Origin of the sequence: Paenibacillus sp. MABNR03, from assembly GCF_050455445.1 — a bacterium.
In the GTDB taxonomy this organism is placed as follows: Bacteria; Bacillota; Bacilli; order Paenibacillales; family Paenibacillaceae; genus Paenibacillus; species Paenibacillus xylanilyticus.
The window spans coordinates 1,211,101-1,268,771 of record NZ_JBCIYR010000002.1; the positions used below are offsets into that span (position 1 = coordinate 1,211,101).

Consider the following 57,671-nt stretch of genomic DNA (forward strand, 5'->3'; position numbering starts at 1 on the left):
AACATGCAAAAGGAACTTGAAGATCAAGGCGTGATCTTCATGGATACCGATACGGCTCTTAGAGAGCACCCGGAAATCCTGCGTGAATATTTCGCTACAGTTATTCCACCAGCGGATAACAAATTTGCTGCACTGAACAGTGCTGTGTGGTCCGGAGGAAGCTTCATCTACGTGCCTAAGGGTGTTAAATGTGAAGTGCCTCTGCAAGCATATTTCCGGATTAACTCCGAAAATATGGGACAATTCGAGCGTACACTTATCATTGCAGACGAAGACAGCTTCGTTCACTATGTTGAAGGTTGTACAGCTCCAATCTACAGTACGAACTCACTGCACAGTGCGGTAGTTGAGATCATCTGTAAGAAAAATGCCCGTGTTCGTTACACAACGATTCAAAACTGGGCACCAAACATCTACAACCTCGTAACCAAACGTGCAGTTGCTGAAGAAAATGCAACGATGGAATGGGTCGATGGTAACATCGGTTCCAAACTGACGATGAAATATCCGGCAGTTGTACTGAAAGGCCGTGGAGCAAAAGGTTCCGTACTTTCCATCGCTGTAGCTGGTAAAAATCAGCATCAGGATGCAGGTGCGAAAATGATTCACTTGGCTCCAGATACAACTTCAACCATTGTATCCAAGTCCATCAGTAAACATGGTGGTAAAGTAACCTACCGTGGTCTGGCTTCCTTTGGACGTCAAGCGGAAGGTGCCAAGTCCAATATCAAATGTGATACACTCATTCTGGATAATGAGTCCACATCCGATACGATTCCTTATAATGAAATCATGAACGATAACATTATGCTGGAGCATGAAGCAACGGTATCCAAAGTGTCCGAGGATCAACTCTTTTATCTGATGAGCCGTGGTCTGACCGAAGCTGAAGCAACACAAATGATCATCATGGGCTTCATTGAACCATTCACCAAGGAATTGCCAATGGAATATGCGGTAGAAATGAACAGATTGATCAAGTTCGAAATGGAAGGCAGTATTGGTTAGTAGCTGCATGAAAAGGATCAGGGGTTTTGTCCCTGATCCTTTTTTATTTGAATCTGATCTACCTTAAAATGGATTACAGGTGCGTTTTTTAGTATAAAATAGGTTCAACAGCACAAGCGATTTCATAGATTGCTGCATCTATTGATAGAAAAGGATGGTGAATCTATGAGCTTCAATCCTTTTGCAGGATATCGTATCACAAGTTCGTTTGGCTATCGCATCCATCCGATCCATGGTGGACAGACATTTCATCGGGGGATTGACCTCGTAACAGAGCCTTGGAATGGCCCTGTGTATGCATTCATGGAAGGGACGGTACAATTTGCTGCTGAAGGAGCAACGGGCTCTGGATTCGGCGGTTATGGGCTTACGGTAGCTATACAGGACCATCGTGGGTATCTCCATTGTTATAGCCATCTTTCACGGATTGCGGTAAGCGAGGGACAACGGGTCAAACGAGGTCAGCTTCTGGGTAATCAAGGCAGTACTGGTCATAGCACAGGCCCACATGTCCATTATGAGATTCGTAAAGCGAGTACGCCTTCTTATGGGTACACGGCCAGTGTGGATGGAGTGGTTGAGCCGGAAGCCTATTTACAATCGGAATTCGGCTCTATATCTGAAGAGCAGGAGGCCCCGCCGATGACAAGTGAGGAGAAGAAAGCTTTTGAAGCGATGGAAAAGGCACTGCAAGCCCAAGCGTCCTGGATCGCGCAGCAGAAACAACTTTCCAATATGCCTTGTCCGCCTTGGGCAGTTGAAGCGTATAACTACTATCGTTCTTTTATAATGACGGATACAGGCAGTTACGACTTTTGGCGGTTGCTGGTTATTATGTATCGCAAGGAGAAAGGAATCAAAGTCCCGTCTGATTCGGAAAAGTAAAGCATGAATCTGAGCGATCCATGAGAAATCATCGCGCGCTAGAAGCAGGCTGAAGACCATTTAATGAATATTGCCATTTCGCCCGGTTCGTACCTCCTGCAAGATCATATGTTAGGGTATACCTTATGAAGAGGAGGCAATCACATGAGCGAAGTTGGATATGGCTGTGGTGGCAACGTAGGCGGCGTAGGCGGCGTAGGTGGATACAACATGTTTACAAGCACTGGTGCGATCTTGGTGCTGTTCATTCTGTTGGTTATCATCACGAAAGCGTTCTGCGTTTAATCCGGGCAGCAAGCCTGAATGAGCAAAAAGGGAAGCCGAGTCCGGCTTCCCTTTTTTTTCGTCTAGCAGTCATAAGTTCGTATGAAGTGCTCATAATTATATTTCTGGTTTAGATGCTGCTTTCAGAAAAAAAGTAGTTATTGAACATAAATTTCAACGATGGCGATATCTCTTTCTTTTGCTAAATCGATAAAGGCTGAAGATGTCTGAACGAGTGGGCGGAAATAGTCTGCAGGGTTATTCATGACGATAATGCCGGTTTCCCCTGATGTGAGCAGCACCCTTTTGCCTATAAAATTGGGCAGCATATGTTTGATGAGTTCCTGCGTAGCTTCCGCATTGAGTTGACCGAAGCTAAGGCTGTACAACTCGCATAGGACGGAGATTAGCTCCTGCTTGGTCTGATATACCCGATTGGTCGTCATGGCGCTGTAAACGTCAGCTACGGCCGTAATACGGGCATAAGGATGGATATCGTTCCCTTTCAGTCCGTGGGGATAGCCACTGCCGTCTTCCCGCTCATGATGCTGAAGGGCCACCGTTGCAAGAATTTCATCCTGGGTAGACTGTTTGACAATTTCGTATCCGTATAACGTATGTTTCTTCATTTCTTCGAATTCTTCCGGCGTTAATTTCCCCGGTTTATGTAGCATTTCAGGAGCAATCTTGGACTTGCCGATATCATGCAAATAACCCGCTTTGGCCACTGTCAGACATTCATCGGGGTTGTAGCCCATCCAGCCAGCGATATAAAACGCAAGCATCCCCACTTGCAATGAATGGTTATAGGTATAATCATTGTCACCGTCTAGCATCAGCAGGAGGGAAACGACATCTTTTTGCTTCTCCAATTGTGTGGTTAGGTTAATCAAAATCTCATCGACCTGAGCTTCGTCAATAAACCCTTTCTCTATGGCTTGCTGAAACAGGGATTCGGTACCTTTGATCGTATCGTCAAACAGGGTAGCTAACAGACGGGTTTGATCGGAAGGTAAGGTTTGCGTATCAGAGTGTAGGTCGGATGTTGTATGTTCTACATCTGCGTAATCGATTCCATGTTGCAGCAATTTGGTAATATCGTCTTCGCTGAGTAAGGAACCTTTCATCAGCATGTGGAGACCTGAACTGTTGTATACATCGTTTTTTAACAGATCCCCAGGTTTAAGATCAGTAACATGCACTCTCACGTATAAACCACCTTTTCCTCGACTTATATCGACACATAGGATTATAATAACAAGAAAAAAATGGGTTGACAACGACTTATTTACTAATTTAATTAGCCTTGCAAGAGGTGGAATGACTAATTATTAATTTTCCATGGGGTTCCAGGGTCCCAGTTGATGTCCCTTCCACTCGGAACCATCTTCCCATATTTCCTTTTTCCAGATCGGGACGGTTTGTTTCAGTCTCTCTATGGCGTAGCGGCTGGCATCATAACAATCGCTGCGATGAGGCGAAGAAACGGCGATAACGACACTGATCTCTGCCACGTCAACCTGACCAATCCGGTGACTGATTGCACATCTTACCCCTGGCCAGCGCTCGGAGATTTCACTTCCGATGGCAGCCATTTGAGAAAGAGCCATAGGTACGTAGGCCTCATATTCCAGATGGACCGTTCGCTGCTCACCGGTCATTTCACGAGTTGTTCCCACAAAAGTCAGGGCTGCTCCGTGGTTCGCCGTGATGACCAGAGCAGTTGTAGCTTCCACCGAAAGGGGGGACTTGGTGATCATATACAAACCGTCCTGGGTACGATGCTCGGAGGGCGAAGACCTATGCTCGGTATCTGAGTCTCCGGTGCCATCTCCTCCTGAAACTGGAGGAATTAATGCCAGTTCATCCCCGGTCTCAATGATTGTATCGGCAGGAGCGTACTGCTGGTTAACTGCCAGAAAGGAAGTTCGAATTTGTGAAGCGGCTTCCGGATAGGCAAGGGCAAGGCTTTCTTTCAGATGAGCTGCTGACAGGGTGCTCTCCGAGTATTCGTATTCAAGCAGGGAAGTGCCCAGACGTTCAGCAATACCTGCAAATAGTTGAATGGTTAGTTTCATACGTATGGTTCACCTCTTTTTGATCTCTAAACCCTTTCAATATATCATAACGACGCGGAAAATGTTATGCTTATCTATTAGAGGAAAGTGCGTTAAGCAAGGAAAGAGAGGAGGCGGTGTGATGAGCACCAAGGAAACACAAACCTTAACCATTCTGCATACGAATGACATCCATAGTCATTTTGGTTCCATGAGCTCTATCGCCGCCATGGTTGCACAGGAGAGAGAACAGCACGACAACCTTCTGGTTCTGGATATCGGGGATCATATGGACCGCATGGCCGTTGAAACGGAAGGAACATTGGGTGCAGCCAACGTCGATGTAATCAATCTGACGGGGTATGATGCCATAACGATAGGCAATAACGAGGGGTTGACATTTACACCGGAGCAGCTGGAACAGTCATATTCAGGACTTTTGTGTCCTGTGGTGTGCGGGAATGTTGTGGAAGAAGTCAGCGGCCTTCCTCCAGTATGGATGAAGCCTTCTCTTATTGTGGATAAAGGTCCATTTCGGATAGGTCTGCTCGGGGCGACCGCACCTTTTACGGCTTTTTATGACTTGCTGGGATGGAAGCTGCTGGATCCCGTGGAGACGCTGCGCAGGCAAGTCGAAGCATTACGGCCTGAAGTGGATGTCGTGATTATTCTCTCTCATCTGGGCCTTTCAACCGATCGGAAATTGGCCGAGCAAATTGAGGGCATAGACGTTATTCTTGGCGGACACACACACCATGTGCTCGAAGAACCTCTGGTCATTGGAGATGCGGTGCTCGGAGCCGCAGGGAAGTTCGGTCAGTGGCTTGGAAAAGTCGTACTGGAACGGGAAAGTGGGGCGAATCAGATTGCACTGGTCAGCAGCGGCTGTATTCCCTTGAAGAATCAGATGCTGGATGAGGATGTTGCACTCGCAATCGCCGCACATCGTGCTGAGGCAGAACGTACTCTTGGCCAGACAGCTGTAATAATTGACAGAAATCTTCCGATAAAATATGAGAAGGAATCACCATTTGCATCGCTGCTCGCTCAGGCTGTGAGACATTTTACGGGAGCGCAGTTGTCTCTCGTTAATGCCGGTCAGCTCCTGGGTGAACTTCCGCAAGGGGACATCAGCAAGGGAATGCTGCATTCCCTATGTCCTTCTCCGATCAATGCCTGTACAATAAAGCTGAAAGGCAGTGAGATTCGTGAGGCACTAGAGCAGTCCTTGCTGCCAGAATATACGGAAAAACCAATTATTGGGTTTGGATTTCGCGGAAAAATTCTCGGTACGCTTTGCATGGATGGTATGGAAGTAGAGTTTGATCCACAAGGACCTCCATATAAAAAAATTCGTGCAATATACACCGAGGGCAAGCCAATGGGGGATGAACAGGAATATGTGGTCGGGACTCTGGACATGTTTACGTTCAACGTGGGATATCCTTCGTTAGCTCAGGGAACCGAAATAGCATATCGGCTTCCTGAATTCATAAGGGACTTGCTTGAGATCGAGTTAAAAAGACCAGGGGCGCTGGATGACAGCCTGCGGTCCCACTGGCACGAAAGAATATAACGAGTACTTGCCTTCTGCTGAAGCGGCGGCTAGTGGAAATGACATCTACGGAGCGGGAGAGGATAGGCTGTGCGTTTGGTACATATAAACCTATTGCAGCCTGGCATGAAGCTGGGGAAACGGATTTATAGTGAAGAGGGTTTGGTTCTGCTCAGTGAAGAAGTGGAACTGACCGATCGGTTGATAGGACGTCTGAAGGATTTGGGCGTAGGTTACGTTTATATTAAGGAAGCAGCAACGGAGGATATTATTGTTCCCGATATGCTTCAGGAGGAGACCAGACGCAGGGCATTGGTAGAAATTAAGCAGCAGTTTCAGAGCATGTCGGGGTTGAAAACCAAAAGTCGGATTCCTCACTTTGGCAAAACGTTAAGTGGTCTGATGAATACCATTCTGGAGGACATTGGCGGCCAAAAGGAAGCCATGATTATGCTGATGGATATGAACTCCAGTGATTTTGACCTGTACAACCACTCGTTGAATGTATGCGTGTATACACTGGTTCTGGGCGTAGCCTCCGGTTACTCCAGGCAGCAGCTGATGGAGATTGGACTTGGGGCCTTGCTGCATGATATTGGAAAGACACAGATCGCTCCAGATATTTTGCACAAGCCTAACAAGTTAAGTGATGAGGAATTTAAAATCATACAGCAGCATACTACATATGGACATCGTATTTTAAAAGATGAACCCGGTATACCGCTACTCGCTGCACATTGTGCCCTGCAGCACCATGAACGAATTGACGGAAGCGGCTATCCGTTTGGCCTAAAAGGCCCCGAAATTCATGAGTACGCCAAGTGGATTGCTCTTGCCGATTCGTATGACGCGATGACAAGCAATCGGGTATACCGTCAGGCCCTGCTGCCTCATCAGGCGGTTGAAGTCTTATATACAGGATCTGGCTTGCTCTACGAACAGCGTATGCTGGAGAAATTCCGTGACTGTCTGGCCATTTATCCCATAGGCATTTCCGTGACACTGAGTACGGGGGAGGTAGGGGTTGTTGCATCCATTGACTCACGCATTCCACAGCGGCCACGGATCCGCGTCTTAAAGGATGCAGATAGACAGACGCTAAAGGCACCATACGAGATTGATCTGTCCACAGCGTTATCGGTTATGATCACAGGTGTTGAAGGGGATGAAGGGGTGCCTCCGGTACCAGCCTGTGATGAATTTTCCTGATGGCTGTGGAGTTCAGCCAGCAGCGGCTGCGCTCATAGCAATATCCGGGCCGGGCTGGCCTTGGAGTTGTATGGGCGTTTTTGTCATGTAATGGACAGAGCGCTTCATGCCGATTCGTTCAAAATTGTGCTATGATAAAAGATAACTCCAAAAAGATATTGGCGGAGTATGATGTAAATTAAACTTTTTAGGTTAATAAAAGGAATAAGGTGAAGAACAATGACCATGCTAAACTCAGGATCGGTAGAACCGATGCCTTTATCGCCGACTAATGATCCCTGGGATCCGATCGGCTCTTTGCGTACATATGGACGCCATGTGCTGACCAGTGTAGAAATGACCGTGACTCATCTGTGCAATATGCGCTGTGAGCACTGTGCGGTAGGGGATATGCTCACCATGCGTGAAGCTCCCGCGTTACCGTTGCCTTTGATGCTGAAACGACTGGACGAAGTGGAGCATCTGCAGACCATCAGTCTGACGGGTGGTGAGCCAAGTTTCAGTCAAAAGACAGTTGATGAAATGATCATTCCGCTGCTGAAATATGCCAAGGAACGCGGAATAAAATCACAGATCAATTCCAATCTGACGCTGGATCTCGCTCGTTACGAGAAGCTGCTGCCTTATCTTGATGTGATGCATATTTCATTCAACTATTTAAATGCCGATGATTTCCATCAAGTCGGATTTGCTAACAGCGGCAGACCCGTCAAGCGTGAAGTGGCGGTAAAAATGTATGAGAAAATGATAGAAAATTCCCGCAAACTCAGTGAAGCAGGCATGTTCATCTCTGCCGAGTCCATGATTAATTTTCGTACTCACGATAAATTGGAGGGCATCCATCAACTGATTCGTGAGATGGGTTGTGTACGTCATGAAGTGCACCCGATGTATAATTCGAATTTTGCTTCCACGCTGCCTGTTCTGTCTCTGGACCATATGCGTGCAGCCATTCATCGTTTGTTGGATGTGCGTGACAAGGAGATGTGGATGTTGTTCGGTACACTTCCGTTCTTTGCATGCAGTGCAGCTGATGAGGATCGGGAATTGATTAACCGTCTGTACCGTGAGCCTAACGTAACAGTGCGGAATGATCCGGACGGTCGGAACCGCGTTAACGTTAACATGTTTACGGGCAACGTGTATGTTACGGATTTTGCTGACATCCCTGCTTTTGGCAACATACGTGATCGCAGACTGGATGAAGTATTTCATGAATGGTCAGCGGAGCACCCGCTGAATCAGACAGTAAATTGTCACTGTGATGCTGCCTCCTGCTGTGGACCCAACCTGCTGGTGGCTGACATGTATTATAAAGGCGTTGACTTCAAATCGAGGAAAGCCATCACACGCTGATATTCCAGGTATATTCCTGAAATAGATAGAAAAGGGGAGTGTCGACTTGGATATTCATACCGAATTTCATTTCGGGCAGTTACTGTTCAATCTGGTCTGTGTATTTCTGCTCGTATTTTTGAATGGCGTGTTCGTCGCAGCGGAATTTTCCCTGGTTAAGGTCAGACAGACCCGTTTGACTCAGTTACAGAGTGAGGGAAATCGGCTGGCAGGTTATGCGCTAAAAGTGAATGGTAAACTGGATGCATATTTGTCGGCAACCCAGTTCGGCATCACCCTAACATCACTGGGGCTCGGCTGGCTCGGCGAACCGGCGATCTCCGAATTGTTGGTTGAACCGCTGATGTTCAAACTGGGTGTAGCAGATACGGGATTGATCTCTACAGTGTCCGTCATCATCGGTTTCTGTATTATTACGTTTCTGCATATTGTGCTCGGAGAACTTGCACCGAAGTCGCTTGCGATTCAGAAAACAGATGGAGTTGCGCTGCTATTATCAGCACCATTGCTGCTGTTCTACAAAATCTTCTTTCCGTTCATCTGGGTTCTCAATGCATCGGCAAACGCGTTGCTGCGACTGGCAGGGATCGAGCCTGCCAGTGAAGGCGAGGCCCATTCTGAAGATGAACTTCGCATTTTGATGAAACAGAGTGCGAAGAGCGGTGTCATTGATAAGGATGAAATCAAATTGATGGATAACATCTTTGATTTTTCGGATATGCTTGCTCGGGAGATCATGCTTCCGCGTACGGATATGGATTGTCTGTATACCCAGTTGTCTTTGGAAGAAAACCTGAAAATTATTAATGCAACGAAGCATTCCCGTTATCCTGTCGCGGTTGAGGATAAAGACGAAATTATCGGATTTATCCATATTACGGACCTGCTCTTGGCGGCACCGGAGCAGCAGCAGAACCTGGCCTCACTCGTTCGACCCATTTTGAATGTCCCTGAGTCCATGGAAATTAGTCATGTGCTGCGCCTCATGCAGAAAAAGCACTCCCAGATGACGCTTGTTGTTGACGAATATGGCGGTACAGCCGGCTTGTTGACAGCAGAAGAGATTTTGGAGGAGATTGTAGGCGATCTATATGATGAGTTCGAGGATGAGCGTCCCCATATGGAACGCAGCGGTGATTCCTTCTCCATTGATGGACGATCCCTGATTGAGGAGGTCCATGAGTGGACAGGGGCAATTATTGATGACGAAGAAGTGGATACCATTGGCGGCTGGTTGTTCAAAGAGCTTGAAGGCAGTCCAGCCAAAGGTAAAACACGGGAGCAAAACGGTTATATTTTTGAAGTGGAGGAATCCACCCGTTTGCGGATCACCAGAGTCAAGGTATACAAGCGCCCTGTATCTGAAGAAGAGGTTGTGGCATTGGAAGAGGGGCAGGACAAGTCTAAATCGGACAATTCGTTGTAAAACGGATTAGCATATTGTAATAAATGTGACCTTTGGAACATTCCTTTTGGGGAGTGTTTCAGGGGTTTTTTTTTGTGAAAAAGAAGGTTTGAGAAATTCTAAGGTCTGTTTCAGTTAAATTGGGTTTAACTTAAGGAGCGATGACATATGGATAGAGAGACGGGAACAGCAAGAGCTTGGTTGTTGATTGACGAATAACCAAATTTTCAGTGAAGGGAGGAGTTTAGTAGTGGTAGATCCACAGATTCGTGCATACGCCCCGTTTGTGGGGCCATTTGATCCGTGTAAGCCCATTAAAATCAAGACATACCTTGTTCCTCCGCAGCTATTTATCCCTTTTCAGCCGATGGGCTGGCCTCAGTACAGTCCGGCAGAAGCACTGAGACTGGGAACGTTGTGGCCTGCATTATACAGCCCTTATACATCCAAAAAAACAAAGGGGAGGGAGGTAGGGACAGATGGAACCTGAAGAAGCGAAAGCCTGTGACGCCAGATACTATGAGTTGCTGGAGGAACTGCAAGCCTTGGATTTTGTACTGGTGGAGCTGAATCTGTATCTGGATACCCACCCGGGAGACTATCAGAGTATCGAGCAGTATAACAAATTTGCCCAGGAACGTATGAGGGTAGCTCAGGAGTTTCAGCAGCTGTATGGTCCGCTCATGAACTTTGGTCATGCATTTTCCAAATATCCATGGCAGTGGTCTGAGGCGCCTTGGCCCTGGCAGGTGTAGTGGCCGCCGAGTTGATATTGAAAAGTATACAGCATCCGGGTTTCCAGGAATCATGGGCAGGGATACCCGGGAAGTGAAAGAAAAAACGCAATCTGAAATCGGATCATACTCAGATCAAAATGGTTTAAGGGGGAAGAGTCCAACATGTGGGTATACGAGAAAAAACTGCAATATCCTGTTCGAGTAAGTAAATGTGATCCTCATATGGCCAAATTGCTGATGGAACAGTACGGTGGAGCAGATGGGGAACTCGCTGCAGCACTAAGATATCTGAACCAGCGCTATACGATTCCGGACAAAATTATCGGTCTCCTAAATGACATCGGCACGGAGGAATTTGCACATCTTGAAATGATCGCAACAATGATCTACAAGCTTACAAAAGATGCTACAGTAGAGCAGCTGGAGAAGGCAGGCCTGGATGCTCACTATGTGAATCATGACAAGGCCCTCTTTTATAATAATGCCGCAGGCGTACCGTTCACCGCGACCTATATTCAAGCCAAGGGAGATCCGATTGCGGATCTGTATGAAGACATAGCTGCGGAAGAGAAGGCCAGGGCTACATATCAATGGTTGATTGACTTGACCGATGACGTGGATCTGCAGGACAGCCTGAAGTTCCTGCGGGAACGGGAGATCGTGCATTCGCTGCGTTTCCGCGAGGCAGTCGAAATCCTGAAGGATGATCGGGAAACGAAGAAGATTTTTTGAGGCAAACGCTCATAAATAAATATAAAAAAAGAAGGATGCCCCTTTTGAAGTGAAAAAGGACATCCTTCTTTTGTTTGAGTGAAGCTTAATATTCGACGACCATGGCAACATTTTGCCACCCGGCTCCGACGGTCCAGAACAGGACTTTATCCCCGCGCTGAATCTGACCTGAGGTTATCGCTCGATGCAGGGCAATAAAGGGACTGCTGGTTGAAGTATAGCCGAATTCGTCTCCGATATAGACGGCAACATCCTCGGTAATGCCAATATTCTCAGACACAGCACGGATATTACCGATGGACAGCTGGGAGAAGCAGGCTGCTTTGATTTCATGTGCACCGATTTCGTTACGGCTCAGCAGTGTGCGAATGGACTCGGATGCTGCATCAACACAGATGGAATCATCAAATGGTGTGAATTTGACATGGAGGGCTTCTGGGTCTACACCGGTTCTGCCCAATTTCGCCAGACCTTCAGCCGGAAAGAGTGAATTGTTGTATACACACGTATCTGTCTGATAAATTGAGTCGATGAATCCAACCGCGTGTTCGTCCCGTTCCACAATGACAGCCGCCGCTGCATCGCCGAAGTTGGCATAATAGACAGGATCGTCCGGACTGGCATGTGGGGCCACGTAATCCGAGCCAATAATTAGAGCGCGCCGAATTCTGGGGTTACCCAGCATCTGACGACTAACCTGCTCAAAGGCTGCAGTCATACCCGCACAGTTAGCATTGCTGTCAATACAGATCGTATGGGAAGCTCCGTTAATCAAGCGATGAGTCATTAAAGAATTCGTAGGGAAAATGTACTCCGGCGTTTGACTTGCGTAAGCAATCAGATCGATATCCCCACCGGTAAGCCCGGTCTTTTCCAGTAGGTTACTGGCTGCCTCAAAGGCCATGCTTAATGAGTTTTCATCTTCGTTGTCAATTTTGTAACGTTTATCACGTCCAAGTGCCTTTAACAGCCCCCGAATATCGATCCCCCTCGCATCAAAATGTTCAATGTAAAAATCATTGCCCACCTGGTGTTTCGGGTGATAAATATCGATATCCACAATACGAATTCCGGCCATCTTCATTCTCCTCTTGAGCGGATGGGTGAATCCACAACTTGTCCGCCTGATTTATTAGGTGGTAACGGTAGATATAATTTCGAGGTTATCCAGACCGACAGCACGTCCAAGTCTGGACAACTGCATTTTTAAAATGGCATTGTTTTCGAGGGTTAGTACAACTTTTTTGAAGCCATCTTTTTTAAATAGCGCCAGGCAGCCCTCAAGCAGAGGTACAATTTCCGGAGCAGTGACATTCAACTTTTTGCAGTCAATACGCAGGTCATATTCTGTGGTATTAATGGGAGCAATCGTATCCTGATAAGCCGAGATGGAACGCAATCCGTCTTCTTGTGAAAAAGAGCCCTCCAGTTCAATGTTAAGCACCTTGTTTGGAACATCAGTCTTGAGTATAAAACTTCCCATGATTGTTCTCTCTCCTTTAAGTGAGTTAAGGCTATCCTGCTACCAGGACACAGCCATCATCGCCATTGTTAAAGGCTTCTGAGATGTGAGCTGAGTTGGAGGATAATTCACCCATATTATAAAGGCGAGGATGTAAGAAGATCAATAAAAAAAGTCGAATCGTGTATAAATATGTAGAATAGTGAATTACTGGATTTCATCCAGTGTCGCGAGCAGTACATTAAAAGCACTAATAATACGCGGAGCCCCCACACAGGGTGCCAGATGCAGCAGGATCCCCTTGAGTTGATCGATGGTTACACCGACACGCAGTGCCATCACGTAATGCACTCCTAATTGCTCGAATTGTCCCTGCGTAATCAGTGAGGAAATCACAGCAACTTCTTTCCATTGATCCGAAATGGTATTGCGCTGAAAGATATCTCCGTAAGCCGTTCCCATTATGAACTCAGCCAATTCAGGAAATTGTTCCTTAATGGGTGCCAAGGCTGTAGCCCCGTACTTTCCTGAAAGATTTGCGAAACGCTCCATCCCCTGAGCAACTTGTTCACTCATTTGTATTCCCCCTAGTTCAAATTCACAGTACGGTGGGCCGTAGGCGGAATCTCGTCACGGTCCGTCATGAGTTCAATCACTGTAACCTGCTTCAATTCCTGAGCTGTTTTCAGGGCAGTGTTAAACTCAGCATGTGTTTCTGCCCGAAACGCGAGAGCACCGAGGGATTCGGCAAACTTCGCCGCATCCATGGGCACTTCGAACAAGGTGCCATCGATTCGGCCCGTTGTTTTCTGCATTCCTTTGAGAGCCATATCCAGCTGTTTATTATTCACTACGATGAAGATGACCGGCAGATTGTGGCATACAGCAGTATTAATTTCGGCTCCAAGCATCATGAAGCATCCGTCGCCTGTTATACAAACGATAGTTTCGTCCGGTGCAGCTGCCTTGGCTCCGATTGCCATGCCGATGGCATTACCCATGCAGGCGAAGTAGGCATCAAACACAAAGCTGCCTGGTTTCTTCACTTTATATCGCTGAACAGCATGGAAGCCGTGACTCCCATCATCAACAAACAGGGTGTGATCATATGGCAGCATGTCGCTCAGCTTATCCAACACAGATGCAAGGGAGAGGCTCGGCAGATCGGGCAGAGCAACACTGTAATCAACTGCTGACATTTCCCTTTCGGGGACTGCTTGTTCGGTCAGACTGCCAAGCAGAAACTGCATATTGTCTTTTAAATCGCCCGTAATATGTAAGGTTTGGGAGTTGAGGATTTTACCGACAAAGGCAGGATTGGCATCGAACTGAATGAGATGTACGGGATGATTCTCCGGTTTGAGATTACAAATCGTCATGTCACTCAGACGTGAACCGAGCACGATATAGAGGTCACTTCGATTGAGCAATTCATCTGCGTGGGGGAACCCTCCAACACCACAGGGCCCGTGATATAGCGGATGATCCCAGGCGATGGCACCTTTCCCTCCAGGAGTGGTGATAACAGGAATATGAAATTGTTCTGAAAATTGCCGCAGCTCATCATGAGCCTTCGCTCGATTGACACCTTTACCTGCGATAATTAATGGATGACTGGACTTTTGAAGCAGTGGGAGGATACGATTCAGATTGGACACGCTAATCAGAGGCTCGGGTTCAGGTATAATAACTCGGCACTCAGCGAGCCTTTCGGTCTGAACATCAAAGGGAAGACAGAGATGAACCGGGCCTTTGTTCGGACCAAGTGCAATGGAAAGGGCATGATTGAGCAGTGTGCCAAAGTGATCCCCACGCTCAACCAGTTTGCTAAATAATGTAGCCGGTCTGAACATCTCTGCGAGATCTGCCAGGTAGGAAGAGGAGTCCTGGCACTGGGGAATGCCCAGCTCCTGAATGGATTGATGTCCGGTAATAAACAAAACGGGAAGGTTGTTCGCTTTGGCATGGGCCGCAGCGGTTAAGAGGTTGGTTCCACCAGGGCCCGAAGTGGCAAATGCAACACCAAGTTTCCCTGTTTGAAGAGCATAGCCTGCAGCTGCAAATCCCGAACTGGATTCATGGCGGCCGGGAATAAATTCGAGGCCATGATCCACCATTTTCAGGACAGCAGGGCAAATGGACTTTCCGATAATACCAAAGACGTGAGTAACACCAAGCTTGTGCAGAGTTTCTGCCAAATAGTCCGCAACGGTTCTCATGCGGGACACCTCGCTTCATAAAATAGGTTTTAAGACCCATAGGGCATAATCCGATTTTTTCGAATGCAAGTGATTGTCTAAGGTTGTAAAAGGAAATAAATCCTTGTTAATAGGAAGGTTATCTTTTTTTGCGGTTTTTTGTCAACTCATTTTTATGAGTAAAAATACCTGATTCTTAGGTTGGTAACGCTTAAGTGCTTGTGACATATAAGAAATAAAATTAGTTATATATTCCCGTAACCAATGACTTGAGTAAATTTAATAACATTTTATGTGAATTGGTGACTGGAAACGTAGACTTATCTGTTAATGAAACATGGAGTAACCGATAAGGTTTCGGTTTGCATGTTAATGCAAAAGACTGGTAATTTTAACTTTCTGTTATAATGGGGTTTGGATTGGAGTGAGAAATAATGACCAAGTTGAAGATGGCAGTTATAGGGTTAGGAAAAATGGGTTTACATATGATTCAACAAGCTAAGCAAGCAGAATTGGACGGAAGTATTGAGCTTATAGCTGTATGTGAGGCGAACGAGGAAACACTGAAGGCATTTGCCGAAGCTCGTCCGGAAACGAGCATGTATAGCGATTATAAGCAGTTACTGGACGAACACAAAGTGGATCTGTTGTACATTGCCGTTCCGCCCAAATATCATTATCCTGTCGTCATGGAAGCCTTAAAACGGAAAATCCATGTGTTTTGTGAGAAGCCGCTGGCGAACAGTACAGAAGAAGCCCATGAGATGCTGGAGGCAGCGAAGCAGGCAGGTGTAGTTCATGCCATTCATTTCTCCATGCCTCATGAACCTTCCGTGTTGAAACTGCAAGAATTGGTGGGGCAGGAACGTATAGGTTCGATTCGCAAAATAGAGCTGATTTTGCAATTTCCCCAGTGGCCAAGGGCATGGCAGCAGAATTCATGGATTTCAAGCCGGGAACAGGGGGGCTTTATCCTTGAAGTGGGCATCCACTGGATTCACATGATCCAGCACGTGTTTGGTCCAATCACGGAGGTAAGCAGCCGGGTCCAGTATCCCGACGATGCGGAAGAATGTGAGCATGAGGTGCAGGCTGCCATGAAGCTGGAAGACGGAACCCGAATTCAGCTGAACGGGATATCGCATTTTGCAGGTGAGGAACGGGTATCCATGGTGGTTTACGGAACCAAAGGAACCATAGCCCTGGAGAATTGGGAAGAACTGATGATGGGGCCAGTTGGGCAGCCGCTTGTACCAGTAGAAGTGGATGAATCCATGGGGGAACTTCCTGTCCTCAAACATGTAATCGCTCGTATTCAGGATAAGCCGGCCAAAATATATGATTTTAACGATGGATATCGTGCACAATTGGTGCTTGAGGCTCTTCGTAATCCGCAGCCAACCGGAATGACGATGAAATTGTGAACTTGGCTCCTACATACAACAGAAAAAGAAGCAGTTACCTTAGGGGTAGCTGCTTCTCTTTGTTTTCAGGACTTGAGATGCTTACCTTAAGCCAGCTTAAATCGTTTCACCAATTCGTCCAGTGCATCCGACATTTGATTTAACTGTTTGGAAGTGTCACTCATTTCTTGCAGGGAGGCAAGCTGTTCTTCTGTCATGGCGGATACTTCCTCGGTGGCCGATGCGGTATCTTCTACAACGATGGATACTTCGTTAATCGAATTCATGACAGCCTCACTACCTGAAGTGAGCTCTTCAACCACGGCAGATACATCCATCATTTGACTGCTAAGGTCATGAATATGCTGCGTGATATTCGCAAAGGCATGACCGGCATCCTCAATGGTCCGCAATCCCTCGTTAACATGCGCCGTACTTTCATCCACAACATCAACCGTGCTATGTACACCTGCCACCACGGTTTCCAGAATGCTCGTAATTTCTTTGGCTGATGTGGCGCTCTGGTCGGCAAGGTTACGAATCTCGGCAGCGACAACTGCGAAACCGCGTCCATTTTCCCCAGCGCGTGCAGCCTCAATTCCTGCATTAAGTGCAAGCAGATTGGTTTGTCTCGCGATCCCTGACATGGCATCTGCAATGTTGATGACCTGATCGGACATTTTGGAAATGTCATTAATGGCTTCCTGCACAGACAGGAAGGATTGCTCGATAACTCCCATTTTGCCAACCGCATTGTCAATTCGCTGTTGTCCATCAAGTGCAATGGATTCGGTGCGTACCGCCCGTTCAGCCACATCTGCTGCGGATGCAGCCACCCGGCTAAGCCCAGTCTGGGATTGTTCCATGGCAGCCACCATCGTCTGGGTCAGTGCTACCTGATCATCTGCCCCTTCGGCTACACGCTCCATCGCTGCGGCTACTTCTTTTCCGGCCAGGTGATTGTCTGCCACGCCTTTATCCATCCGGTCCGATGCTGTACTGAGAACTGTAGCATTACGTTGGATATCCAACATCATCTGTTGCAAACCCAATAACATCGTATTCGCAGCTTCGGCGAGTTCTCTCGTTTCGTCCTTCATAGGAGTGGCAATACGCAGGGTCAGATCTCCATTGGATGAACCGATATCATTCAGCGCATGGGTAACTGTACGAATGTTTTTCACAATGGCACGGGACAAAATTAGTGCAGCAAAGACTGAAATCAGGGCGACAAGGATGAGAGCACCATATAATTCCCAGTTCAAAATCATGTTTTTCTGTTTTAATGCTTCTGTACGTGTATCCGTTAAAGCCAGTTCGTTATTTCGAAAAGTGGCGAGAGAACTACGGATCTCGTCCATGTCTCTTTTGCCTGGATCCGTTGCAAAAAACTGCCGGATTGCATCGAGATCATTAGCCTGACGCAGAGCCACAACGGGCTCTCCAGCAACTTGAATCCAATGTTCCATGGAGTTCTGTATATCTTGCAGTAGTGTCAATTGCGCTGGATTATTGGTAATTAGACCTGCTAACTGGTCATTGAGCTTTACAAGCTGCTCTTTCCCATTCGTATAAGGCTTAAGATAACTTTCCTGTCCTGTGATAACGTATCCTCGTTGCCCCGTCTCCATATCCACCATGTTTTTTTCCAATTCATACGTCAGGGCGTGCACTTTCATGTCGTGATCCACCAGATAGTCGAGCTCCTGCTGAAGCTGACCAATACTATTCTGAATCAACAGGATGCTTCCTGCCAGTACGGCCAGTACGAACAAATAGCCCAGTCCGATTTTATAAAAAATTTTGAATGTTCTCCGTTTCTTCATGATTCCTTTTCCTCTCTTTAGGGTATATGTATTTGTCGAAAAAACTAGAAAAATGATAATTACAGGACTTAGGGATTATGAGTCTTAAGAACTATTTTTCAGTATTATACTTTAAGAAAGCATCTTTGTACATAGATTGTTTAACTTTTGTATAATCTCCGTATTGTGTTGTGCGACATTATCATTCAAACCTTTTACAGTGTTTGGTTTACACTGCCGAACGTTTTTGTTTATCATGGGAAGAGAATGATGCCGATTACATATTTCAATCCGAAAGGAACGAACCTTGGAAATGAGTAAAGAGACTGTATTGAAGAAACCGGAAGCGATGATTTTTGATATGGATGGAACGTTGTTTCAGACTGAGACCTTGCTGCTGCCGGCTTATCAAAAGCTGTTTGATACACTTCGTGCTGAAGGACACTTTGAAGGGGAGACACCTCCAGAGGAACGGATGCTGGGAAGTCTGGGCATGCTGCTAGAAGATATATGGAAAGTGGTCATGCCGGAAGCCTCTGAAGCGGCACATCGTCGTGCGGATGAATTGCTGCTTCAATTGGAGATCGAGGGACTCGATCAAGGGAGCTCACAGCTGTATCCGCATGTAAAAGAGACGCTGGAAGCATTGAAGGAGCAAGGTGTGAGGTTATTTGTAGCCAGTAACGGGCTGGAGGACTATGTCAAAGGGGTGGCGTTTGCCCATGAGATTATGCCTCTATTCGAAGGGGTATACAGTGCGGGACAATACAAGACACCTTCCAAGGTCAACCTGGTGCAGCTATTGCTCGAAAAACATCGGATTCAGGATGCCTGGATGGTTGGGGACCGTTCGTCCGATGTGGAAGCCGGAAAAATGAACGGTCAGACCGTTATTGGCTGTGCATATGCCGGCTTTGGTCGGGATGAAGAACTCGCCGGATCCGACGTATTAATCTCTGACTTTACGGAACTTACTCGGCTCTATCGGGAAGCAGAATAGTTCATTGCCAGATGGATTGCTCTGAATCGCGAGTGAAAACGGAAAAGCCTTCATCTCCAGTGTCTGTCATGGGCCTGGAGATGAAGGCTTTTTATTTAGAATGAATATTCATTTGAGGCTTCAACAGAAGGCCCATGTTTTAAGTGGATCAGCTACTTTAATCTTGATTTTCGTGACCTTCGGGTTGCGGTTGATTTACCTCTTATAGGTTTAGGTTTGATAATTTTCTCTTTAATCGGAGTCCTTACGGTACGGTTGCGATACACCCATAGCGCATATTCCAACGGCTGAGTGATCGCTTTGTAATAAATATCCCGTTCGCCAATCCGTGCAAATACTTCACGTGCAGGTTTGGGATTCACTTCAAGCAGGAAGATGCGGCCATCCTTGTCGATCGCCAAATCCAGAGCAAGCTCACACAGATCGCCGTACGTATCTTCCAGAAATGAGGCCACCGAAATGCCGAATTTCTCTGCGGTAGCATTAATTTCTGTTCTCAGCTCTTCATCAGGAATCCATTGTTTCATCAGACGGTGCATGGCAACGGCCTGACCGCCGCCATGCAGATTCGAAGTCACACTTTTCTCTGCTCCCATACGTCCAGCACAACCGGTAAGCTCCCATTCTCCCTCGCCATTCTTCTGGACGAGCATGCGGTAATCATGTACACGCCCATTCGGAAGCTGGAGCTGGATGCCTTCCTGAACCAGGTATTTATCCTTCATGTTCCAATGCTGGAGCAGGGAACCAAGTCGTGATAAATGCACTTTGCGCGGAGTAATGATACGCCGTTTTTGGTCACGTCCCTGAACCAGGACCATGTTGGCTTCGCCACTGATTCGTTCGATCCGCAAGATACCACGTCCGCCTGTTCCGTTTATGGGCTTCAGATAGATCAACGAGGAGGCTTTAAGCATTCGATTGACATCAGACATGTCATGAAACAGAACGGTCTCTGGCAGATGTTCGTGAAAAGCGGATTGGGCTGAAAGGGTCTGATGTATGGTCCATTTATTGCGAAGCGGCCTGTTTAGGAAGAGCAGGTGACCATATTTTTCACGAAAGGCGAGCAGCTGCTGAAATCTGCGGTTTCGCTGTATGCGGCAGCGGTCAAAGATCAGATCCGGAAAGGAACGCCATTCCCTGGACCATCCCTTTTCCGAATGGAAGACCATGGCCTCGATCTGTTTGCCTCCGGGATGTACATCCGCAGGTGTGAACACATAGATGTCGAGTCCCCGCTTGCGTCCCTCGAGGATCATTCTGCGGTAGATGTTCCGTTCTTCCAAGGCGCGATGTTCGTTTAAGTACAACGTCATAATGCCTAGAACAGGTGAGGACACAAACAATCACCTTCTTTAGCTGTTATTCCTTTCCATTATCGTTTGGACTGGCGGGCAAGATAGGCACTGTATTGAAAAATGCGTTCCAATGATCTTTTCCGTATCTGGGGTTCATCGAATTTCATTGGTTTGGCATTGGCTTCGAAGAACCAGATCTCTCCCAGATCATCGATGCCCAGATCCATAGACATCTCGCCAAGCGTATGTCCGGAACCACGTTCAACTTGTCTTGCGATCATTAATGAAGTGGACTTGACTCTTTTCATGAGTGCTGCTGTTGTTTCTTCTCCGAACAGTTCTGTAAGAAGCTGCTCCGGATCCTCTACACTGCCCCCGCGTGGAACGTGGGTCGTAATGCTTCGCGAGCCAGCCAGTCTGGCACCGATACCTGTTACGCTCCACTGCCCTTTACCGTTCTTCTGCACAAGAACACGCAGATCGAAGGGACGTTTGCGGGAGGAAGCGAGTTCTATTCCTTGCTGCATGATATAAGGGGTATGACCCGTTTCTCTGCGAATTCGAGTCCACAACTTGGCAAGTGTAGCTGCCTTGTACGTGGTGCTCTTTCGGGAACTTTGTATCTTGAGCCGAAATGGAAGACGTTCCTTTTCCTGAAACTTCAACATCATGATGCCCTTGCCCGCCTTGCCGCTTTCCGGTTTCAGATACAAATAGGGAAATGTCCGCAGCACCATACCGAGAGTAGAGGCACTGCGCATCCGGCGTGTATGAGGGATCAGGCGCTGGGTGGATTTGGACTTTTTAAGCCATTCGAACAGGTCCCATTTATTGAAGAAAAAAGGGTTATACAGTTCGATCCCCGCTTGCTTGCATTCCTCGATTTTGCGCTGAACGGAAGGTTTTCGCTCATCCTCCCGGTAAGGGATGCGATTATACAGTACATGAGGGAGAGGGAAGGACTGCGAAGTCCATTTTCCACTCCCTTTGTTATACGTGTAGCCCATAACGGTTGGACCAGTCACATCCAAATCTCTTACAGTTACAATATACACCTGGTAACCCATGCTTTCGCCTGTCTGTATAATGTCCAGAAAATTTTGATGGTTTCCCCTGAATCCCCGCTGGTTATCGTGCATGGTCAACACGGCAATGACAGGTTTGAAATCATCATGAAGGCTCATCAAATGCCGTCCCTCTTCCGGAATTTGCTCAAATACAGGCAGTGTTCCAAAATGTGCTCCACTGACGATTTTCCCTCCACCCGGAGTGAAGGATGGCGGAAAATGGAGCGTCCGGGTTTGGCGTTCGCTTCGAACATCCATACATGTTCCTCCTGATCAATGCCCAGATCAAAGCCAATCTCACCAATCAGATGCTGGTGCTGGGTTTCAATCGCCTGGGCCAGTGTAATAGCGACGGTTTTGGCCTGCTGAAGCACTTCTCCCGCGCGGTCCCCAAAGTTGCGGCTGAGCGCCTGTTCGGGGGTCATCAGGGAGCCGCCGTTTTTAATGTGCGTTGTCACGCTGCCCCGACCAGCCTTTTTGGCGCCGATGCCGACGACGACCCATTGATTGTTACCATTTTTGTGCATGTGAAAACGAAAATCAATTGGACATTCGTCAATCTCAATCAGGCGGATTCCCTGCTGAACGACATATCCACGGAGCTGTTTGCCGTGTCTTCCCTGAAGCATGCGCATCAGGCTGTTGAATGAGCCGAAGCGCAGGAGGGCATTGCCGCCTTTTTTGCGGTAACGTGCGAAATATCCGCGTTTGGGCGAATAGGTCAAACGATAAATGCCGTTGCCGAGACTTCCAGCAGTAGGCTTATAGTATACAAACTGGTGTCGTTCCAGCATTTCTCTCATTTGATCCACGTTCGGATTGGTGATGGATTCGGGAATATACCGACCAGCATCAGGATCATTCTCGAGGAGGTGGTAGATATCCGACTTATTGAAAAAGCTCCAGTTGAAGAAGGGTATTTTGCGCCGGACAAACCGCTCCCGCAGTTGATTGATGGCAGGCGAGAAATCGGAACGGCGGCTGGGTAACCGATTGTAGACAACGTCCGGCAAGGGAACCGTTTTGCGAACAAAACTTCCGTTTTCGTTCAGAAAAAAACCGGATACTGTTTCATTCTGCCAGTTGATATCTCTCGGTGTGAACGCATATATATATGATTTGCGGCTTCCTTCGCGGAGCAATTGCTTGATAAACCCGGTACGAGAGCCAAACGGATTGGAGCTCGTCGCAGGTCCATCGGACAATACCCCGATCAGCGGTCCGAGCTGGACTTCATCATTTTGCAGATTGCGCAGATAGATGCTGCCCCGCTTGGGAACGTTCATCAGATTGCGTATGCCCGTGGCGAGATAGAGATGTTTCCCTGCCTTTTTGATCGGTTTGATGGTAGCAGGCACCCGGTCTCGCCCAAACCGCAGATGTATCGTTTTTTTGCCGGATAGATTCAGACTTTTCATTAATGCGTTGGATATATAAACCACTTTATCCGGTTGCTGCGTAAAATGCAGATTGCAAAAGGTCAAACTCATGATTTATCCTCCTATCCTGAAAAAATCCTTCGGCTCCATGGCAAGCGGGCGCTGCGGGCCTAGCCGCCGTGAATCGGGATGGGTTTCAGGCCAGCTGTGCTGGATGTATTCGGCATTTTCATTGGACGAACGACGTCCGAGAGAACATGTTGTTGCAGCAAATAACGTGCATAGGCAAGCGGCTGGGTGTAGGTCAGTGCCTGCATCTGTCGGTCACCTGCCTCTGCGAATGAAGAACGGCCCGGCTTCGAATTAACCTCCAGCAGCCAGAGGCGACCTTTTGAATCCACTCCGAAATCCAGTCCGAGTTCAGCAAGTCTGCCGAAATGACTCTCCAGTAATGGGGGAATCAGAGCAGCAGCCCGGCTGATCGATTCAAGAAGGGTGTCGGTACGAATGTCCCCGTATCGATCCAGCAGATAAGGGCGGGCAGGATGCGCTTTTCCCCCGCCGTGCAGATTGGAAGTGAGGGAACCTTCTGCGCCCTCACGCACCATACAGCCGGTCAAGGTCCATTGCCCATGTCCGTTTTTTTGAACCAGGGCCCGGATGTCAAATGGATGACGATCATGACTCAAATCCAGATATGGCTGCATGATCCATTGGCGATCGGCGATCTGGGATTCAAGCCAGGCCGAGAGCATATAACGAGTGTAAAATGTACGGTAAAAACGTTCGTTGTTCTTATCTCGGCCTTCCATAGTCCATGAGGACTTATCGTTTCCATGGGTGAGACGAAACGTTTCCTTGCCATGGGTCCCTGATACAGGCTTGAAGAAAAGCCCCTTAGGCCATCGTTGCAGCCATTGCTCCCATGCAGCATCAGGCTGAAGGAGAACGGTCGGGATGAGAAGTTTGCGCAACTGTGTTTCGCGAGACAATACCCGATGGACTTTCCATTTACCGGGCAAGGAGGCAGACCAATAAGGTCTTACGTGTGCACTACCGGATATAGTAAGCTCCCGAAGCTTCTGTCTCCATTTTCTTGGAAGTGGCAGCAGACACCGATCCATCAGCATTTGGACTCCGCGAATAGGTGAAGTTTCCCATAGCCCGTCACGGTAAATGTATCCTTTTTGAGGCAGAGGATCATCTCGGTCACTGGATATGGGCAGTACGATAATATCCAGGTCAAAATGATGGCTCTCCAAACTCAGGCGTCGGCAAAAGAGTTCATCCGAGAAGGGTGGTGCCCCTTCTGCTCCACGGACTAGTACCGCTAAGGTTTTTGATTGTGGCGATGATCGCATTGGAATGCACCTCCTGTATTGGACAACTCTTCAGAACCCCGCCAGAAAGGTGGAGTATTCCAGCATGGCTTTGACTGAGGGTCTAATTTTGCTCTCGCTCAGTGGCGTATTGTCATTCTTGGATGGTTTTGAATTAACCTCCAGCAGCCAGACACGTCCAGTGGTGTCCATTGCGAGATCGATACCAAGTTCACCGAAATGGGCGGGTATGGCACTTTCAATCCCTTTGGCAATATCGAGCGCTGCCGTATGGAGCCCCGCATAAGCAGAGGCTTTGGCAGACGCCGGCAGCTGGGTTTTCGCCACAGCGTCCTTCACCGTACTGAGGCTTCCGCCGCGAGCCAGATTGGATACATAGTGGCTGCCTCCGGCAATGCGGGCCACAATGGAGGTGACACTCCATTTGCCGGTACGATTTTTTTGCACCAGAGCACGGAAGTCGACAGGCCGGCCGCCATTGTCGATGAGAGACAGACCTTGCTGGATCTGATAACGCGTCGTTTTCATTTTTCCGGACAGACTCGCATAGAGTTTATCCAGAGAAGCATACGTTTGTTTGCGGGTGCCTCCGACGCTTGTTGCAAGTGTAAGGAAACTACCGTCAATTTGACGGGAAACCCGGATGATCCCTTTGCCAAGTGAACCTCGCACAGGTTTGAGAAATACAACCGGATGCCGGGTGCACATCGTTTTGAGCGTGGCTGCTGACTTCAGCAGATGGGATTCGGGCAGGACCCTTTTGAGTGTTGTAATGGACTTCAAGGCATCAAACACTTCATTTTTGTCCAGGAATTTTTCATTAAAGGTTTGTGTGCCGTAGAGAGATTTTACTTCTTTCATGAAATGCTGTACGCTAGGTTTGTTCTCAAGCTTACGGGATGTCAGCCTGTTATTGACGACGTCTGCAATGGGCAGAACCGTCTTTTTCCAGCCGTCATCATACACCCAGCCCTGAATATGACCTGTTACCGCTCCGATATCCTCCGGTGTAAAAAAGGATACATAGGCGCCTCGCTTACGGCAGGCGTTCACCAGTTCATGACAGAACATCGTGATGGAGCCAAAGGGCCGATCGGGCTGATCGGGATAGTCCTGGCTTACCAGCACACTGATGAAGGGTCCGAGGCGCAGCGTACGGCTGGCTGAACGATAGGATACACTCAGGACCGAGCGGGGAACCAGGCCGGTCTTGCTGGCTACCGTCTGATTGATACGAAGACCGTCATACCTGGGAACCGGGATAACAGTGACTTCATGACGGTAAGAGCCGAATTGTAGCTGAAGCGGCCTTCCCGAAGGGATTTTAAGTGCTTTGAGCACCCCTTCGCCCAGCATGATGACGTCGTCCTGCAGGATGCCCGAGCCGGTAACCTGAATCGTTACTTTTTTAGTGGACATCACGGATCTCCTTCCGGGCGGCAACTTGATGTCTGATCTCGAAGTTGAACGGCATCTGAACATGGCATGTGCTTCATCATATGAGGACATATACCCCTTTGTGATTGACCCATTTGGATTAAATGCAATTGATTTGGCATCGTAATCGATGACCTGTCTGGGCCAGCCATTGTTTGACGGAAGAGAAATACGTGTATTAACACGGATGAACGTTACGACGAGAATGATGAAGAACTGAATGAATAGCAGCAGAACGATCCAATTTTGAGGAGGAAATAATAGTGAACATTTATGACAAAGCCAATGATTTGGCCAAAGCACTGAGAGAAAGCAGCGAGGTGGAAGAAATTACTTCCGCGATGAAGCTGATTGAAGCTGATCCGGAGGCGAAGCGCATGCTGGACAGCTTCCGCGATCAACAGATGGAATTGCAACAGCGCATGATGAGTGGTGACATGCCTGCTCCGGACGAGATGGAGAAAATGGAGAAGCTGTTTGAGGTGCTGAGCCTGAATCTTAACATCCGTCGTCTGTTTGACGCCGAGCGTCGTCTGAGCGTTATCATTGAAGATGTGAACAAAATTATCGCAGACAGCCTGGGCCATCTGTATGGCGGCGCTGAAGCCTAGATCATTGTACAGGTTATTTGTCTAAACCTTTCATATTACATGGTTCCCGTTCATAGACTAGACATATAGAGTCGATCAAGAACGAAGGAGCTGTGAATGGTGAAAAGGTTAAAAAAGGCAAAACATGTGATCTATCTGCTGATCGCACTGGCCATGCTGGTGATCGCACTGCCGCGAATTTCATTCGCTGGTGGAATGGACTGGGTTAATATTTTTGGCATCGTATGGGTGCTGTTCTCACTATTAATCATTGGTGCACACCTTCATTTCATTCTCGGTGTAGATGAAGAGAAGAAGCGTGCACTGGAAGCTGTCCGGCGGGCCAAGCTGCGGCAGTGGGAGATGAAGCTGGTGGACAAGCAGGAGCAGAGCAAGTCTGTATAAGGTTTGGATCACTGGCCAAGTCGAGATATGTAGACCGAATATCCTTCAACATAGAGGGTATTCGGTCTTTTTTTACGTAAATAAACGAAGAGTTGGGAATGGGGTTATTTTCCTCAGGCCGTGTTATAATAGATACAGAATAGTACAGATGCAACTCCGGGGGTGGTACAGATGGACGGACAGGAAGAAAACGTGACGAAGCACGAACAGCTGCTGCAACATATAGAGCAATTAAAAGTGGGCAGTAAAATATCGGTTCGCGGCCTTGCAAAAGAGCTTGGTGTAAGTGAGGGTACAGCTTATCGTGCCGTAAAAGAAGCAGAGAACTTTGGGCTGGTGGTGACCAAGGAACGGATTGGGACGGTGCGTATTGAGAAGAGGCCACGCGGCATGTCAGAACAACTGACCTTTGCCGATGTGGTTACCATCGTGGAAGGCCACGTACTCGGAGGTAGTGACGGCTTGGCCAAACCGCTCCATAAGTATGTGATTGGCGCGATGAAAGAGCAGGCCATGGCCCGTTATATTGATGCCGGAAGTTTATTGATTGTTGGTAACCGGGACAACGCTCATTCCCTTGCCCTTGAGCAGGGAGCAGGTGTGCTTATAACGGGTGGATTCGGCACAAGCCGTGAAGTCAGATTGCTGGCTGATGAACTAGGACTTCCGATTATTTCCTCCAGACATGATACGTTTACCGTGGCTTCCATGATTAACAGGGCGATCTTCGACCGACTGATCAAGAAAAAAATAATGCTTGTAGAGGACATCATCGGTCAGAAGCCGCGTCTTCAAGTACTTAAGGTAACCAGCTCTGCGGCTGATTTTCACAAGCTGGTATCCGAAACAGGAGAACATCGCTTCCCGGTGGTTGACGAATGGAATCGTGTTATCGGGATTGTCAGCCTGAAAGATGTGAGCGAGCTTCAGGAAGAGCAGAGCATTGAGAAATGCGTAGTACGCCGCCCGATCACGGCTTCACTGCAAACTTCGCTGGCTTCCGCTGCACAAATTATGACATGGGAAGGTATCGACTTTCTGCCCATCGTGGATCGGAATCGCAAATTGATTGCCTCGGTCACACGTAAGGAAGTGCTGCAGGCGATGCGTGACGCCCAGAAGCAGCCGCAGCTGGGAGAGACCTTTGATCATCTGATCTGGAACGGGTTTGCCGAGGAACGCAGTGAACAGAATGAACTGATGTTCCACGGGTTCATTATTCCGCAGATGGCGACAGACCTGGGCACGATCTCGGAAGGGGTACTGCTGAATGTCATGACACAGGCAGGTCGGCGGGCAGCCTGGGACGTCACAGGGAATGATTATGTCGTGGATAATGTGACGACGTATTTTGTCCATCCGGTGCAGATTGAGGATCAGATCCTGGTTCGTCCGGTCATTCTGGAGACCAGCCGACGGACCTGCAAAATGGACATTGTCATTACCCGTGAAGGAAACGTGGTATGCAAAGCAGTAATGACGCTGCAGTCCATTGATCATGCTTAAATCAGATCATTGCTGTTACAATACGCATAAAAAAGAGGATATCCTCCTGACGAGCATTTCGAACCGCTGTTCCACAGCCGGATTTCAGACATGCATCGATAAATGGGGATAACCTCTTTTTGCTGTAAATCCATTATTAAGTGTGCATCAGACCGACTGTCTGGATGTGCTGCCTGCCTGATCTCCACTGTGCTCCTGAAGACGGGCATAGTAACTGCGGTTGCGCAAACCGGCAAACAGATTGTAGGCACCGATAATCAGAAAGAGCGCTTCCACAACAATGGAAAGACTGGAGCCGGTGAAGACAAACATTAGGATTACGGACAGAACAACCAGCATGCCACCCATCCAGATGTTGGTCCACGAACGATAGAGACCGGCATCAGCGGCACTCGCGGCCCGATGTGAACGAATGCTGTTCAGAGCTGAACAGACCATGGCTATAGCAAAAATGGCGATTAGGGCATACTTGAGTACATCGATCAACACGAATCAGCAGCTCCTTTTCTGGAAAGCATTTACTGCCCTCATTGTACCACGCGGACAGAGGACAAGGGCAGTTTTTTCTAGCTGCTTCCCCGGGGTTAAGCGGGGACGTGCATCCGGATTTGTACCCAAACCTGAAGTACGCCTTCCATAACGAGCATCGTTTTAACCTGGACGGTGTATTCTTTTTCTCTTACACTGTAAACTTTCTGGTTTAGCATAATGCGTGTCATTTTGCTGTACTCATCAATATTAAATACATCACGCCCCCGCAGAACCTCCAGCTCATCTCCTAGCTTCTGCAGCATGATTTTTAGAGAAGCCTCGTCCGGACCTTTGTCCGACTCTTCGGCACGGACCTTGATTTCCTTGATGACAGTTTGCCGTTTACTGTATTTTTTCAGCGTTTTGATATCCTCCTCATTCTGATGCAGCTGAAGCTGCAATTCTTGATTGTTGAGCCACAGCTCGTTATAACTTAGGTGAAATATACCGTTATATACGATGCTTCCTGCAATCATTCCCAGGACAAAAACAGCGGTCATGCGCATAAGCGGGCGGTAGCGTGAAAATGGTGGGATCCTCATAGGCGCTGTCCCAGTTTCATATTAACCCCGGCCTCCACCGCATACCCATTTTACGAGTTCGGTTCCCATGTGAGCTCCCATAAAGGCTGAGATCAGGTACAAAATCTGCTTGACCGCCGGAGACAGATTGCCGTCGAGGAAGTTGCTCTCAATGACACGCATGGGGTCAATGGTGCCACCCACCGCTGCTGCAAGCGCCCATATTTTTATTTTCCCGGAAATATCAAGCATCGTCTGAGTCGGAGGCTGGAGAGAGATAACGGCGCCGATTCCCCCGATCATCGCGCCGCCCAGCACGATTCCAAACGCAATAAAGAAATCAAGAATGGCTTTGGACAAAAATGTGCTCATCGGCAAACACCCCTTTCAGACCCAGCAGCACACCTCCTGTCAATGGTCCGAAACAGGGGGAGCGGCTTGTACTTCTATTGTATGGGCGTGCCCCCGGACGATATGATAAAATAGAATAATAAAGTCCCGTTTTACCTGATGAATTTTTATTCATTTATTGTATTCATATAGAAGAAAGATAGGCAGCAGATGGGCTCGCAAGACAGATGCTGCAGCTATCCGCGGCGAAAGGAAGAAACGAACATGAGTTCTTTTGTGCATTTGCACGTTCATAGTGAATATAGTTTGCTGGACGGCGCTGCGCGTATTCCGGATCTCGTGAACCAGGCCGCAGATCTTGGAATGACTACACTCGCATTGACCGATCACGGCGTCATGTATGGCGCCGTTCCCTTTTATAAAGCCTGTATCGAGCGGGGCATCAAGCCGATTATCGGATGTGAGGCTTACATGACCGCAGGGTCCCGGAAGGAACGGGGAAGCCGCAAGGATCAGCCGATTCATCACCTGATTTTGCTGGCCAAAAACATGACGGGTTACCGCAACCTGATGAAATTATGCTCCATTGGGCATCTGGAAGGTTTTCATTACAAGCCGCGTATCGATATGGAGAGCCTGGCCGCTCATCACGAGGGCATCATCTGTCTCAGTGCTTGTCTGGGGGGAGAAGTGCCCCAGCATTTGTTGCATGGTCGAGAGGAAGAGGCCCGGCGTGCAGCGCTGCGTTACAAACATATTTTTGGCCCTGATTTCTATCTGGAGCTTCAGGATCACGGCTTGGCAGAGCAAAAAAGAGTCAATCCCCAATTGATTCGTCTGGCTGAGGAACTGGATATTCCGCTTGTGGCGACAAATGATGTGCATTACCTGTCGGAAGCAGACGCCGAACTTCAGGATGTGTTGATCTGCATCGGTACCGGAAAAACCGTGGATGATGAGAGTCGACTTCGGATTGGGTCCAACCAGCTATATCTGAAAAGTGAGCAGGAGATGGCCCGCTTGTTCCCTCATGTGGAAGAGGCGTTGAAAAATACCGTTCGCATTGCTGATTCCTGCGAGCTGCAGCTGGAATTCGGCAAGTCGATTTTGCCGGAGTATAGACCGCTGCCCGAAGGGCAGAGTCCTTCAAACTACCTGCGACAGCTCTGTGAAGAAGGCATGAAAGACCGCTATGCGGTTACTGAACGTTGGACGGATTCGGAGCTCCGTGCCGAACTCGAACAGCGACTGAACTATGAGCTTCAGGTTATCGACAGTATGGGCTTCTCGGATTATTTCCTGATCGTATGGGATTTTATCGCTTATGCCCACAGGCAGGGAATCGTTACCGGTCCAGGCCGGGGTTCCTCGGCGGGAAGTCTCGTTGCCTACACACTGCGTATTACCGATGTCGATCCGATGAAATATAACCTGCTCTTTGAGCGGTTCCTGAATCCCGAACGTATTTCCATGCCGGATATTGATATCGACTTCAGCGATGAACGGCGGGATGAGGTTATTGATTATGTCGCAGACAAATACGGAAAAGCACACGTGGCACAGATTATCACCTTTGGTACAATGGCTGCGCGTGCAGCCGTGCGGGATGTTGGACGGGCACTGAATGTCCCTTATGGTGAGGTGGATAAAGCGGCGAAGCTGATTCCTGCACAGCTTGGAATCAACATACAACGTGCCATGGAAGCAGCGCCTGAACTGAAGGTTTTATATGAAACGAAGCCTAAAACCCGTGAATTGCTGGACATGGCCATGAAGGTGGAAGGCATGCCGCGTCATGCTTCCACGCATGCTGCGGGGGTCGTTATATCTCGCGATCCGCTGACTGATGCCGTTCCGCTTCAGGAAGGAAGCGAAGGAACCGCGTTAACCCAGTATTCCATGGAAAACCTGGAGTCGATTGGGCTGCTCAAAATGGACTTTCTCGGTTTGCGTACCCTCTCCATTATTGAGCGCTGCCTGCGCTGGATCGGGGATGAGGGCAAGGTTCCGGATTTCCGCAATATTGCGGATGATGATGCACTGACTTATGAGATGCTAGGCCGTGGTGACACGATGGGAGTATTCCAGCTGGAATCCGCAGGCATGCGGCGTGTATTGAAGGATCTGAAGCCAAGTGTATTCGAAGACATCATTTCCGTTCTCGCTTTGTATCGTCCAGGACCGATGGGATTTATATCCAAGTACATTCAGGGCAAGCATGGGCAGATTGAGGTTGATTATCCCCATGCTGATCTGGAATCCATTCTGAAGGATACGTATGGCATCATTGTATACCAGGAACAGATTATGCAGATTGCTTCTCGCATGGCGGGTTTCTCACTGGGTGAAGCGGATTTGCTGCGCCGAGCGGTCTCCAAGAAAAAACGGGAAGTGCTCGATCTGGAACGTGGACATTTTGTTCAGGGCAGTCTCAAACAAGGTTATAGTGAAGAAGAGGCAGACCTGGTCTACGACATGATTGTCAAATTCGCCAATTATGGGTTCCCGCGTGCCCATGCCGCGGCATATGGTGTATTGGCATTCCAGACGGCATATCTGAAGGCCCATTACCCGGTACATTTTATGGCTTCCATGCTGACTGCCGTTATGGGCAGTCACCGCAAAGTGGCGGAATACGTCGTGGAATGTCGGCGTATGGGGATTGAAGTTTTACCGCCTGATGTGAACGAGAGCGGCATTCTGTTTACTCCGGTCTTCGCAATATCCGGCCAAGCGGAGAAGCATCAGTCTGACGAGTCCCGTGCGGATAAAGGGGATGGCACTCGGAATGAGGGCTATGACCATTCCGGTTCAGCTGACTATGGGGAAGCACCACTGCCGGATGACCCGGGTCCAATGCCCGAAGAGGGTGACCCTTCTTATGGCTGGGAGGCCGCGACCGTTATGCCTGAAGGCGGCATGCAGGATGAGGGGACTCATGGAGAAGGAAATGCATCGCCGGCAGCAGAACATTTGAACCGAAGTAATACGGGAGAGTCCGGTGCTGCTGACCAGACTCAGGCTGAGGCGTCTGCTTCCGGATCCATCCGTTTTGGACTTGCCGCTGTCAAGAACGTCGGCACACAAGCTATGGAAAGCATTATGGTTGTCCGGAAGGAGCGCCCATTCGACAGTCTGCTCGATTTTTGTCGCCGTGTTGATCTGCGTGTCTGCAACAAACGTGTCATTGAATCGCTGATCCAGGCTGGAGCTTTTGATACCTTGCCTGGTCACCGGGCACAACTGCTCGCGATGCTGGACGAAACGGTGGAGGCAGCTCTGAAGTGGCGCAAGGAGCGCGAGGATTTGCAAATTCAGCTGTTCGATTTTGTTGAAACACCGAACTGGGAGATTGAATATCCCCAGATCCCGGCTTATTCAGCCAGTCAGCAGCTGGAGCTTGAACGAGAACTGCTGGGCCTGTATCTCTCCGGTCATCCGCTGGATGACTATGAAGATGTGCTCGAATCAAGCGGAGCTGACCGGATTATGGAGCTGACGGAAGCGGCCGACGAGACGATGGCCGTCGCTGCCGGGATGGTGGTGTCCGTGAAGTCGATTACGACGAAACAGGGCAAGGCCATGGCGTTCATGGAGCTGGAAGACCAGATCGAACGCTGCGAAGTGGTTCTCTTTCCCGAAGTATGGCGGCGCAGCCAGCAGCATGTCGGGAAAGGCGAACTGCTCGTCGTGCGTGCCAAGGTGCAGCAGCAGGACGAAGGGTTTAAGCTGCTGGCTGAGGAAGTGGCGCCGCTCACACAGACGGCACTGGAACAGCAGCTGCGCAGCCGCGAACGGCGCGGCAAGCCCGGCAGCGGGAGCCCTTCCCGCCCGGCAGCTCCGGCACGGCAGCCAGCCGGTGCGGGATCCGGAGCGCAGCACAGCAGCGCAGGCAGAGGCCCCGCAGCAGCGCGCAGCGGCGAAGGGACAGACAAGGCCGAGGTGGCGACAGGGTCATCGCCAGGCCGTTCCGCTGCTGCTGATGGAACAGAACAGAGCCGCCGGTCTCAGGCTGCTCAGCAGCGGGTGTTCGTGAAGATCACTCCTCAGTCCGAGAAGCCGGAGCTGCTGGCACGCCTGAAACAGCTGCTACAGCAGCATCACGGACCGGTTGCAACGGTGCTCTTCTATGAGCAGCAGCAGAAGTTGCTTGCATTAAGTGATGCTTACCGGATTAAACCGTCACCAGCGCTGTTTTCTGAGATGGAACAGATGCTTGGCGAAGGTACGGTCAAAATTAAGTAATGACTTGGTTGGAGCCAATTACATTTAGTGAGAACCTGTCCGGCTTTATCGGGCAGGTTTTTTTGTTTACCCCACAGCGTGAAGAGCTGTTGCTGGATGATATCTGTCTGCCTTGAATGAGGGGCCATTGGCGATTTTTATGAACATTTTGCAAGTTTGCCGCATACACTTGAGAACACCGAAGGACCTGGCGGTCCTCGGGGGAGCGATGCGGGAGGTCGAGATATGTCATATGAAATCGTAGAAGCCATGCTGGCCCGGCGGGGTGTACAGATTGATGCAATCGCTGAAATTGTATATCGTCTGCAAAAAGGGTACCACCCGGAACTGACCATGGATGACTGTGTAACGAGTGTGAAATCAGTGCTGCAAAAAAGAGAGGTTCAGTATACATTGTATACGGGTATTGCTCTAGACGAGCTGGCAGAGAAACGTCTCTTGCCGCAGCCGCTGCAAGCGATTATGGAAGCGGATGAATCCCTGTATGGAGTGGACGAGACTCTGGCCCTTGGTATCACCCATGTGTATGGCATGATTGGTTTAACCAGCTTTGGTTACCTCGATAAAGAAAAAATAGGCGTCATTCACGATTTGAATGAAGACGGATCAGGCATTCATGTTTTCCTGGACGACCTGGTTGCCGGTCTCGCTGCCGCGGCTTCCGCCCGAATTGCGCACAAGAATCTTAATGCCAAAAAATACCCTAAGGATCTATAATTTCCTCCCTGGCTGCAGGGCATTTCAGGGCGGCTGTGCTGCCCTGAAGATCCTGAAAGCCTGAATCTTTTGCCAGACTACAGGAACAAAGTGTTAACCATATCAGTTATCCTAGTGGGACAAATGTCCCTCAAGTTCCCGTTTTCTCCCGTTAGGTCCCGAACCCTTCCTTGCAGAAAAAAAGTGAGGTATGGTATCATTAGTCCAATATACGGGCTCTGAACATTAGCTTAGGGGGCGGACATGGCATGTGGACGGTGATTTACATTGCACCGACAGCAAAGGTTGCGGACAAGATTAAGACCAAGCTTTCGGAAGAAGGTTTTCTGGTACAGACCCGTCCCATCAGTTTATCCAAGCAGCAATTTGAGATTCGCGTCCCTTCTGGGGAATTGGAAGAAGTTCAGGAAGTGCTGAATTCGATTCTGCATTCCTGATTTGATTCAACATCAGAGGTGCCTTGGCGAAGAAGAAAGTACCATCAATCGGTACATAAGGGGCTGACCGCGTAAGCGGAGAGAGGAAACGACTTGCATGTATTGTATGCTGCTGTCCTTCCTTCTTTTTTTGTTAGGCTATGGACTGACCAGGCTGCTCCCGGAGACCCTACCGAGACAAGTTCAAGTAATTCGCGCAACAATCTTTCGGTATTACAGGTAACATCAATTGTGCTGACAGAAGCCGCTGATTCTTGCCTTATGCCGGCGGATTTTTTTGTTGTGAATGTCTGGACAAGGCCCATTGCAGCGTGTGGGTCGCAAGCGGTTCACCGCAGTACCTGTGTAGAAGTCGCTTTTTAAGCGATTTGAAGCAGGTACGGCTATCAAATCAACGGCTGGAGAGGTGTAGTTGTGTTCAAAGATATATTCCAGAAAAAACGGAAGTACGCTACCATACCTTCCGAGCGTGCGGTTCGTGGCGAAGGCCAGGAAGTCGTAGAACGTCCCAAGCGTGAAATCCCTGAAGGGCTTATGAACAAGTGCAGCAAATGCGGCACGATTCAATATAGCAAGGAATTAGAGAAAAATCTGAAAGTATGTCCTGCTTGCGGCTACCACATGCGCTTGAATGCCATGGAGCGAATTGCCATGGTTTTGGACGAGCAAGGCTTTGTTGAGCTGGATGCCGACATGGTATCGGTGGACCCGCTTGGTTTTCCAGGATACAGCAGCAAGCTGGAACAACAGCGTCTGAAGTCAGGCTTGAAGGAAGCCGTAATCACAGGTGAAGGAACGATTGAAGGTTTACCTGTAGTTGTTGCTGTCATGAGTTTTGATTTCTTCACAGGCAGCATGGGTTCTGTCGTAGGGGAGAAAATTACACGTGCTGTAGAGCATGCGACCGAAAAAAACTTGCCCCTGATTATTTTTTCGACATCAGGTGGAGCACGGATGCAGGAAAGCATACTCAGCCTGATGCAGATGGCCAAAACAAGTGCAGCCCTGGCTCGTTTGGATGAACAGGGAGGACTATATATTTCGGTCATCACGGATCCGACTACCGGCGGGGTATCGGCGAGTTTCGCCAGTCTGGGCGATATCAACATTGCTGAACCAGGTGCCGTATTTGGTTTTGCCGGCCGAATTGTCATCGAGCAAACCATTCGTCAGAAGCTGCCTGAGGATTTCCAGACGGCAGAATTTAACATGCAGCATGGTCAGTTGGACTTGGTGATTCACCGGAAGGAACTTCGTTCGACCCTTGCCAAGCTTCTGGATATGCACAGCGAAAAAGGAGGGGTCTAAATGGCGGGTGAGTTGCCATATGAAGCGCCTCTGGTTGAGATGCGCAAAAAGATTGAGGAGCTTGTACAGTTTGGACAGGAGAAGGGCATTGATTTCACGGATGAAATCGCCCGCCTGGAGGAACGTTATCATAGACTTGAAGAAGAGATATATTCCGGCATAACGGCAGCCCAGAAAATGCATCTGGCACGTCATCAACAGCGTCCGACTGCACTTGACCTGATTCAGCTGATCTTTACCGATTTTATCGAACTTCATGGCGATCGGATGTTTGGTGACGATCTGGCCGTCGTTGGCGGCCTTGCGAAGCTGAACGGAAAAACGGTAACCGTCATCGGACAACAGCGGGGGAAGGATACGAAAGACAATATCGCCCGCTTTTTCGGGAGCGCACATCCGGAAGGTTTCCGCAAAGGACTGCGGCTGATGAAGCAGGCCAACAAATTTGGTCGTCCAATTATTACATTTGTTGATACTAAAGGAGCCTATCCGGGTAATACTGCAGAAGAGAGAGGTCAATCGGAAGCCATCGCCCGTAACCTGATTGAAATGGCGAAGCTCACGGTGCCTGTTATTGTTGTGGTCATCGGCGAAGGTGGAAGCGGCGGCGCACTCGCCCTGGCTGTAGGCAATCGTGTACTCATGCTGGAGCATGCCATTTATTCAGCGATCTCTCCTAATGGTGCTGCATCAATTCTGTGGAAGGATGCGTCCAAGGCAGATCAGGCAGCTGAAGCGATGAGAATTACAGCGAAGGATCTGCTTGAAATGGAAGTTATTGAGGAGATAGTTCCTGAACCACGTGGTGGTGCACACCGGGATTACGAAGGTGCGGCATCAGCGATCAGTGAAGCTCTCGTTCGTCATCTGGAAGAGATGAAAGACTGGAGTGGGGAACAGCTGAAGCAGGATCGTTACGAAAAATTCCGCAAAATCGGATCCGTTACGTTCGAATCGCCAACGCCACCAGCTCCAGTTGAAGCTCCTGAGGAACCCGTTCGAACCGATACAGTGAATAATTTGTCGGTAAATGCAGAATGATGTGACGAATTTCCTATACAAATGAACGAAAGTATAGTAAATTTAATAGTTGGAAAAAGAAAAAGACATATACAGAGAGACCTTTTAAAATCGGAGGAAACCCAAAATGCGCAAAACGAAAATTGTATGTACAATCGGTCCATCCAGTGAATCACTGGAGAATACCAAAAAACTGATTATGGCCGGTATGAACGTGGCCCGTCTGAACTTCTCCCACGGTGATTTCGATGAGCACGGCGGACGGATCAAAGCGATTCGCCAAGCATGCGAAGAGTTGAACAAAACTGTAGCAATCCTTTTGGACACCAAAGGACCGGAAATTCGGACAGGTAAACTTGAAGTTGAACCGATTGAACTGGTTCAGGACGAGTACATCACTTTGACAACAGAAGAAATTCTGGGCACCAAAGAACGTCTTTCCATTACGTATGCAGATCTACCGAATGATGTTGAGCCGGGATCTACAATTCTGATCGACGACGGTCTGATCGGACTGACTGTGGTGGAAGTGCAAGGCACCGAGATCAAATGCCGTATCGTTAACGGCGGAACGATCAAAAGCAAAAAAGGTGTTAACGTTCCGGGCGTTGCCATTTCTCTGCCGGGCATCACTGAAAAAGATGCGAACGATATCGTATTTGGTATCGAGCAAGGTATCGATTTCATCGCGGCTTCTTTTGTTCGTAAAGCAAGTGACGTGCTTGAGATTCGTGAATTGCTTGAGAAGCACAATGCCGGACATATCCAAATTATCTCCAAAATTGAGAACCAACAAGGCGTAGACAACCTGGATGAGATCCTTGAAGTTTCTGATGGCCTGATGGTTGCTCGTGGTGACCTTGGTGTGGAAATTCCTGCTGAAGAAGTACCATTGGTACAAAAACGCATGATCGAAAAATGTAATGTTGCAGGCAAACCGGTTATTACAGCAACACAAATGCTGGATTCCATGCAACGTAACCCGCGTCCAACACGTGCGGAAGCAAGTGACGTAGCGAATGCGATCTTCGACGGAACAGATGCGATCATGTTGTCCGGTGAGACAGCTGCGGGTAAATATCCTGTGGAATCCGTTCTGACGATGTCCCGTATTGCGGAAAAAGCAGAGTCCGCTCTGCCTTACCAAGAGCTGTATCTGAAACAACGTGTTGCACAACAAACAACCGTTACCGAAGCAATCAGCCAATCCGTTGCCCTGTCCGCTCAAGATCTGAACGCAAAAGCGATTATTACTTCGACAGAATCTGGCCATACGGCTCGTATGGTTTCCAAATATCGTCCGGAGGCTCCAATCATTGCCGTGACAACGGAAGATAGAACTTCCCGTCGTCTTGCACTAGCTTGGGGTGTTACACCGGTCAAAGGCAGACGTTGCGATTCAACGGATTCCTTGTTTGAGAATGCTATCGAAGGCGGAGTGAAATCCGGAATCGTCAAAGAAGGAGATCTGGTTGTCATTACTGCGGGTGTACCTCTTGGACGCTCCGGTTCCACTAACCTGATCAAAGTAAGTCAAATTCCAAACAACGCTTAATTGCATTAAGCTTTAGCTGGAGAATGAACAGGAATGAAGCAATGGGGCATTTGTCCCGTTGCTTTTTTCCATCTTTATGACACTTTTTACTTGACGAGTACGTATGAATGGTAGACCGAAGGAGGCCGATAACATGCAAGAACAGAGCCAAGGAAACTGGTATGCGGCACGTCTGCGTGTGCGCTATCAAGAGAGCGATCAGATGGGTGTGGTCTATCACGCCAATTATTTGAATTGGTTTGAAATCGGTCGAACCGAGATGATTCGCCAAATGGGGTATACATATCGTAAAATGGAGGAACAGGGGTTATTGCTTCCCGTAACCGGACTGGATGTGAAATATCATAAGCCTGCAAGGTATGATGATGAGATTATGATATTCACCCGAATTGTTGCATTTAGTGGTCTGCGATTAAATTATGAGTACGACGTAAGACGCACGACCGAAGACCTTGCTAAACAGATCGGCATTGGAGAACAGGTATGGACTTCCGATGAACCACTTCCGGGAGAACGACTGGTTACAGGCTCTACCCAACATGTGTGGGTGAATGAGGACTGGAAGCCCGTCAGGCTGGATAAGACCGCCCCTGAGCTCTACAGCGCACTTGAGAACGTGTGGCTCTCAGGAAAGGAGTAATTGGTAATGCGAAAATGGATGTGGGCTATACTATTATTCGTTCCGGTTATTGAATTGTTTGGATTTATTTTGATGAGTGACTGGATCGGAGCCGGGAAGACACTGCTTCTCATGATTCTCACGTCCTTGATTGGTATAGCGATGCTGCAGTTTGAAGGGCGAAAAGTACTCGTCGATGCCAAAACCGAGATGGAGCGCGGTAAAGTGCCTGGACGGAAAATGGTAGACGGACTTTTTATTTTTGTGGGTGGTTTCCTGCTGCTGATTCCAGGGTTTGTGACGGATATCATTGGATTTACCCTGGTGTTTCCGTTAACACGTGCAGTGTACCGTTTATTCTTCCTGGGTTGGCTTGAGAAAAAAATGAAAAACGGCAGCATCACCTTCTACCGCCGTCCGTAATCTTATAGTTGGCTCGATAAGGCTCCACCTGGCAGATCTTTTCCTGCAGGGCGGAGCCTTTTGCCATATAGAACTTGTACTAAAGCTATCGGACACGACCATTAATGATATAAGTCCTAAGATCACGCAGCACATTCGCCCGGTTGAATGCATCGAGGATGACCAGGCTGACAGGACCGATGATTAAGCCAAGTACACCAAAAAGCTTCAGTCCGACAAACATGCCCACCAGTGTCGCAAGCGGGTCCAAACCAACACTGCTTGCCAGCACCTTCGGTTCAATGATCTGCCGGGCAATCAGTACGATGAGATATACGACAGAAATACCAATCCCTAGATAAAGATCACCGTTCATGAACAGGTAGGCTGCCCAGGGGACCATTACCAATCCAACACCCAGATAAGGCAAAAGATCAACCAGGCCGATCAGCAAAGCGATAGTAAAGGCAGACTTCACCTGTAAAATGAGCAATCCAATCATAACAAATACCGCGGTAATGGAGATCATGATCAACTGAGCTCTGGCGTAACCGAACAAGGCCTTTTTCAGATCGTTCCATATGTCCGTGATCGGTTTGCGAATCGAGGAAGGCACCCATCCCGACACCGTGATACCATGCCGTGTCCAGCTTTTGCTAATAAAAAAGGTGGAGAGCAGGACGACAATTAATACAGCGCCCATATTAGGCAGTGAAGACAGTAAGCCAAGGATCATGTTGAAAAATCCAGTAACCAGATCGCTAACTGCCGTACCTACCGACTCGGTAGTTTTACTGATATTGCTGTTAATCGTTTCTTGATAATTGGGATTTTCCTTATAAAATTCGTTAATCTCGCTAATCAGATTCTGAATCGAATCATTTTGAGTCCAGCGGACAAAGGTTTCCTTGATCTCATCCACATGCAGGTCAAAACTTGTGGTGAGTGAAATCACTTCTTTTACCATACGGGTCACTGCGGCGGATAGCACCACTGCAATAGCCCCGAAATAAACAATTAATGAGAGAGTTACGGCTAACCAGCGTGGAAGGCGGGCTTTGTCCTGAAGCAGCTTCACCAGCGGATTCATGGCATAGGCGATAATCCATGCAATCACAAATGGATACAGAAGCGGGAACAGCAAGTATATGGCAAAGGCAATCAGAACGGTTGCAATAATGACCCATAAGCCGCGCAGCAGGCGTTTCATAATAATTCTGTCCAAACGTCACGTCTCCTTCTAACAATTTCGAACAGCATGGAAGCTATCTAGTTAATATAGAGCAATTGCAGCGTTTTGAAACGTTGGGATTGGCCTGCTGGGAATCATTTATTTTCTTTTGCCTAGAGTATGCCAGATCGGAGTGATTTATAGCAATAATCATGGAGCCAGCGCACAGAAATATATAAATAGGATAAAATGTCAACCTTGTTTTTGTAAAGGCTTTCAAAAATGATTTATAGGCGTGATAAAGAAGTTTGATGTGCGAATGACCTTTCGTGATGTTCACATAACCGACAAAATCCAGTATGATGATATAAGGAAATACCGATTGACAGATAAGAAACCCGAAATTTGACGGTTTTACTATTTAATGAATTGTAAATGTTTTCAACACCAATTTTGCGTTTCTGAGAGAGCTTCATCATGCTTTGTGGTTTCTTGATTTCGTTTATTAAAGGAGAGATGTAATATGACAGCTACCAAAGGTCTGGAAGGCATCGTTGCAACAACCTCTTCGATCAGTTCCATTGTAGACGGTGTGCTTACATACCGTGGCTACAATATTGACGATTTGGCTGAACATGCAAGCTTTGAAGAAGTTGCTTATTTGCTGTGGTTTGGCAAATTGCCCAATACGGATGAATTGAAATCCCTTCGTAAAAGCCTGAGCGATTACGCGCCGATTCCGAGCGAGTTGATTGCACAAATCCAATTGTATCCGAAAAACATGAGTACCATGGCAGCACTGCGTTCTGCAGTTTCCGCTCTGGGACTGTACGATGAGCAGGCTGACGAGATGACAGCTGAAGCCAATGAAAATAAAGCGGTCAAATTGCAAGCACAATTGCCAACCATTGTGGCAGCCATCGCCCGTATTCGTCAGGGTAAGGAACCTGTGGCTCCTAAAGAAGGCGCTTCCATTGCAGAGAACTTCCTGTATATGATGACAGGTGAAGAGCCTTCCGAAACGGCAGTTAAAGCGCTGGATCAGGCTCTGGTTCTGCACGCAGATCACGAACTGAATGCTTCCACGTTTGCAGCACGTGTAACTGTAGCAACGCTCTCCGACATTTATTCAGGTGTAACTTCTGCTATTGGCGCGCTGAAAGGACCGTTGCATGGTGGTGCGAATGAAGCTGTAATGAAAATGCTGAATGAAATCGGCACACCGGATCGTCTGGAAGCAGCCATTCAGGAGAAACTGAACAACCGTGAGAAAATCATGGGCTTCGGACACCGTGTATACAAAAACGGAGATCCGCGTGCCAAACATCTGCAGAAGATGTCCAAGGAACTGGGCAGCATGAACAATGACACCCGTCTCTATGAGATGTCTGTGAAGATAGAAGAGCTGGTTACCGGGCAAAAAGGGTTGAAGCCGAACGTGGATTTCTATTCCGCTTCCGTGTATACCCAACTGGGGATTGAACAGGAACTGTTTACACCGATCTTTGCCATCAGCCGGGTGTCCGGATGGACAGCTCATATTCTGGAGCAACTCGCGGATAACCGTATTATTCGTCCACGTGCTGAATATACAGGTCCAACGGATCAGCGTTACATTTCAGTTGAACTTCGCTAATGACCTCAAAACCAGTATAATAAACAGGGATGGGGTGAAGGGTCCCGAGATCTGGCTGCAATCCGGTCAGAGGATCAAGACCCTTCCTTCAATAAGACAAGCGGTATCATGATACCGGATACTACCAACACTCAAGGAGGAATTATGACTATGAAATTAGAAAAATTCGCTCATCCAACTGAAGGGGAAAAAATTCAGATTGATAACGGTACACTGCAAGTGCCCAATAACCCAATCATCCCATTCATCGAAGGTGACGGTACAGGCCGTGATATCTGGAAAGCTTCCAAACGTGTACTGGATGCAGCTGTAGAAAAAGCATATGATGGCAGCAAAAAAATTGCATGGTATGAAGTGTTTGCTGGTGAGAAAGCATTCAATACATACGGTGAATGGTTGCCAAACGATACGCTTGAAGCGATTCGTGAGTATATTGTAGCCATCAAAGGACCTCTGACGACGCCAATCGGTGGCGGAATTCGTTCCCTGAACGTTGCATTGCGTCAAGAGCTTGACCTGTACACTTGCTTGCGTCCTGTACGTTACTTCGACGGTGTACCTTCCCCGGTAAAACGTCCTGAGCTGGTAGACATGGTCATTTTCCGTGAAAATACGGAAGATATCTATGCAGGTATCGAGTATGCTGAAGGCTCGGATGAAGTGAAAAAAGTGATCCAGTTCCTGCAACAGGAAATGGGCGTTAACAAAATCCGTTTCCCTGAAACATCAGGTATCGGTATTAAGCCAGTATCTTCCGAAGGTTCGAAACGTTTGGTACGTGCAGCCGTTCAGTATGCCATCGATCACAACCGTAAGAGTGTGACATTGGTACACAAAGGTAACATCATGAAATTCACTGAAGGTGCCTTCAAAAACTGGGGTTATGAAGTAGCTGAGGATGAATTCGGCGATAAAGTGTTCACTTGGGCACAATACGATATCATCAAGGAAAAAGATGGTACAGATGCAGCGAATGCAGCACAAAAAGCAGCTGAAGATGCAGGTAAAATCATCGTTAAAGATGCAATTGCCGACATTGCTCTGCAACAAGTATTGACTCGTCCAGGCGAGTTCGATGTCATTGCTACATTGAACCTGAACGGTGACTACCTGTCCGATGCACTTGCAGCACAAGTTGGTGGTATTGGTATCGCTCCAGGGGCTAACATCAACTATGTAACAGGCCATGCCATTTTCGAAGCTACACACGGTACTGCACCTAAATATGCGGACAAAGATGTCGTGAACCCTGGTTCCGTTATTCTGTCCGGCGTTATGTTGCTTGAGCACCTGGGATGGCAAGAAGCTGCAAACCTGATCTACAAAGGAATGGAAACTTCCATCAACAACAAAACGGTAACATATGACTTTGCACGTCTGATGGATGGCGCTACTGAAGTGAAATGCTCTGAATTCGCTGATCAAATCATTAAAAACCTGTAAAGGGAGTTGAGAAGCATGACTATTCAGCGCAAAAAAATCACAGTAGTCGGCGCCGGGTTTACCGGAGCGACAACAGCTCTGATGCTTGCCCAAAAGGAACTCGGAGATGTTGTACTGGTTGATATTCCCCAATTGGAGAACCCGACTAAAGGTAAAGCACTCGATATGCTGGAGGCCAGCCCGGTACAAGGCTTTGACAGCAATATCATCGGAACTTCCAATTACGAAGACGCGGCAGGTTCGGACATTGTGATTATCACTGCAGGTATTGCCCGCAAACCGGGAATGAGCCGTGATGATCTGGTGAACACCAACGCAGGAATCGTGAAGTCCGTGTGTGAAAATGTGAAAAAATATTGCCCTGATTCCATCGTCATTATTCTGAGCAACCCGGTAGATGCGATGACTTATGCAGCATATAAGACACTAGGATTCCCTAAAAACCGAGTGATCGGTCAATCCGGTGTCCTGGATACGGCTCGATATTGCACATTCATTGCACAAGAGCTGAATGTATCAGTTGAGGATGTCCGTGGTTTCGTTCTTGGTGGCCACGGAGACGATATGGTACCTCTTGTTCGTTATTCGAGCGTCGGTGGTATTCCGATTGATACACTGATTCCGGCAGACCGCATCGAATCCATCGTACAACGCACACGTGTTGGTGGTGGCGAGATTGTCAATCTGCTTGGTAACGGAAGTGCGTATTATGCGCCTGCAGCTTCACTGGTTCAGATGACCGAAGCAATTCTGAAAGACAAAAAACGGATCATTCCAGTGATTGCTTACCTTGAGGGCGAATACGGTTATAACGATTTGTTCCTGGGAGTACCAACCATTCTGGGTGGAAACGGAATTGAAAAAGTGTTCGAACTCGAACTAACGCCTGAGGAAAAGGCGGGACTCGATAAATCTGCTGACTCGGTTCGAAACGTCATTTCAGTCGTAACCATCTAAGTTTGAAAACTTCTTGAACAGAAACAGTGAGAAAACCTCCGGAAAACCCGGAGGTTTTCTTTTCTTTGGATAAGTTCCCCAGTATAATGGGATGTGATGTATAGCACATTGAAAATGTTGAGGAGGATGGAAATTTTGACAATGATTATGTATTTGCTTCATATTATTGGAGCACTATCGATGGGATTCTATCTGATCTTACCGTTTGTAGTTGGTAAGATCCGCACTCTGAATGCTGCGGCACAAGAAGGCGCATTTACATCAGTTCGTTCATTGAACCGTTTTGCCCAGTATGGATTGGTTATCCAGCTTCTCACAGGGGGGTACCTCATGACGAAGGGAGAGTATTCCTACCTTTGGATGGGTGTAGTGGTTGTTCTATTGCTCGCAATCGCTGCCATTGGGGGCATTATGGGTAAACCGCTGCGGTTGGCTGCAGAAGGTGTGAAAAGCAACCGGGACGTAAGCCCTGAGCAAGGCAAGATCCGCACGTTTAGTACAATACTGGCTGTACTGCTGCTCATTATGATTTATCTTATGGTTGATCGAACTGTAATCTAAAATGTTAACGCAAGAATGTGATCTGAGGCAGGTTCTAACCTGAACTTAAAACGCTTGCAAAATCGGACAGGACAAGCCCTGCTGGGTAAATAGATCCTAGAGGCATTTAAAATAGACAACCCAAAGGGCTGTCTATTTTTTGTTTGCATTCTTTTTAATTAAGCGAGGCTGACTGAATGAGCATATACGGCGTTCCGGCCACTGCGTTTTGACTCGTATAGTGCACTGTCTGCATCTCGAAGCAATGACTCCAGTGAATCCGTAACACCACTGTATTGGGCAACGCCGAAGCTGGATGTAATGGGTATAAAAGTGCCTTCCACATCAAGCGGTTCATTCAGCAATGCCACACGTAACTGCTCGGCTAATCGCTTACCCTCCTGAAGAGTGGCATTCGGGAGTGCGATAACAAATTCCTCTCCGCCATACCGGGCAAACAGCATCTCGGAATTCAGATAACGATTACATACTGAAACGACATGAACAATGGCCTGATCGCCAACATCATGTCCGTAGGTATCGTTTATCCGTTTGAAATAATCAATATCAAATAAAATAAAGGATGCAGGCTGATGATTAAGCTGAGCCTCGTTCAGCAATTCCCGGCCTTTATGCAGGAAATGAGTTCGATTGTATATTTTGGTTAGACCATCGAAATAAGCGAGCTGCTTCAATTGTTCTTGCAGAAAGCGCTGCTCCGTTATATCGATCAGCATGATCAGGCTGCCAACGGCCTCTCCATTTTTGTTATATACATACGATGTTCTGACCTGGTAACAGACCGTCTGCCCGTGCAGCTGCCAATACAGATCGGTCTGTAGGCCTTCCCTTCCGTATTCCACAGGAAAAGTCTCACCGGCCAGTGAAAGCCAGATATCATTCAGCGGCTGTCCAACCATGCTCGTCTCAAGTTCAGGCAGCATATCACGCAACGCTTTGTTGTAATCGACCAGACGATTTGAACTATCCAGGACAATAACGCCCTCGCGCATACTCTCGAAAATGCTGTCTTTGGCAATAGGCACGATGGTCAATAGACGGGTGGACAGGATTGCCCAGATGTACATGGATGAGGTGATACACATGAGCACGGGAACGGGATCCATTCCTCCGGGTGTCATTCCCATTAAGTAAAGAAAGGCACCCGTCATGGGAATCAACTGGGAGGTAATCAAGGTGAGCAGCTGACGGCGATACATTTTTTTGGTATGTTTCCATTGCGCGATCAGGATCAGACAGGCACATAACAGACATGAAAAGGTAAATGCTCCGTGAACCACATACCATTGACCAGCGGCAATATCCATCAGAGGAACAGAACTATCCGTTCTAAGCCATACTTTTTTGTAGAACAGATGATGATAGTCATTGGTGGCAACCATAAAGAGCGTAATCGTCGGAATGATGAACAGTGCGGCAGTTGCCTTTTTGGATAAAGATTTTCCCGTGTACTGGATCATGAGGATCAGTCCGAGGGAGGCCGAAAAAGGCATGCCCATGTATTCCACTACCGTCCAGAATTTCATTTGTTCAAGTGTATTACTGGCGAGTTCAATGGCATACCCGAAGGTGTAAACGGATAAGGCAGCCGTATAGAGAATAAATACGTTGGCTCTGGAAATTTCCGATCTCCTAAAATACGTGTATACACACAAAAAAACATTCAGAACGGCTGAAGTGGCTACAAGGGATATATATGCATTGATGTGCGACGGTTCCATTGTTTGGTCTCCATGTCAGATTGAAATATCTGTTATTTGAAATGCCGGGTTGAACCCTTGTTTATACCGATAAAAGGAACAAAAGAACACATTTGTATACTGTACATTGTACATCAGCTGAAGCAGCATAGGAATTACAAATTGAATTTAGAAACAGTGTATTTCCGAAAAAAAGTGGATTTTTAGTGCAATTTTAATTAAATGCTATTTTCTGTTTGACCTCCAAAAGAGAGTGGTAAGTAAGTATCGAGACAGCAGTAGTGGACCTGGATGATGTCAGTTGCAGAGGAATAATCTGTTCTGTTCATGCCATCCTACAGAATGAGAACTTGTACAGCAATTCATTTTGAGAGGAGAATGTGAAATGTCAACCAATACACAAACGCAAAAAACGATGCCAGCGCAGCATCAGGATCAGCGTCCCGGAATTGAATCGGAGATGCATCCTAAACCGGAGTTCGAAAAACCGCAGTATAAGGCTGCGGATAAATTGTTGGACAAAGTCGCCCTAATTACCGGTGGTGACAGTGGAATTGGACGTGCCGTGGCCGTTACGTATGCCAAAGAGGGTGCGGATGTAGCCATCGTATATCTGAGTGAGCACAAGGATGCGGAAGAGACGAAGCGGCAAGTGGAGCAGGAAGGACGCAAGTGTATTCTGATTGCTGGGGACATTGGTGACGTCTCATTTGCCAAGAAAGCCGTTCAGCAGACGGTGGAGCAGCTGGGCAAGCTGGACATTGTGGTAAACAATGCTGCCGAGCAGCATCCGCAGCAGCAATTGGAGGATATTACGCCTGAACAGCTGGAGCGGACGTTCCGCACCAACATATTCGGGATGTTTTATGTCACACAGGCAGCCCTGCCACATCTGAAGCAAGGCAGCACGATTATCAACACGACGTCAATCACTGCCTATCGCGGAAATCCAACCCTGATCGATTATTCATCGACCAAAGGAGCCATTACGTCTTTCACGCGTTCCCTGTCCATGAATGTCGTCGAGAAAGGCATTCGTGTCAATGCAGTAGCTCCAGGCCCAATCTGGACCCCACTAATTCCGTCGACATTTGATGAGAAAAAGGTGAGCGAGTTCGGCGCAACGCAGCCAATGAAGCGTCCTGGTCAACCGGATGAGCTGGCTCCGGCTTATGTATATCTTGCATCGGATGATTCATCTTATGTAAGTGGACAAGTCATGCACATCAATGGCGGCGAAGTCGTTAACGGGTAATTCAATCTTGTATCTGGTAAGTTACTTAAACCATAATTCAGACGTATCGTTCGGCTGCTGCTGGGCGGTACGTCTTTTTAATTGTAACGACTGGCAAATTTCTATGCTGAGTTTACAAAAGTCAAGATCAGAAATGATAGTTACATGATATTCTTGATACATGTTCTCTCAGACTAAATGCAGCAAGGATAGTCCTATCCTTATCTGCTTCAAGTTAGAAACAGATTTGTCCCGAAGGCATCTGTGATATGATAGACGGAACATACGCATCGGGGAGGATACAACGTGAAGATTAGCAAACAAAATGCAGCGCATTACATATGGGGCGCGCAATGTGATGGATGGCATCTCGTCCAGAATGAGGGATTAAGCATTATCCATGAGCGCATGCCCGCGGGAACAGCTGAAATACGGCATTACCATTCCGCAAGCCGCCAATTCTTTTTTATTCTCAGTGGAGTGGCCTGTATGGAGCTTGATGGAGTGGAGTATACTCTTGAGCCACATGAAGGACTGGAGATTCCACCAGGTGTGCCTCATCAGATGCAAAATACAAGTGCAAATGAAGTCGAGTTTCTGGTTATTTCGCTGCCCAGCACACGTGGCGATCGCATAGAGCTAACTGATACAAGTGAGATTAATTAAAAAAGGAAGAGATTAATGAGACCGTTTCGAGTTCGCCTCTCCATCATCATGATGATATTGATTGGTGTATCCGTCATCGTGGCCGGATATACCATGGGCAGAGTATTTAAAACAACACATACCACTGCACTGGAGCAAACAATGGTGCGTGAAATCAATTTGCTGAAGGCGACGTTTCCTTTTCATGATGCAACCGATCCAACCTCGGCGGAAACAAGAAGGTATTACTCGGACAGTGCAGGCGAGCTGGAGAAGCTGACCGACTCAAGAGTTACGTTCATTAATCGAGATGGAACAGTCATTGGCGATTCGGAGACAGATCCTGCCGAGATGGATAATCACTCGGACCGGGAAGAGATTAAGGGCGCAGTCGGAGAAGGTTATGGCCAGTCGATCCGTTACAGTGAGACGTTGGGACAGGACATGTTATATGTCGCTCTGCCCGTAAACTCGGAACAAAGCGACATGGTGGAAGTGCCAGGCGGTAAATTCGATGGTTACATTCGATTGTCCATGAGTTTGGCTGCTGTGGACCAGGGGCTGCAGCGTGGCTGGTTGATTATGTTTGTTGCATTGGGATTGTTATTCCTGATTGTGGCTCTGGTCAGTTACCGGGTTGCCCGAGGATTAACATCACCGATCGAACACATTACGAAGGTAGCTCACCGGATTACCAAACTGGAGTATGACGCCAGGGTACAGGTAACACGCAGAGACGAAATTGGTCAGCTTGGCCTAGCGATTAACGGGATGGCTGACAGCCTCCAGACCCAGCTCAAGACGATTCGCGACAATGAAGCACTGCTTCAGAGTGTCCTGGCCAATATGGCAGGCGGCATAGTCATGATTGATGCGGGTCAGTCCATTGCACTGGTGAACCGGGAAGCAGAACGGATGCTGGGTATTCAGTCTGAGCGCGTGACGGGTAAACCTTATATTGAATTGAAGAAACATTATGAATTGACTCGGACGATTGAAGAAAGTGTGGCCGTTCAGGAGCGGATGCATGAAGAAGTAAGTATTTTTAACCCGGAAGAACGTTTAATTCGCATTGACGGCGTGCCAATGTCTGAGGATGACGGCGGATACCGGGGAATGTTATTCCTTTTGCAGGATGTTACGGCGATCCGGAGACTGGAATCGATGCGCAGTGAATTCGTCGCGAATGTTTCCCATGAATTGAAGACTCCTGTGGCTGCAGTCAAAGGGTTTGCTGAGACGCTTCTAAGTGGCGGGGTTCAGGATAAAGAGACAGAACGATCCTTCTTGCAGATCATCTATGATGAAGGTGATCGATTAAACCGGTTAATCGGGGATATTCTGGAGTTATCCAAAATTGAATCCAAGCGGGCACCGCTGCAGTGTTCTCCTGTACATGTGCATTCCTTCTTCGAGATGGTTCTGGGTACACTATCCAAAGTGGCGGAGAAAAAGCAGATTCGTCTGCAGATGCTTGTTCCGGAGGAACTGTATATCGAAGCCGACGAGGATAAGATGAAGCAGATTTTCATTAACCTGCTCTCAAATGGAATTAACTACACCCCGGAGGGTGGACGTGTCAAACTACAGGTGACGGTCGAACATGGTGAGGACGAGGAGCAGGTTGTATTTGCGGTATCTGACACCGGGATTGGCATTCCGAAGAAGGACCTGCCGCGCATTTTCGAACGTTTCTACCGGGTGGACAAGGGAAGATCACGCAACTCTGGGGGTACCGGGCTTGGATTGTCCATTGTGAAACATCTGGTTGAGCTGCATCACGGCAAGTTGTCCGTTGAAAGTGAACTTGGCATGGGAACAACTTTCAAGGTAATCCTTCCACTGATTCAGGATGAAGAAATCTAGGCCTGGAGAAGTGAATTGTAAAAACGGACAAATCGCTTTACACAGCGTTAACAAATAAGTGCTATGATATAAAAAGTGTTGTGGCAACAGACAACCTATAAGGAGAGAAGGGGTATCATGGCACAGCGTTTGCTAGTTATTGAAGATGAACCTACATTATCAAGATTACTTACGTATAACCTGACACAGGAAGGTTACGACGTTACAGCTGAAGATCATGGATCCTCAGGATACGACCGTGCAGTTTCCCAGGACTTTGATCTGATCCTGCTGGATCTGATGCTTCCCGGAATGAACGGCCTGGATATTCTGAACAAGTTAAGAATTCAGGGTGTAACTACACCTGTCATTATCCTTACTGCGAAAAATGGTGAAGCCGAGGTTGTACAGGGCCTGAAATCCGGAGCTGACGATTATATCACGAAGCCCTTTGGTGTTTCAGAATTGCTTGCCAGAGTGGATGCTGTATTGAGACGGTATTCCAATGGTGATGACATGCCACAGCCAGAGGACAAGGATGGTTCCCGAATTGTACTGGGCGAACTTGAGATCTACCCGTTGAAGTATGAAGTGACGCTAGGCGGACAATCCATTAGTCTGCGTCCCAAAGAATTCGAAGTGCTGCTCTATCTGGCCAAGAAGCCAGGCGTTGTGCTTACACGCGATGACCTGATGAATGCGGTCTGGGGCTTTGATTATATCGGAGGTCAGCGAACCGTAGACGTTCATGTCAGTTCGTTGCGTAAAAAGCTGGAGCTGGACCCGGAATCCGTCCACATCGATTCCATTCGAGGTGTTGGTTATAAACTGGTTGTAAAAAGAAAAACTCCCCATCATTCAAGTTCGTAATGATCGGGGAGTTTTATTTTACGTTCGATTTACAAAAACCTTTATTTTCCTTTACATAGAGGGAGTAGCATGAACTTGTCCGAGTGATTCTTAGGACCTACATAACCCATCTCAGGACGGAGCTCATACGTAAAGGAGATTGCGCATTTATGCCCATGTTGCTCGAAGAGAAGCCTGATCTACCCCTGGAAGATACATATAAACACGAGGATGATTCCGCTCTTGTAAATGAGGAAGATAATACGGAGTTATCCTTCAATAATCAGGTGTCCATCCGAGACTACTGTCGTCAGGTTCCCATGGTGGGGGTACATACCACCTGTGGAGAGGCTGCTAGCATGCTGAATCATGACCAGAGTTATCCATGTGTTGTATTGGGTGATGATCAGAATCGCCCGCAGGGGTTAATAATGCGGGAGAAATTGTACCGAATACTGAATGGACGTTTTGCCGCAGACTTGTTTTATCGCAAGCCCATATCGCATGTTGCTGATTCATCTCCGGTGGTTGTGGATGTACAAGCCGATGCGCCAGGAGTTATTGATGTAGCCTTATCACGAAGTGAGGAGCACTTCTATGACTGCATCATTATAACGGAGGAGCAAAGATTGCTTGGTGTGCTAACGATGCGGGATTTAATGTCCCTGTCCAGAAGGCTGCAGCACGAGGCAGGAGAAGAGCGCGTTCGTACCATTACGGAGAGCCGGCAAGAGATATCCCGGATTCATGAGTCGATAACCAAACTGGTTAGGTCCGCAGGAAAAACAGGAGAAGAAGCAAAAGAGATTATTCACTTGTCTGAGCAGGGCGCAATCAGTCTTATGCAGGTTGAGGCTTCCTATAACCGTGTACATCAGCACATGGAAGGCCAACGCCAACATGCGAGCGATATGCTGAACTCGATAGAAACCGGAGCGGGGATGGCACGTTCCATTCGTTCTCTGGCAGATCAAAGTGCATTGCTTGCCATGAATGCATCAATTGAGGCAGCCCATGCAGGCGACTATGGACGAGGGTTTCAGGTGGTAGCCAGTGAGATTCGTGCTCTGGCCAAGCAAACCCGAGAGGTTGCAGGGGATATGTCCTCTTTACTAGAAGGGATCGGGGAATTAACCAGACAAACGGTTGAACTGGTACGCGCCAGTGCTGCAGAGATTGACGAGAGCTCCGTACATGTTACCGAAGGGAGTGCAGCATTCAACCGATTAAGCACAGCCGTTGAAGGCATGCTGCATAACGCTGCCCATATCGCAGAGGAAGGCAGGCATACTGGAGAAGTGGCAGAGCATATTCGAAGAAAACTGGAGGCAATGGTTTCCGGAGAGGAAATTTAGATAAACGATAGACATCATTTACCATCTATGATCGTAGCCGGAAGGTCATGGCTTGTGAAGGATGTCTTTTTACATTCCGTTAACATGAAAGTGATACTGTTTTTACAATGAGAAGGTAGGATATTAAGGATGACCGAGAAGCTTAACATAAATGATAGCCCCCGGTCTCAACGTAAAGGGAGCTTGGTTTGTCCCTCCAGCGAAGGAGAAGTGAACATCCATGAAGGAACTCATTCACATTGAAGGACTTAATCTATACTATGATACGCACCATGCGCTTAAAAATATATCTATGGATCTGCCGGAGCGGACTGTCACTGCGTTCATTGGACCGTCAGGTTGCGGTAAATCCACGTTGCTTCGCACATTAAACCGGATGAATGACATGATTCCTGGTGTGCGTGTAGAAGGACAAGTTCTGCTCGATGGATCGGATATTTACAGTAATGAAATCGAAGTTGAGACGCTGCGCAAACGGGTAGGAATGGTGTTTCAACAGCCCAATCCGTTTCCAAAATCAATTTATGATAACGTCGCTTATGGCCCGCGTTTGCATGGTGTAACCCAGAAGGCCGAGCTGGACCAGTTGGTCGAGCAAAGTCTTGTTCACGCTGCATTATGGGATGAAGTAAAAGATGTGCTCAAGAAATCAGCTCTTAGTTTGTCAGGTGGTCAACAGCAGCGTCTGTGTATTGCACGAGCACTCGCGGTACAGCCTGATGTATTGCTGATGGATGAAGCAACTTCGGCCCTAGACCCAATCTCCACATTGAAGATCGAGGAACTGGTCAAGGAACTGCACAACAAGTATACGATTGTTATGGTAACCCACAACATGCATCAGGCTGCCCGTGTATCGGGTAAAACTGTATTTTTCCTGAATGGGGAAGTTGTGGAGGCCGCTGATACAGAAACGCTGTTCTCCACGCCACAGGATTCCCGGACCGAGGATTATATATCCGGACGGTTCGGTTAAGCAAGCTGAATTCGAACGAACCCGGCGTATCCGGAGATGATGGACAAGGAGGACAAGGAAACCTATGATTCGCAGAAAAGAATTTGATCAGGAGCTTGAAGAGCTGCGCATTTTGCTTCGGCAAATGGGTGAGCATGTAGGAAAGGCATTGGATGGTGCCATTGAGAGTTTACGGACATTGGATGCCGAGAAAGCTCAGGTCATCATCAAGAATGATGCGAATCTGAATGCTCTGGAAGACAAAATCATGGAACTGGGTTCCAAGCTGATTATTACCCAGCAGCCAGTTGCGAAGGATTTGCGACGCATTATTGTGGCATTCAAAATCTCAAGTGATCTGGAGCGTATGGGCGATCTCGCCTTGGATGTTGCAAAGGTTACGCTTCGTATGGAAGGCCAGGAGCTCATTAAACCACTGGTGGATATCCCGCGTATGGCGGAAATCGTCAAAGAGATGATTGATGAATCCATCGAGTCGTTCCTGAAAGAAAATACCGATCTGGCTTACAAAATGGCTCAAACGGATGATCAGGTTGACCAACTTTACAGCCATATGATTGGAGATCTGTACAGTTTCATGACATCGCATCCGAATCAGGCCTCTCAAGCCATGCTGCTCATGCTGGTAGGTCGTTATATTGAACGCATAGGTGATCATGCAACCAACATTGGTGAGAGCACGGTCTATCTGGTTACAGGCAAGCGTCCGGATCTAAACCAGTAATAAACAGCAAATATTTGGAATTGGGGACTATTTGCAACGAAAATAAGGGACTTTCTCCCGGCAGCCTGCAACATCAGGCTGTCTAAGGAGAGAGTTCCTTTTTTGCTGGATGAAATGTGTAAAAAGATGTCCAATCTTTTTTGTAGTAACAGGTGTGTATGTTATCATGAGAGTAGATACTTGAGGGTTTGACCATACGATACGTGAGGTGCTGGAATGGAAAAGTTTATTCTCATAGATGGAAATAGCATTATCTACAGAGCATTTTTTGCAATGCCTCCTCTGACCAATTCGAAAGGTCTGCACACCAATGCCGTGTATGGCTTTACGACCATGTTGCTTCGATTGCTGGAAGAGCATAAGCCGACACATGTCATGGTGGCATTTGATGCTGGTAAAGTCACCTTCCGTCACGAAGGATACCAGGAATATAAAGGCGGCCGGGAAAAAACACCACCCGAGCTGTCGGAACAGTTCCCGTTACTGAAAGAATTGCTGCAGGGACTTGGGATTGCCCAGTTTGAGCTTGCAGGGTTTGAAGCGGATGACATCATCGGAACGTTAACCAAACGCGCAGACGAGGCGGGAAGACAGGTACTGGTTGTATCGGGTGACAAGGACATGCTTCAGCTTGCCTCCGAACATGTACATATCGGACTCACGCGCAAAGGGGTTACCGAAATCGAACTGTATGACCCTGCTCAGATTCAGGAACGTTATGGGCTGACGCCATTGCAGATTATCGACCTCAAAGGCCTCATGGGCGACACTTCTGACAATATTCCAGGTATTCCGGGAGTCGGAGAGAAGACGGCTTTGAAACTTCTGCATCAATTCGGTTCGGTCGAGGAAGTGCTGAACGGTACAGGTGAATTGAAAGGAAAAATGAAAGAGAAGATTGAAGCGCACGCCGAAGATGCCCGGATGAGCAAACAGCTAGCGACCATTCACCGCGAAGTGCCACTGGAGCAAACGTGGGATGACATGCAGTTCGCGGGGCTAAAAGAAGAACAAGCAGGGCCAGCACTGGCCAAGCTTGAATTCAAGTCCCTGCTGGAACGCTTGTCGTTCAGCGGCACTTCAGTTTCTGCAGCAGAAGCCGTACCCGCTGCCGAGGTGGAATCCACCATTGCTACGGAAGAAACGATTGGTGAGCTGTTCCAGTCGCTGGATTCCATTGACGTGCTCCATGTGGAGACTCATGGCGATAATCCGCATCAAGCAAAATTGATTGGACTTGCTGTGGGGTCGGCAGGAGCATATACCTTCCTGTCCCCCGAGTTGCTTCAATCCGAAGCAGCGGCTCCGGTACGCGAATGGCTTGGCAATCCGGACAAGCCCAAACGTGGTTATGACCTGCATCGAATCGATTTGGCCCTGCACGCGCATGGTATTGAGTTCGCCGGAGCATCCTTCGATGTGCAGCTTGCTGCCTACTTGCTTGATCCTACGGAATCCAATCAGACGATTAGCGGACTGACTTCGAAGTATGGTCTGCCTTCCCTGGCTGAAGATGATACGGTTATGGGTAAAGGAGCGAAATACAAGGTACCTGATGTAGAGGTCCTGGGCGATTTCCTGTGCCGTAAGGCTGCTGCCGTGGCTGCCATCATTCCTCTTCAGGAGCAGGCACTTGAGAACGATGAGATGAACGCGCTCTTTCATGAGCTGGAGATGCCGTTATCACGTATTCTGGCTGATATGGAGAAGCAAGGGATCAAGGCCAATACAGCAGATCTTCAGGCACTGGGTCGTGAGTTTGAAGAACAGATCAGCAGGCTGATGGCAGAAATCTACCAACTTTCCGGTACGGAATTCAATCTGAACTCTCCGAAACAATTGGGTGAGATTTTATTCGATAAGCTTGGCCTGCCTGTAGTGAAGAAAACCAAAACGGGCTACTCCACAGATGCTGAAGTGTTGGAGAAGCTGGCTCCGTATCATGATGTGGTACAGCTGATTCTGCAATACCGCCAGCTTGCCAAGCTGCAGTCCACTTATGTAGAGGGTCTCCTGAAAGAGATTTCGGACCGGGACGGCAAGGTGCATACGTTCTACCGTCAAACAATAGCTGCAACGGGGCGTCTCAGCAGCCAGTTTCCGAACTTGCAGAACATTCCGATTCGACTGGAAGAAGGGCGCAAAATTCGGAAGGTATTTGTTCCTTCCGAGCCCGGTTGGTCCATTTTGGCGGCAGACTATTCCCAGATTGAATTGCGCGTACTTGCCCACATCTCGGATGATGAGCGGCTGAAGGAAGCTTTTGTTCATGACATGGATATCCATACCAAGACAGCGTCTGACGTATTCGGAGTTAAGGCCGAAGAGGTGGACAGCGACATGCGTCGTTCAGCCAAGGCAGTTAACTTCGGAATCGTATATGGCATTAGTGACTACGGTTTGTCCCAAAATCTGAACATCACACGAAAAGAGGCTGCTCAATTTATCGATCAGTACTTTGAAGTTTTCCAGGGTGTTCGTCGATATATGGACGATATTGTGAAGGAAGCACGTCAGGACGGCTTTGTCAAAACGCTGCTGGAACGCCGTCGGTATCTGCCGGAGATCAATGCAAGCAACTTTAATCTGCGTTCCTTCGCAGAGCGTACGGCAATGAATACCCCAATACAGGGTACAGCCGCAGATATTATCAAGCTTGCCATGGTACAGATGGACGAAGCGCTTCGTGAACGCAAGTTGAAGAGCCGCATGCTGCTGCAGGTGCATGACGAACTTGTATTCGAAGTGCCAGCGGATGAGCTGGAGCT

General features: G+C 48.0%; 52 protein-coding genes (2 of these 52 only partly in view). 35 read left to right on the top strand and 17 right to left on the bottom strand.

Features of this window, described 5'->3' with window-relative positions:
- The 3 genes from sufB to AAIH57_RS14330 all read left to right on the top strand — a co-directional run.
- Positions 1-1,008, top strand: the 3' portion of a protein-coding gene (sufB, locus tag AAIH57_RS14320; RefSeq protein WP_175399611.1) for a Fe-S cluster assembly protein SufB. 390 nt of this gene lie to the left of the window's left edge; only the last 1,008 of its 1,398 coding nucleotides appear in the window; its start codon lies off the left edge, out of view; the stop codon is at positions 1,006-1,008.
- 165 nt (positions 1,009-1,173) lie between these two features.
- Positions 1,174-1,893 carry a M23 family metallopeptidase gene (locus tag AAIH57_RS14325; protein WP_430022038.1) on the top strand — a complete coding sequence of 240 codons (720 nt, stop codon included), beginning with the start codon at positions 1,174-1,176 and terminating at the stop codon, positions 1,891-1,893.
- A gap of 144 nt (positions 1,894-2,037) precedes the next feature.
- A complete protein-coding gene (locus tag AAIH57_RS14330) occupies positions 2,038-2,178 on the top strand; it encodes a hypothetical protein (protein ID WP_175399613.1) in 141 nt (46 codons plus the stop codon).
- Positions 2,179-2,315: 137 nt separating this feature from the next.
- Here the strand turns inward: AAIH57_RS14330 and AAIH57_RS14335 are convergent, their stop codons facing one another.
- Both AAIH57_RS14335 and AAIH57_RS14340 read right to left on the bottom strand, forming a co-directional pair.
- Positions 2,316-3,365, bottom strand: a complete 1,050-nt coding sequence (locus tag AAIH57_RS14335; RefSeq protein WP_175399614.1) for an HD-GYP domain-containing protein — start codon at positions 3,363-3,365, stop codon at positions 2,316-2,318.
- 123 nt (positions 3,366-3,488) lie between these two features.
- Positions 3,489-4,235: a molybdenum cofactor biosynthesis protein gene (locus AAIH57_RS14340; protein WP_430022039.1), complete on the bottom strand. Its 747-nt coding sequence runs from the start codon at positions 4,233-4,235 to the stop codon at positions 3,489-3,491.
- Between the two features lie 121 nt (positions 4,236-4,356).
- Here AAIH57_RS14340 and AAIH57_RS14345 point away from each other — a divergent pair, with 121 nt between their 5' ends.
- The 7 genes from AAIH57_RS14345 to AAIH57_RS14375 all read left to right on the top strand — a co-directional run bounded on the left by AAIH57_RS14345 (position 4,357) and on the right by AAIH57_RS14375 (position 11,208).
- Positions 4,357-5,790, top strand: coding sequence for a bifunctional metallophosphatase/5'-nucleotidase (locus AAIH57_RS14345; RefSeq protein WP_430022040.1), 1,434 nt, complete (start codon positions 4,357-4,359; stop codon positions 5,788-5,790).
- Positions 5,791-5,859: 69 nt separating this feature from the next.
- Positions 5,860-6,978: an HD-GYP domain-containing protein gene (locus AAIH57_RS14350; protein WP_430022041.1), complete on the top strand. Its 1,119-nt coding sequence runs from the start codon at positions 5,860-5,862 to the stop codon at positions 6,976-6,978.
- A 219-nt stretch (positions 6,979-7,197) separates the two neighbouring features.
- The gene (yfkAB, locus tag AAIH57_RS14355) at positions 7,198-8,334 is read left to right on the top strand and encodes a radical SAM/CxCxxxxC motif protein YfkAB (RefSeq protein WP_175399618.1); all 1,137 of its coding nucleotides are present in this window, start codon (positions 7,198-7,200) and stop codon (positions 8,332-8,334) included.
- A 46-nt stretch (positions 8,335-8,380) separates the two neighbouring features.
- Complete coding sequence (locus tag AAIH57_RS14360; protein WP_430022042.1) at positions 8,381-9,760, top strand: hemolysin family protein; 1,380 nt, start codon at positions 8,381-8,383, stop codon at positions 9,758-9,760.
- 229 nt (positions 9,761-9,989) lie between these two features.
- Positions 9,990-10,229 (top strand): spore coat associated protein CotJA, encoded by a 240-nt coding sequence (locus AAIH57_RS14365; RefSeq protein WP_175399620.1) that lies wholly within the window; start codon positions 9,990-9,992, stop codon positions 10,227-10,229.
- Positions 10,219-10,494 carry a spore coat protein CotJB gene (locus tag AAIH57_RS14370; RefSeq protein ID WP_175399621.1) on the top strand — a complete coding sequence of 92 codons (276 nt, stop codon included), beginning with the start codon at positions 10,219-10,221 and terminating at the stop codon, positions 10,492-10,494. The genes AAIH57_RS14365 and AAIH57_RS14370 overlap by 11 nt, the downstream gene beginning before the upstream one ends.
- A gap of 144 nt (positions 10,495-10,638) precedes the next feature.
- Positions 10,639-11,208, top strand: a complete 570-nt coding sequence (locus tag AAIH57_RS14375) for a manganese catalase family protein (RefSeq protein ID WP_175399622.1) — start codon at positions 10,639-10,641, stop codon at positions 11,206-11,208.
- Positions 11,209-11,293: 85 nt separating this feature from the next.
- Here the strand turns inward: AAIH57_RS14375 and AAIH57_RS14380 are convergent, their stop codons facing one another.
- From AAIH57_RS14380 to AAIH57_RS14395, 4 genes are all read right to left on the bottom strand, one after another.
- Positions 11,294-12,286, bottom strand: a complete 993-nt coding sequence (locus AAIH57_RS14380; protein ID WP_430022043.1) for a 3-oxoacyl-[acyl-carrier-protein] synthase III C-terminal domain-containing protein — start codon at positions 12,284-12,286, stop codon at positions 11,294-11,296.
- Between the two features lie 54 nt (positions 12,287-12,340).
- Positions 12,341-12,691, bottom strand: a complete 351-nt coding sequence (locus AAIH57_RS14385) for a hypothetical protein (protein WP_175399624.1) — start codon at positions 12,689-12,691, stop codon at positions 12,341-12,343.
- A gap of 186 nt (positions 12,692-12,877) precedes the next feature.
- Positions 12,878-13,246 (bottom strand): carboxymuconolactone decarboxylase family protein, encoded by a 369-nt coding sequence (locus AAIH57_RS14390; RefSeq protein ID WP_175399625.1) that lies wholly within the window; start codon positions 13,244-13,246, stop codon positions 12,878-12,880.
- 11 nt (positions 13,247-13,257) lie between these two features.
- Complete coding sequence (locus AAIH57_RS14395) at positions 13,258-14,889, bottom strand: thiamine pyrophosphate-binding protein (RefSeq protein ID WP_430022044.1); 1,632 nt, start codon at positions 14,887-14,889, stop codon at positions 13,258-13,260.
- Between the two features lie 413 nt (positions 14,890-15,302).
- Between AAIH57_RS14395 and AAIH57_RS14400 the strand changes: the two genes are divergently transcribed.
- Positions 15,303-16,292: a Gfo/Idh/MocA family protein gene (locus AAIH57_RS14400; RefSeq protein WP_430022045.1), complete on the top strand. Its 990-nt coding sequence runs from the start codon at positions 15,303-15,305 to the stop codon at positions 16,290-16,292.
- A gap of 86 nt (positions 16,293-16,378) precedes the next feature.
- Here the strand turns inward: AAIH57_RS14400 and AAIH57_RS14405 are convergent, their stop codons facing one another.
- Complete coding sequence (locus AAIH57_RS14405) at positions 16,379-18,097, bottom strand: methyl-accepting chemotaxis protein (RefSeq protein ID WP_430022046.1); 1,719 nt, start codon at positions 18,095-18,097, stop codon at positions 16,379-16,381.
- 292 nt (positions 18,098-18,389) lie between these two features.
- Between AAIH57_RS14405 and AAIH57_RS14410 the strand changes: the two genes are divergently transcribed.
- Positions 18,390-19,076 carry an HAD family hydrolase gene (locus AAIH57_RS14410; protein ID WP_430022047.1) on the top strand — a complete coding sequence of 229 codons (687 nt, stop codon included), beginning with the start codon at positions 18,390-18,392 and terminating at the stop codon, positions 19,074-19,076.
- A 152-nt stretch (positions 19,077-19,228) separates the two neighbouring features.
- Here AAIH57_RS14410 and AAIH57_RS14415 read toward each other — a convergent pair whose 3' ends face one another.
- The 5 genes from AAIH57_RS14415 to AAIH57_RS14435 are packed head-to-tail and all read right to left on the bottom strand — an operon-like array spanning position 19,229 to position 25,582.
- Positions 19,229-20,419, bottom strand: coding sequence for a YheC/YheD family protein (locus AAIH57_RS14415; RefSeq protein ID WP_430022048.1), 1,191 nt, complete (start codon positions 20,417-20,419; stop codon positions 19,229-19,231).
- Between the two features lie 35 nt (positions 20,420-20,454).
- Positions 20,455-21,561 (bottom strand): YheC/YheD family protein, encoded by a 1,107-nt coding sequence (locus AAIH57_RS14420; RefSeq protein ID WP_175399631.1) that lies wholly within the window; start codon positions 21,559-21,561, stop codon positions 20,455-20,457.
- Complete coding sequence (locus AAIH57_RS14425) at positions 21,561-22,934, bottom strand: YheC/YheD family protein (RefSeq protein ID WP_175399632.1); 1,374 nt, start codon at positions 22,932-22,934, stop codon at positions 21,561-21,563. Before AAIH57_RS14425 ends, AAIH57_RS14420 begins: the two co-directional genes overlap by 1 nt.
- Before the next feature lie 59 nt (positions 22,935-22,993).
- The gene (locus tag AAIH57_RS14430; RefSeq protein ID WP_430022049.1) at positions 22,994-24,184 is read right to left on the bottom strand and encodes a YheC/YheD family protein; all 1,191 of its coding nucleotides are present in this window, start codon (positions 24,182-24,184) and stop codon (positions 22,994-22,996) included.
- A 30-nt stretch (positions 24,185-24,214) separates the two neighbouring features.
- Positions 24,215-25,582 carry a YheC/YheD family protein gene (locus AAIH57_RS14435; RefSeq protein WP_430022050.1) on the bottom strand — a complete coding sequence of 456 codons (1,368 nt, stop codon included), beginning with the start codon at positions 25,580-25,582 and terminating at the stop codon, positions 24,215-24,217.
- Between the two features lie 281 nt (positions 25,583-25,863).
- Here AAIH57_RS14435 and AAIH57_RS14440 point away from each other — a divergent pair, with 281 nt between their 5' ends.
- The 3 genes from AAIH57_RS14440 (at position 25,864) to AAIH57_RS14450 (ending at position 28,101) form a co-directional block, all read left to right on the top strand.
- Positions 25,864-26,211: a YlbF family regulator gene (locus tag AAIH57_RS14440; protein ID WP_095288137.1), complete on the top strand. Its 348-nt coding sequence runs from the start codon at positions 25,864-25,866 to the stop codon at positions 26,209-26,211.
- A 96-nt stretch (positions 26,212-26,307) separates the two neighbouring features.
- Positions 26,308-26,595, top strand: coding sequence for a hypothetical protein (locus AAIH57_RS14445; RefSeq protein ID WP_217506643.1), 288 nt, complete (start codon positions 26,308-26,310; stop codon positions 26,593-26,595).
- Between the two features lie 171 nt (positions 26,596-26,766).
- On the top strand, positions 26,767-28,101 hold the full coding sequence (locus tag AAIH57_RS14450) for a DRTGG domain-containing protein (RefSeq protein WP_175399635.1): 1,335 nt from the start codon (positions 26,767-26,769) through the stop codon (positions 28,099-28,101).
- Positions 28,102-28,248: 147 nt separating this feature from the next.
- Here AAIH57_RS14450 and AAIH57_RS14455 read toward each other — a convergent pair whose 3' ends face one another.
- From AAIH57_RS14455 to AAIH57_RS14465, 3 genes are all read right to left on the bottom strand, one after another.
- On the bottom strand, positions 28,249-28,590 hold the full coding sequence (locus AAIH57_RS14455) for a YtpI family protein (protein WP_175399636.1): 342 nt from the start codon (positions 28,588-28,590) through the stop codon (positions 28,249-28,251).
- 95 nt (positions 28,591-28,685) lie between these two features.
- Positions 28,686-29,174, bottom strand: a complete 489-nt coding sequence (locus AAIH57_RS14460; protein ID WP_430022051.1) for a hypothetical protein — start codon at positions 29,172-29,174, stop codon at positions 28,686-28,688.
- Positions 29,175-29,195: 21 nt separating this feature from the next.
- Positions 29,196-29,525 (bottom strand): YtrH family sporulation protein, encoded by a 330-nt coding sequence (locus AAIH57_RS14465; RefSeq protein WP_090920214.1) that lies wholly within the window; start codon positions 29,523-29,525, stop codon positions 29,196-29,198.
- A 243-nt stretch (positions 29,526-29,768) separates the two neighbouring features.
- Between AAIH57_RS14465 and AAIH57_RS14470 the strand changes: the two genes are divergently transcribed.
- The 8 genes from AAIH57_RS14470 (at position 29,769) to AAIH57_RS14505 (ending at position 39,828) form a co-directional block, all read left to right on the top strand.
- Positions 29,769-33,749 carry a DNA polymerase III subunit alpha gene (locus AAIH57_RS14470; RefSeq protein ID WP_430022052.1) on the top strand — a complete coding sequence of 1,327 codons (3,981 nt, stop codon included), beginning with the start codon at positions 29,769-29,771 and terminating at the stop codon, positions 33,747-33,749.
- Positions 33,750-33,974: 225 nt separating this feature from the next.
- The gene (locus tag AAIH57_RS14475; protein ID WP_175399639.1) at positions 33,975-34,466 is read left to right on the top strand and encodes a phosphatidylglycerophosphatase A family protein; all 492 of its coding nucleotides are present in this window, start codon (positions 33,975-33,977) and stop codon (positions 34,464-34,466) included.
- 248 nt (positions 34,467-34,714) lie between these two features.
- Positions 34,715-34,903, top strand: coding sequence for a hypothetical protein (locus AAIH57_RS14480; protein ID WP_017689496.1), 189 nt, complete (start codon positions 34,715-34,717; stop codon positions 34,901-34,903).
- Between the two features lie 414 nt (positions 34,904-35,317).
- Positions 35,318-36,211 carry an acetyl-CoA carboxylase, carboxyltransferase subunit beta gene (gene accD / locus AAIH57_RS14485; protein ID WP_430022053.1) on the top strand — a complete coding sequence of 298 codons (894 nt, stop codon included), beginning with the start codon at positions 35,318-35,320 and terminating at the stop codon, positions 36,209-36,211.
- On the top strand, positions 36,212-37,252 hold the full coding sequence (locus AAIH57_RS14490) for an acetyl-CoA carboxylase carboxyltransferase subunit alpha (protein ID WP_175399640.1): 1,041 nt from the start codon (positions 36,212-36,214) through the stop codon (positions 37,250-37,252).
- A 106-nt stretch (positions 37,253-37,358) separates the two neighbouring features.
- On the top strand, positions 37,359-38,786 hold the full coding sequence (gene pyk / locus AAIH57_RS14495) for a pyruvate kinase (RefSeq protein WP_175399641.1): 1,428 nt from the start codon (positions 37,359-37,361) through the stop codon (positions 38,784-38,786).
- A 133-nt stretch (positions 38,787-38,919) separates the two neighbouring features.
- Positions 38,920-39,426 (top strand): acyl-CoA thioesterase, encoded by a 507-nt coding sequence (locus AAIH57_RS14500; RefSeq protein WP_430022054.1) that lies wholly within the window; start codon positions 38,920-38,922, stop codon positions 39,424-39,426.
- A complete protein-coding gene (locus AAIH57_RS14505; protein WP_127536528.1) occupies positions 39,427-39,828 on the top strand; it encodes an FxsA family protein in 402 nt (133 codons plus the stop codon).
- Between the two features lie 85 nt (positions 39,829-39,913).
- Here AAIH57_RS14505 and ytvI read toward each other — a convergent pair whose 3' ends face one another.
- Complete coding sequence (ytvI, locus tag AAIH57_RS14510) at positions 39,914-41,032, bottom strand: sporulation integral membrane protein YtvI (RefSeq protein WP_430022055.1); 1,119 nt, start codon at positions 41,030-41,032, stop codon at positions 39,914-39,916.
- A gap of 469 nt (positions 41,033-41,501) precedes the next feature.
- On the opposite strand from ytvI, the gene citZ reads away from it, so the two are divergent.
- The 4 genes from citZ (at position 41,502) to AAIH57_RS14530 (ending at position 45,575) form a co-directional block, all read left to right on the top strand.
- Positions 41,502-42,614, top strand: coding sequence for a citrate synthase (gene citZ / locus AAIH57_RS14515; protein ID WP_175399644.1), 1,113 nt, complete (start codon positions 41,502-41,504; stop codon positions 42,612-42,614).
- 150 nt (positions 42,615-42,764) lie between these two features.
- Positions 42,765-44,057, top strand: a complete 1,293-nt coding sequence (icd, locus tag AAIH57_RS14520) for an NADP-dependent isocitrate dehydrogenase (RefSeq protein WP_175399645.1) — start codon at positions 42,765-42,767, stop codon at positions 44,055-44,057.
- Between the two features lie 15 nt (positions 44,058-44,072).
- Positions 44,073-45,014 (top strand): malate dehydrogenase, encoded by a 942-nt coding sequence (gene mdh, locus AAIH57_RS14525; protein WP_175399646.1) that lies wholly within the window; start codon positions 44,073-44,075, stop codon positions 45,012-45,014.
- 135 nt (positions 45,015-45,149) lie between these two features.
- Entirely contained in the window at positions 45,150-45,575 is a 426-nt protein-coding gene (locus AAIH57_RS14530) for a hypothetical protein (protein WP_175399647.1), read from the top strand.
- Between the two features lie 158 nt (positions 45,576-45,733).
- On the opposite strand, the gene AAIH57_RS14535 is transcribed toward AAIH57_RS14530, so the two are convergent.
- Positions 45,734-47,296, bottom strand: a complete 1,563-nt coding sequence (locus tag AAIH57_RS14535; RefSeq protein ID WP_175399648.1) for a histidine kinase N-terminal 7TM domain-containing protein — start codon at positions 47,294-47,296, stop codon at positions 45,734-45,736.
- Between the two features lie 364 nt (positions 47,297-47,660).
- Between AAIH57_RS14535 and AAIH57_RS14540 the strand changes: the two genes are divergently transcribed.
- From AAIH57_RS14540 to polA, 8 genes are all read left to right on the top strand, one after another.
- Positions 47,661-48,530 carry an SDR family oxidoreductase gene (locus AAIH57_RS14540; protein WP_430022056.1) on the top strand — a complete coding sequence of 290 codons (870 nt, stop codon included), beginning with the start codon at positions 47,661-47,663 and terminating at the stop codon, positions 48,528-48,530.
- Positions 48,531-48,815: 285 nt separating this feature from the next.
- Positions 48,816-49,175, top strand: a complete 360-nt coding sequence (locus AAIH57_RS14545; protein ID WP_175399650.1) for a cupin domain-containing protein — start codon at positions 48,816-48,818, stop codon at positions 49,173-49,175.
- A 15-nt stretch (positions 49,176-49,190) separates the two neighbouring features.
- Positions 49,191-51,020: a two-component system histidine kinase PnpS gene (gene pnpS, locus AAIH57_RS14550; protein ID WP_175399651.1), complete on the top strand. Its 1,830-nt coding sequence runs from the start codon at positions 49,191-49,193 to the stop codon at positions 51,018-51,020.
- 117 nt (positions 51,021-51,137) lie between these two features.
- A complete protein-coding gene (locus AAIH57_RS14555) occupies positions 51,138-51,869 on the top strand; it encodes a response regulator transcription factor (protein WP_175399652.1) in 732 nt (243 codons plus the stop codon).
- Between the two features lie 149 nt (positions 51,870-52,018).
- A complete protein-coding gene (locus tag AAIH57_RS14560; protein ID WP_430022057.1) occupies positions 52,019-53,203 on the top strand; it encodes a methyl-accepting chemotaxis protein in 1,185 nt (394 codons plus the stop codon).
- A gap of 220 nt (positions 53,204-53,423) precedes the next feature.
- A complete protein-coding gene (gene pstB / locus AAIH57_RS14565) occupies positions 53,424-54,179 on the top strand; it encodes a phosphate ABC transporter ATP-binding protein PstB (RefSeq protein WP_095288115.1) in 756 nt (251 codons plus the stop codon).
- 64 nt (positions 54,180-54,243) lie between these two features.
- Positions 54,244-54,903 carry a phosphate signaling complex protein PhoU gene (phoU, locus tag AAIH57_RS14570; protein ID WP_175399654.1) on the top strand — a complete coding sequence of 220 codons (660 nt, stop codon included), beginning with the start codon at positions 54,244-54,246 and terminating at the stop codon, positions 54,901-54,903.
- Positions 54,904-55,119: 216 nt separating this feature from the next.
- Positions 55,120-57,671 carry the 5' portion of a DNA polymerase I gene (gene polA, locus AAIH57_RS14575; protein WP_430022058.1) on the top strand. The gene runs 103 nt beyond the window's last position, so the window shows 2,552 of its 2,655 coding nt (coding positions 1-2,552); its start codon is at positions 55,120-55,122; the stop codon falls past the right edge of the window.

Excerpts from the sequence above, each read along its gene's own strand:
- AAIH57_RS14425 (WP_175399632.1), bottom strand. The coding sequence starts at position 22,934 with ATGAGTTTGACCTTTTGCAATCTGCATTTTACGCAGCAACCGGATAAA.
- phoU (WP_175399654.1), top strand. The coding sequence starts at position 54,244 with ATGATTCGCAGAAAAGAATTTGATCAGGAGCTTGAAGAGCTGCGCATT.
- mdh (WP_175399646.1), top strand. The coding sequence starts at position 44,073 with ATGACTATTCAGCGCAAAAAAATCACAGTAGTCGGCGCCGGGTTTACC.
- AAIH57_RS14540 (WP_430022056.1), top strand. The coding sequence starts at position 47,661 with ATGTCAACCAATACACAAACGCAAAAAACGATGCCAGCGCAGCATCAG.
- AAIH57_RS14460 (WP_430022051.1), bottom strand. The coding sequence starts at position 29,174 with ATGAGGATCCCACCATTTTCACGCTACCGCCCGCTTATGCGCATGACC.
- AAIH57_RS14345 (WP_430022040.1), top strand. The coding sequence starts at position 4,357 with ATGAGCACCAAGGAAACACAAACCTTAACCATTCTGCATACGAATGAC.
- citZ (WP_175399644.1), top strand. The coding sequence starts at position 41,502 with ATGACAGCTACCAAAGGTCTGGAAGGCATCGTTGCAACAACCTCTTCG.
- AAIH57_RS14400 (WP_430022045.1), top strand. The coding sequence starts at position 15,303 with ATGACCAAGTTGAAGATGGCAGTTATAGGGTTAGGAAAAATGGGTTTA.
- pstB (WP_095288115.1), top strand. The coding sequence starts at position 53,424 with ATGAAGGAACTCATTCACATTGAAGGACTTAATCTATACTATGATACG.
- AAIH57_RS14500 (WP_430022054.1), top strand. The coding sequence starts at position 38,920 with ATGCAAGAACAGAGCCAAGGAAACTGGTATGCGGCACGTCTGCGTGTG.
- icd (WP_175399645.1), top strand. The coding sequence starts at position 42,765 with ATGAAATTAGAAAAATTCGCTCATCCAACTGAAGGGGAAAAAATTCAG.
- AAIH57_RS14490 (WP_175399640.1), top strand. The coding sequence starts at position 36,212 with ATGGCGGGTGAGTTGCCATATGAAGCGCCTCTGGTTGAGATGCGCAAA.
- AAIH57_RS14410 (WP_430022047.1), top strand. The coding sequence starts at position 18,390 with ATGAGTAAAGAGACTGTATTGAAGAAACCGGAAGCGATGATTTTTGAT.
- AAIH57_RS14325 (WP_430022038.1), top strand. The coding sequence starts at position 1,174 with ATGAGCTTCAATCCTTTTGCAGGATATCGTATCACAAGTTCGTTTGGC.
- AAIH57_RS14555 (WP_175399652.1), top strand. The coding sequence starts at position 51,138 with ATGGCACAGCGTTTGCTAGTTATTGAAGATGAACCTACATTATCAAGA.
- AAIH57_RS14435 (WP_430022050.1), bottom strand. The coding sequence starts at position 25,582 with ATGTCCACTAAAAAAGTAACGATTCAGGTTACCGGCTCGGGCATCCTG.
- AAIH57_RS14535 (WP_175399648.1), bottom strand. The coding sequence starts at position 47,296 with ATGGAACCGTCGCACATCAATGCATATATATCCCTTGTAGCCACTTCA.
- AAIH57_RS14450 (WP_175399635.1), top strand. The coding sequence starts at position 26,767 with ATGGACGGACAGGAAGAAAACGTGACGAAGCACGAACAGCTGCTGCAA.
- AAIH57_RS14445 (WP_217506643.1), top strand. The coding sequence starts at position 26,308 with ATGGTGAAAAGGTTAAAAAAGGCAAAACATGTGATCTATCTGCTGATC.
- AAIH57_RS14430 (WP_430022049.1), bottom strand. The coding sequence starts at position 24,184 with ATGCGATCATCGCCACAATCAAAAACCTTAGCGGTACTAGTCCGTGGA.
- AAIH57_RS14375 (WP_175399622.1), top strand. The coding sequence starts at position 10,639 with ATGTGGGTATACGAGAAAAAACTGCAATATCCTGTTCGAGTAAGTAAA.
- AAIH57_RS14465 (WP_090920214.1), bottom strand. The coding sequence starts at position 29,525 with ATGAGCACATTTTTGTCCAAAGCCATTCTTGATTTCTTTATTGCGTTT.
- pnpS (WP_175399651.1), top strand. The coding sequence starts at position 49,191 with ATGAGACCGTTTCGAGTTCGCCTCTCCATCATCATGATGATATTGATT.
- AAIH57_RS14395 (WP_430022044.1), bottom strand. The coding sequence starts at position 14,889 with ATGAGAACCGTTGCGGACTATTTGGCAGAAACTCTGCACAAGCTTGGT.
- AAIH57_RS14390 (WP_175399625.1), bottom strand. The coding sequence starts at position 13,246 with ATGAGTGAACAAGTTGCTCAGGGGATGGAGCGTTTCGCAAATCTTTCA.
- AAIH57_RS14475 (WP_175399639.1), top strand. The coding sequence starts at position 33,975 with ATGTCATATGAAATCGTAGAAGCCATGCTGGCCCGGCGGGGTGTACAG.
- AAIH57_RS14380 (WP_430022043.1), bottom strand. The coding sequence starts at position 12,286 with ATGGCCGGAATTCGTATTGTGGATATCGATATTTATCACCCGAAACAC.
- AAIH57_RS14405 (WP_430022046.1), bottom strand. The coding sequence starts at position 18,097 with ATGAAGAAACGGAGAACATTCAAAATTTTTTATAAAATCGGACTGGGC.
- AAIH57_RS14385 (WP_175399624.1), bottom strand. The coding sequence starts at position 12,691 with ATGGGAAGTTTTATACTCAAGACTGATGTTCCAAACAAGGTGCTTAAC.
- AAIH57_RS14340 (WP_430022039.1), bottom strand. The coding sequence starts at position 4,235 with ATGAAACTAACCATTCAACTATTTGCAGGTATTGCTGAACGTCTGGGC.
- AAIH57_RS14370 (WP_175399621.1), top strand. The coding sequence starts at position 10,219 with ATGGAACCTGAAGAAGCGAAAGCCTGTGACGCCAGATACTATGAGTTG.
- AAIH57_RS14470 (WP_430022052.1), top strand. The coding sequence starts at position 29,769 with ATGAGTTCTTTTGTGCATTTGCACGTTCATAGTGAATATAGTTTGCTG.
- AAIH57_RS14560 (WP_430022057.1), top strand. The coding sequence starts at position 52,019 with ATGCCCATGTTGCTCGAAGAGAAGCCTGATCTACCCCTGGAAGATACA.
- AAIH57_RS14420 (WP_175399631.1), bottom strand. The coding sequence starts at position 21,561 with ATGAGCCTTCATGATGATTTCAAACCTGTCATTGCCGTGTTGACCATG.
- AAIH57_RS14330 (WP_175399613.1), top strand. The coding sequence starts at position 2,038 with ATGAGCGAAGTTGGATATGGCTGTGGTGGCAACGTAGGCGGCGTAGGC.
- pyk (WP_175399641.1), top strand. The coding sequence starts at position 37,359 with ATGCGCAAAACGAAAATTGTATGTACAATCGGTCCATCCAGTGAATCA.
- AAIH57_RS14480 (WP_017689496.1), top strand. The coding sequence starts at position 34,715 with ATGTGGACGGTGATTTACATTGCACCGACAGCAAAGGTTGCGGACAAG.
- yfkAB (WP_175399618.1), top strand. The coding sequence starts at position 7,198 with ATGACCATGCTAAACTCAGGATCGGTAGAACCGATGCCTTTATCGCCG.